46 protein-coding genes and 1 riboswitch (2 of these 47 only partly in view) are annotated in these 57,671 nt (G+C 37.8%); of the genes, 14 read left to right on the plus strand and 32 right to left on the minus strand.

Annotated elements, in window-relative coordinates; all coding sequences use genetic code 11:
* The 3 genes from ACN6MT_RS29040 to ACN6MT_RS29050 form a co-directional block, all read right to left on the minus strand.
* A protein-coding gene (locus ACN6MT_RS29040) for a TorD/DmsD family molecular chaperone (protein ID WP_419954244.1) crosses the window boundary here: on the minus strand, window positions 1-416 show its 5' portion. It extends 205 nt beyond the left edge of the window; only the first 416 of its 621 coding nucleotides appear in the window; its start codon is at window positions 414-416; its stop codon lies beyond the left edge, outside the window.
* A 1-nt stretch (window position 417) separates the two neighbouring features.
* A complete protein-coding gene (locus tag ACN6MT_RS29045) occupies window positions 418-648 on the minus strand; it encodes a hypothetical protein (RefSeq protein WP_419954245.1) in 231 nt (76 codons plus the stop codon).
* 536 nt (window positions 649-1,184) lie between these two features.
* Window positions 1,185-3,239: a molybdopterin-dependent oxidoreductase gene (locus ACN6MT_RS29050; protein ID WP_419954246.1), complete on the minus strand. Its 2,055-nt coding sequence runs from the start codon at window positions 3,237-3,239 to the stop codon at window positions 1,185-1,187.
* Between the two features lie 143 nt (window positions 3,240-3,382).
* Between ACN6MT_RS29050 and ACN6MT_RS29055 the strand changes: the two genes are divergently transcribed.
* The gene (locus ACN6MT_RS29055; RefSeq protein ID WP_419954247.1) at window positions 3,383-3,949 is read left to right on the plus strand and encodes a 4Fe-4S dicluster domain-containing protein; all 567 of its coding nucleotides are present in this window, start codon (window positions 3,383-3,385) and stop codon (window positions 3,947-3,949) included.
* A 24-nt stretch (window positions 3,950-3,973) separates the two neighbouring features.
* On the plus strand, window positions 3,974-5,551 hold the full coding sequence (locus ACN6MT_RS29060) for a PucR family transcriptional regulator (protein ID WP_419954248.1): 1,578 nt from the start codon (window positions 3,974-3,976) through the stop codon (window positions 5,549-5,551).
* A gap of 300 nt (window positions 5,552-5,851) precedes the next feature.
* Here the strand turns inward: ACN6MT_RS29060 and ACN6MT_RS29065 are convergent, their stop codons facing one another.
* Both ACN6MT_RS29065 and ACN6MT_RS29070 read right to left on the minus strand, forming a co-directional pair.
* The gene (locus ACN6MT_RS29065; RefSeq protein WP_419954249.1) at window positions 5,852-9,349 is read right to left on the minus strand and encodes an endo-alpha-N-acetylgalactosaminidase family protein; all 3,498 of its coding nucleotides are present in this window, start codon (window positions 9,347-9,349) and stop codon (window positions 5,852-5,854) included.
* A 193-nt stretch (window positions 9,350-9,542) separates the two neighbouring features.
* Window positions 9,543-9,791 carry a hypothetical protein gene (locus tag ACN6MT_RS29070; protein ID WP_419954250.1) on the minus strand — a complete coding sequence of 83 codons (249 nt, stop codon included), beginning with the start codon at window positions 9,789-9,791 and terminating at the stop codon, window positions 9,543-9,545.
* A 239-nt stretch (window positions 9,792-10,030) separates the two neighbouring features.
* Here ACN6MT_RS29070 and ACN6MT_RS29075 point away from each other — a divergent pair, with 239 nt between their 5' ends.
* Both ACN6MT_RS29075 and adhE read left to right on the plus strand, forming a co-directional pair.
* The gene (locus ACN6MT_RS29075) at window positions 10,031-10,258 is read left to right on the plus strand and encodes a hypothetical protein (RefSeq protein WP_034673080.1); all 228 of its coding nucleotides are present in this window, start codon (window positions 10,031-10,033) and stop codon (window positions 10,256-10,258) included.
* A 93-nt stretch (window positions 10,259-10,351) separates the two neighbouring features.
* On the plus strand, window positions 10,352-12,955 hold the full coding sequence (gene adhE, locus ACN6MT_RS29080) for a bifunctional acetaldehyde-CoA/alcohol dehydrogenase (RefSeq protein WP_419954251.1): 2,604 nt from the start codon (window positions 10,352-10,354) through the stop codon (window positions 12,953-12,955).
* A gap of 84 nt (window positions 12,956-13,039) precedes the next feature.
* On the opposite strand, the gene ACN6MT_RS29085 is transcribed toward adhE, so the two are convergent.
* The 7 genes from ACN6MT_RS29085 to ACN6MT_RS29115 form a co-directional block, all read right to left on the minus strand.
* On the minus strand, window positions 13,040-16,837 hold the full coding sequence (locus ACN6MT_RS29085; RefSeq protein WP_419954252.1) for an S-layer protein: 3,798 nt from the start codon (window positions 16,835-16,837) through the stop codon (window positions 13,040-13,042).
* A 374-nt stretch (window positions 16,838-17,211) separates the two neighbouring features.
* Window positions 17,212-19,092 carry a molecular chaperone HtpG gene (htpG, locus tag ACN6MT_RS29090; protein ID WP_419954253.1) on the minus strand — a complete coding sequence of 627 codons (1,881 nt, stop codon included), beginning with the start codon at window positions 19,090-19,092 and terminating at the stop codon, window positions 17,212-17,214.
* A gap of 140 nt (window positions 19,093-19,232) precedes the next feature.
* The gene (locus tag ACN6MT_RS29095; RefSeq protein WP_419954254.1) at window positions 19,233-19,499 is read right to left on the minus strand and encodes a phosphocarrier protein HPr; all 267 of its coding nucleotides are present in this window, start codon (window positions 19,497-19,499) and stop codon (window positions 19,233-19,235) included.
* Window positions 19,500-19,544: 45 nt separating this feature from the next.
* Complete coding sequence (locus ACN6MT_RS29100; RefSeq protein WP_419954255.1) at window positions 19,545-20,990, minus strand: glycoside hydrolase family 1 protein; 1,446 nt, start codon at window positions 20,988-20,990, stop codon at window positions 19,545-19,547.
* 79 nt (window positions 20,991-21,069) lie between these two features.
* On the minus strand, window positions 21,070-21,420 hold the full coding sequence (locus ACN6MT_RS29105) for a PTS lactose/cellobiose transporter subunit IIA (RefSeq protein WP_419954256.1): 351 nt from the start codon (window positions 21,418-21,420) through the stop codon (window positions 21,070-21,072).
* Between the two features lie 23 nt (window positions 21,421-21,443).
* Window positions 21,444-22,661: a PTS sugar transporter subunit IIC gene (locus ACN6MT_RS29110; RefSeq protein ID WP_419954257.1), complete on the minus strand. Its 1,218-nt coding sequence runs from the start codon at window positions 22,659-22,661 to the stop codon at window positions 21,444-21,446.
* 21 nt (window positions 22,662-22,682) lie between these two features.
* Complete coding sequence (locus ACN6MT_RS29115; protein ID WP_419954258.1) at window positions 22,683-23,003, minus strand: PTS sugar transporter subunit IIB; 321 nt, start codon at window positions 23,001-23,003, stop codon at window positions 22,683-22,685.
* 187 nt (window positions 23,004-23,190) lie between these two features.
* On the opposite strand from ACN6MT_RS29115, the gene ACN6MT_RS29120 reads away from it, so the two are divergent.
* Complete coding sequence (locus tag ACN6MT_RS29120) at window positions 23,191-25,116, plus strand: BglG family transcription antiterminator (RefSeq protein ID WP_419954259.1); 1,926 nt, start codon at window positions 23,191-23,193, stop codon at window positions 25,114-25,116.
* 650 nt (window positions 25,117-25,766) lie between these two features.
* Here the strand turns inward: ACN6MT_RS29120 and ACN6MT_RS29125 are convergent.
* The 3 genes from ACN6MT_RS29125 to ACN6MT_RS29135 all read right to left on the minus strand — a co-directional run bounded on the left by ACN6MT_RS29125 (window position 25,767) and on the right by ACN6MT_RS29135 (window position 27,691).
* On the minus strand, window positions 25,767-26,135 hold the full coding sequence (locus tag ACN6MT_RS29125) for an ArsR/SmtB family transcription factor (RefSeq protein ID WP_419954260.1): 369 nt from the start codon (window positions 26,133-26,135) through the stop codon (window positions 25,767-25,769).
* Complete coding sequence (locus tag ACN6MT_RS29130; protein ID WP_063255649.1) at window positions 26,136-26,555, minus strand: SRPBCC family protein; 420 nt, start codon at window positions 26,553-26,555, stop codon at window positions 26,136-26,138.
* 164 nt (window positions 26,556-26,719) lie between these two features.
* A complete protein-coding gene (locus ACN6MT_RS29135) occupies window positions 26,720-27,691 on the minus strand; it encodes a bile acid:sodium symporter family protein (RefSeq protein WP_419954261.1) in 972 nt (323 codons plus the stop codon).
* A 166-nt stretch (window positions 27,692-27,857) separates the two neighbouring features.
* Here ACN6MT_RS29135 and ACN6MT_RS29140 point away from each other — a divergent pair, with 166 nt between their 5' ends.
* Both ACN6MT_RS29140 and ACN6MT_RS29145 read left to right on the plus strand, forming a co-directional pair.
* Window positions 27,858-28,706 (plus strand): DUF4097 domain-containing protein, encoded by an 849-nt coding sequence (locus tag ACN6MT_RS29140; protein ID WP_419954262.1) that lies wholly within the window; start codon window positions 27,858-27,860, stop codon window positions 28,704-28,706.
* A 113-nt stretch (window positions 28,707-28,819) separates the two neighbouring features.
* Window positions 28,820-29,203 (plus strand): hypothetical protein, encoded by a 384-nt coding sequence (locus ACN6MT_RS29145; RefSeq protein WP_419954263.1) that lies wholly within the window; start codon window positions 28,820-28,822, stop codon window positions 29,201-29,203.
* Between the two features lie 48 nt (window positions 29,204-29,251).
* Here the strand turns inward: ACN6MT_RS29145 and ACN6MT_RS29150 are convergent, their stop codons facing one another.
* A complete protein-coding gene (locus ACN6MT_RS29150) occupies window positions 29,252-31,480 on the minus strand; it encodes an EAL and GGDEF domain-containing protein (RefSeq protein WP_419954264.1) in 2,229 nt (742 codons plus the stop codon).
* A gap of 175 nt (window positions 31,481-31,655) precedes the next feature.
* Here ACN6MT_RS29150 and ACN6MT_RS29155 point away from each other — a divergent pair, with 175 nt between their 5' ends.
* Window positions 31,656-33,035 (plus strand): MATE family efflux transporter, encoded by a 1,380-nt coding sequence (locus ACN6MT_RS29155; protein ID WP_419954265.1) that lies wholly within the window; start codon window positions 31,656-31,658, stop codon window positions 33,033-33,035.
* An 838-nt stretch (window positions 33,036-33,873) separates the two neighbouring features.
* Here the strand turns inward: ACN6MT_RS29155 and ACN6MT_RS29160 are convergent.
* The 6 genes from ACN6MT_RS29160 to ACN6MT_RS29185 all read right to left on the minus strand — a co-directional run bounded on the left by ACN6MT_RS29160 (window position 33,874) and on the right by ACN6MT_RS29185 (window position 40,176).
* Window positions 33,874-35,544 carry a glycoside hydrolase family 13 protein gene (locus ACN6MT_RS29160; RefSeq protein ID WP_419954266.1) on the minus strand — a complete coding sequence of 557 codons (1,671 nt, stop codon included), beginning with the start codon at window positions 35,542-35,544 and terminating at the stop codon, window positions 33,874-33,876.
* Between the two features lie 22 nt (window positions 35,545-35,566).
* Window positions 35,567-36,535: a sugar phosphate isomerase/epimerase family protein gene (locus ACN6MT_RS29165; protein ID WP_419954267.1), complete on the minus strand. Its 969-nt coding sequence runs from the start codon at window positions 36,533-36,535 to the stop codon at window positions 35,567-35,569.
* Window positions 36,532-37,551 (minus strand): Gfo/Idh/MocA family protein, encoded by a 1,020-nt coding sequence (locus ACN6MT_RS29170; protein WP_419954268.1) that lies wholly within the window; start codon window positions 37,549-37,551, stop codon window positions 36,532-36,534. The genes ACN6MT_RS29165 and ACN6MT_RS29170 overlap by 4 nt, the downstream gene beginning before the upstream one ends.
* Window positions 37,548-38,582, minus strand: a complete 1,035-nt coding sequence (locus ACN6MT_RS29175; RefSeq protein ID WP_419954269.1) for a Gfo/Idh/MocA family protein — start codon at window positions 38,580-38,582, stop codon at window positions 37,548-37,550. The genes ACN6MT_RS29170 and ACN6MT_RS29175 overlap by 4 nt, the downstream gene beginning before the upstream one ends.
* A 3-nt stretch (window positions 38,583-38,585) precedes the next feature.
* The gene (locus ACN6MT_RS29180) at window positions 38,586-39,308 is read right to left on the minus strand and encodes a ThuA domain-containing protein (protein ID WP_419954270.1); all 723 of its coding nucleotides are present in this window, start codon (window positions 39,306-39,308) and stop codon (window positions 38,586-38,588) included.
* Window positions 39,309-39,423: 115 nt separating this feature from the next.
* Entirely contained in the window at window positions 39,424-40,176 is a 753-nt protein-coding gene (locus ACN6MT_RS29185; RefSeq protein ID WP_419954271.1) for a sugar phosphate isomerase/epimerase family protein, read from the minus strand.
* A 127-nt stretch (window positions 40,177-40,303) separates the two neighbouring features.
* Between ACN6MT_RS29185 and ACN6MT_RS29190 the strand changes: the two genes are divergently transcribed.
* Window positions 40,304-41,080, plus strand: a complete 777-nt coding sequence (locus ACN6MT_RS29190; RefSeq protein ID WP_063255518.1) for an AraC family transcriptional regulator — start codon at window positions 40,304-40,306, stop codon at window positions 41,078-41,080.
* Window positions 41,081-41,125: 45 nt separating this feature from the next.
* On the opposite strand, the gene ACN6MT_RS29195 is transcribed toward ACN6MT_RS29190, so the two are convergent.
* The 3 genes from ACN6MT_RS29195 to ACN6MT_RS29205 form a co-directional block, all read right to left on the minus strand.
* Complete coding sequence (locus ACN6MT_RS29195) at window positions 41,126-41,953, minus strand: glycerophosphodiester phosphodiesterase (protein ID WP_419954272.1); 828 nt, start codon at window positions 41,951-41,953, stop codon at window positions 41,126-41,128.
* A gap of 206 nt (window positions 41,954-42,159) precedes the next feature.
* Window positions 42,160-43,749: a response regulator transcription factor gene (locus ACN6MT_RS29200; RefSeq protein WP_419954273.1), complete on the minus strand. Its 1,590-nt coding sequence runs from the start codon at window positions 43,747-43,749 to the stop codon at window positions 42,160-42,162.
* Window positions 43,746-45,602 carry a sensor histidine kinase gene (locus tag ACN6MT_RS29205; protein WP_419954274.1) on the minus strand — a complete coding sequence of 619 codons (1,857 nt, stop codon included), beginning with the start codon at window positions 45,600-45,602 and terminating at the stop codon, window positions 43,746-43,748. Before ACN6MT_RS29205 ends, ACN6MT_RS29200 begins: the two co-directional genes overlap by 4 nt.
* Window positions 45,603-45,746: 144 nt before the next feature.
* Between ACN6MT_RS29205 and ACN6MT_RS29210 the strand changes: the two genes are divergently transcribed.
* The 4 genes from ACN6MT_RS29210 (at window position 45,747) to ACN6MT_RS29225 (ending at window position 49,743) form a co-directional block, all read left to right on the plus strand.
* Window positions 45,747-46,715, plus strand: a complete 969-nt coding sequence (locus ACN6MT_RS29210) for a carbohydrate ABC transporter permease (protein WP_419954275.1) — start codon at window positions 45,747-45,749, stop codon at window positions 46,713-46,715.
* Complete coding sequence (locus ACN6MT_RS29215) at window positions 46,715-47,542, plus strand: carbohydrate ABC transporter permease (protein ID WP_419954276.1); 828 nt, start codon at window positions 46,715-46,717, stop codon at window positions 47,540-47,542. Before ACN6MT_RS29210 ends, ACN6MT_RS29215 begins: the two co-directional genes overlap by 1 nt.
* An 86-nt stretch (window positions 47,543-47,628) precedes the next feature.
* Window positions 47,629-48,921 carry an ABC transporter substrate-binding protein gene (locus ACN6MT_RS29220; RefSeq protein WP_063255524.1) on the plus strand — a complete coding sequence of 431 codons (1,293 nt, stop codon included), beginning with the start codon at window positions 47,629-47,631 and terminating at the stop codon, window positions 48,919-48,921.
* A 66-nt stretch (window positions 48,922-48,987) separates the two neighbouring features.
* A complete protein-coding gene (locus ACN6MT_RS29225) occupies window positions 48,988-49,743 on the plus strand; it encodes an SDR family oxidoreductase (RefSeq protein ID WP_419956555.1) in 756 nt (251 codons plus the stop codon).
* 1,381 nt (window positions 49,744-51,124) lie between these two features.
* On the opposite strand, the gene ACN6MT_RS29230 is transcribed toward ACN6MT_RS29225, so the two are convergent.
* From ACN6MT_RS29230 to ACN6MT_RS29260, 7 genes are all read right to left on the minus strand, one after another.
* The gene (locus ACN6MT_RS29230; RefSeq protein WP_419954277.1) at window positions 51,125-51,517 is read right to left on the minus strand and encodes a globin; all 393 of its coding nucleotides are present in this window, start codon (window positions 51,515-51,517) and stop codon (window positions 51,125-51,127) included.
* Between the two features lie 82 nt (window positions 51,518-51,599).
* On the minus strand, window positions 51,600-51,992 hold the full coding sequence (locus ACN6MT_RS29235) for a VOC family protein (RefSeq protein ID WP_419954278.1): 393 nt from the start codon (window positions 51,990-51,992) through the stop codon (window positions 51,600-51,602).
* 58 nt (window positions 51,993-52,050) lie between these two features.
* Complete coding sequence (locus tag ACN6MT_RS29240) at window positions 52,051-53,706, minus strand: SWIM zinc finger family protein (RefSeq protein WP_419954279.1); 1,656 nt, start codon at window positions 53,704-53,706, stop codon at window positions 52,051-52,053.
* Between the two features lie 62 nt (window positions 53,707-53,768).
* On the minus strand, window positions 53,769-54,320 hold the full coding sequence (locus ACN6MT_RS29245; RefSeq protein ID WP_419954280.1) for an ECF transporter S component: 552 nt from the start codon (window positions 54,318-54,320) through the stop codon (window positions 53,769-53,771).
* A gap of 18 nt (window positions 54,321-54,338) precedes the next feature.
* Window positions 54,339-55,181 carry an energy-coupling factor transporter transmembrane component T family protein gene (locus tag ACN6MT_RS29250; protein WP_419954281.1) on the minus strand — a complete coding sequence of 281 codons (843 nt, stop codon included), beginning with the start codon at window positions 55,179-55,181 and terminating at the stop codon, window positions 54,339-54,341.
* The gene (locus tag ACN6MT_RS29255) at window positions 55,171-56,058 is read right to left on the minus strand and encodes an energy-coupling factor transporter ATPase (protein ID WP_419954282.1); all 888 of its coding nucleotides are present in this window, start codon (window positions 56,056-56,058) and stop codon (window positions 55,171-55,173) included. The genes ACN6MT_RS29250 and ACN6MT_RS29255 overlap by 11 nt, the downstream gene beginning before the upstream one ends.
* Entirely contained in the window at window positions 56,058-56,918 is an 861-nt protein-coding gene (locus tag ACN6MT_RS29260; RefSeq protein WP_419954283.1) for an energy-coupling factor transporter ATPase, read from the minus strand. Before ACN6MT_RS29260 ends, ACN6MT_RS29255 begins: the two co-directional genes overlap by 1 nt.
* Before the next feature lie 271 nt (window positions 56,919-57,189).
* A riboswitch (PreQ1 riboswitch) is annotated at window positions 57,190-57,234 on the plus strand.
* 8 nt (window positions 57,235-57,242) lie between these two features.
* On the opposite strand from ACN6MT_RS29260, the gene ACN6MT_RS29265 reads away from it, so the two are divergent.
* A protein-coding gene (locus tag ACN6MT_RS29265; RefSeq protein WP_419954284.1) for a QueT transporter family protein crosses the window boundary here: on the plus strand, window positions 57,243-57,671 show its 5' portion. 57 nt of this gene lie beyond the right edge of the window; the window shows 429 of its 486 coding nt (coding positions 1-429); it begins with the start codon at window positions 57,243-57,245; the stop codon falls past the right edge of the window.

Genomic DNA, 57,671 nt, shown 5'->3' on the forward strand with positions numbered 1-57,671 from the left:
TCCAATTCAAATTGGATGTGATCATCTGGAATCTGCCCTTCATTCGCCACTTGAAGTCCAACATAACGGTAAAAGTTCCGTACATTCAACGTTTCCTGTTGCAAAACGTTTCCTTCATAGTTCCGATAGCTAGATTCAAATGGTGATGCTAATAACTTATTGGGACCCACAAATAAACGATTGTAATCATACTCAAACGTTTGAATATTTCTCTCTGTTACTCCTTCTAACACCTGTAAGCTTTGAGCCACTTCATCTAGTAAACTTGTATATTGATATTCCTTAATTATCTGGACTACCTGTTTCCACTGTTTTCGAGTCAGTTGAAGTAAATCCCCTCGATAGTAATGACAAAACAACTGATAATAGAACGATCGTTCTTCAGGTTTCATTACCGTTTCTTGTGTAATGGTCATATTATTCAACCTCGTTTTTTAACTGAATTTCCTTCTGAAGCTTCTCGAATTCTATCTTTTCCTCATCCGTTAATTTCATTTCTTTCTCTACAACAGGATTTGGATTACCCACATATTCTTCATTTGGAACCATTTGAATTTTTGCTTTTATACTTTCTTCTGCTTGCTGTTCACAGCCTAACAGTGAAATGACACTCATTAGATTGATTAATAGGAAAAGAAAAGTTTTCATATCTCTTTAACTCCCTTCTAATTCTATTAACAGAATATCATGTTCAACAGTGAGCAAATGTAGAAGTGTAAACATACTTTACGCTTCAATGGTGTAGAAAAATGAATTTAGGGCTTCTAGACACACCTTGTTCATCATTTCATAATATTTTAGACAAACTTTCGTTCACATATCTTCTTTTTTTAAAGGCTCTGTTAAATAAGGCTGTTGAGTTACGCTTCAGGAACCAGCGAGAGTAAAGTAAGCGGAGACTTTCCGGTTAAATGCAGAATGGAGCTTTTTTCAAGGTATATAAGGGGAGGTTTTCCGGTTATGCAAAGAAAAATCTTCAATTTTTGAATTTTCGAGTCAATAGGCGGAATCTCTCCGTCTGTTTATGCTATTTTTAATCATAATTACGAATTAAGCGGAATTCCTCCGTGTATTTAAATTCCTAAAATTCACAAAAGTCAACAATATCCTTTAACACAGCCTTTTTAAAAAAATGGATGACTTTCAAAGGTTGTACCAACCCATTGAAAAGTCATCCACTCTCTTTAATTCGATAGATTTTCAATATTTACATGTACATTGTTTAATGCATTGCCTTTTCCACCTGTCACGAATTGTCCCATATCAGAAGGGGTAAAGGTGATCAATTTATTGATTAACGGATGGTTCGGATAAATCAATAACGTCTGCTTTTGTACATCATGGGAGTATTTTGCACGAATGATAATTTCTCCACTTTTACTTAAAAGCTTCACCATCGTATCATTTTGAATATTCTTTTCTTTTGCCAGCTTTGGATGAAGATACACAGATGGCTCTTGGTTGATTTCCTTAAAGGAGTTCAGATTTAGAAATTGTGAATTGATTCTGAAAGGTTCATGATTTAATAATAATGTATACGGGTATTGGGCATCCATCTGACTCCCCGCCGGTTCCAATCCAAATGGTGAAAGTTGATTCTTTTTTGCTTGGAAGGAATAAAGTTCGATTTTTCCTGAAGGTGTCTGGAAATGAAAATCCTCCCATGCCGTTTTAGAATGATCTACTCTCTTTGGTCCGCTCAACAATTCTCGCCAGTTTTTTATATGAAGTTGTTCATATAAGGTATCTGTAAATTCTTGTTCAATAAATTCCTCATCTGTTAAATGAGAAGGAAATGAACTAAACCCCTCCTTATATTCGTTTAACTTCTTCGATAGTAATCGCGCAATTTCTAAATCACTTTTGCTCTCATAGTAAGGCTCAATCGCTGGTTGGTTAATGCTAATCCAATGGTGCCAATAACTAGAAACGACTTCCCATTCTTCAAATAACATCGTTGCAGGCAAAACAATATCAGAAAATTGAACGGTTTCAGTTAAAAAATGTTCAACCGTCACAATTAATTCCATAGCCGATAGAACTTCTTTTAATTGTTTTATATTTGAACTTTGAGTGAGTAAATTCCTGCAAGTAATCCAAAGAAATTTGACAGGCGGGTCTTGTTGTTTTTGAACATCAAGAGCAAAATCGTTCATATCGATGGTCCGTATTTCGTTTTTTTCTATCCCATCTTTTTGGAGGTAATTCAAGATTTGAAAAGTAAACTTCTCCGTTGTCCTCTTTCCAAATTGTACACCGCTACCCTTGATCCCAACATTTCCAGTCATCGCAGCTAGAGAATTAATAGCACGGACATTTTGACCGCCATTCATATTTCTCTGCATTCCAAAGCCAATCCAGATGGTAACCGGTTTGTCGTGACATAATCGTTCTGCTAGGAATTTTATCGCTCCTATACTCTGTCCACATTCTTTTAATGCATCATCCATGGAAAACTGCCGAATATGCTCCTTTAATTCGTTCCAACCCACTGTATGTTTCTCAATAAATTCAAGATCATATAATTCATGATCGATAATGTATTTAGCTATTGCAACTGCGAGAGATCCATCACTACCAGGTTTCACTTGAATAAATGCATCTGATTTTTTCGCTGATTCCGTATAAATAGGATCAATGGTAATGATTTTCGCTCCACGTTTTTGCGCCTCATATATATAGTTCATAGAATGAATGGACGTCCATACAGGATTTACTCCCCAAAGGATAATCGTTCTGGCATGATGAACATCTTCCATATCAGAAGTTTGACATGCACCATAATCGTAATGTAATGCGTCCATTCCTGGTGCCCAACATGGGTTCCCAATGGCCCTTGAAGTATTGCCTAATCCATTAAAAAAACCTTCCATTGCATGATGAAGTACACCCATATTACCTGAATATTTATTTAAAGCTAATGATAAATGGGAATCATAACGTTCGTACAGTTCAATCATTTTATTCGTAATCGTTTCTATTGCTTCTGACCAAGAAATTCTTTGCCATCTTCCACTTCCCCGTGGAACCTGTTTCATTGGATATTTTAGCCGTTCCTGATGGTAGACTTGATTCATATAATTATATCCTTTTGCACATAGTAACCCCTTTGTATAACCATGCGCTGGATCACCTGTAACCTTTTCTAATTGTCCATTTTTTGTAAATCCGAGAATGCTGCAAGCACTATAACAATTACGCGGACAGACATGACGAGTTATTTTATAGCTTTTGTCCATCAATCTCATTCTCTCCTTTACAATAAAAGTGTTTAAAAATTGTTACATTTTTCACAATGTATATAGTTAAAAGTCCTATACAATAAGTATATAAAAATATTGTAAATTCAGAGGACGAAATAATGGCAAAAGGGTGACGATATATGAAACAATTGGGTTTTTTAGTTCATATAGAACAGTGTTTAGGCTGTCGATCTTGTGAATTTGCATGTAAAAATGAACACGGTCAGAAGGATTCATTTCGAAGGAAAATTCATACTGTCTCTGACGCTTTCATGAAGAATGGACAACGTTTTCACCATTTTTCCATGTCATGCAATCACTGTTCTACTCCTGCCTGTCTGTCTAATTGCCCTGAAATGGCCATTAAGAAGAAGGCAAATGGAATCGTGATTATAGATCACTTGAAATGTACAGGCTGCTCCCGCTGCGTAACGGCTTGCCCCTTTGACGCGATTTCTATCAATATGATAACTAAGAAAGCTGACAAATGTGATATGTGCTATGATCGACAAATGCAAGGTGATTCTACGATATGTGTTTCATCATGTCCTGTAAATGCAATTGAAATTATTGATTTGAACGATCCCGTGAACGCTCATTATGATAAAGCTGTATATGGATTTAATATGAAAAAAATGACCAATCCCTCGATAAGATTTGATACTCAAACTGAACCTTCCAAGCTGCGTTTTTGGTCTAACTCATAAACGGATATTAAGGAGATTGACAATATGCTTACTTTTCAGGAACTGATATGCGCCTCTCCTTTTTACCATGCCGAAATTATTGGCGGATGGGAAGGTAAGGAGAAAGGCTTTTTACGGGCTGAGGATAACCCTCTTAATTTAGGCGAACCAACATTATTTATGGTGCGAAGCGACCACCAGACGATATCACGGTTGGATGAACTTATTGCACAGCAAAACGTACAGGGTATCCTTTTATATGGAGGGGTAAAACCTTATATTCCTCACATGATGATTGAAATCATTGAACACTTCAATAAACCGGTTTTATTTTTAAAAGAAGAAATCAATTCTACAACCACAAAAAAGAAAATTACAGATCTTTCACAACTTAAATCCCTAGGTTTATATCATTATGTATTCGAACATACCACAAATTATTGGCTGCAATTGATTGATGAAAAAGGCTTGGCGGGATTTTTACAACGTCTTTCTTTATTGTTAAATCAGAAAATCTTTCTATTGGATGAACACTTTTATCTTCACTCTACACAAGATAGCGATGGAAAACATGATCAATTCAGGCATTTCTCATCGATGTATGATGAGCAAACCGCTTCCAATAAAAGGGAAGTGTTTTCCATGGTACAAGATGGTCAATATCATTATTTCCTTTTTCCCTTATTAGCTGACGACCATCTTTATGGATATTTCCTTTTTCAAGAACAACCTAGTATGATGATTGATGTTTGTACGGAGCAAGTCATACATGCTATTCCAGCACTTCTATCTTTTTTAAAAAAAGAAGAGGCCGTACTTCGAGCCCATCAATCCTATCAGGAAAGTTTCCTTTATAACCTTCTTTATAATAACTTAGATTCAGAACAGGTACTGATTAAACAAGGGAAACAATGGGGCTGGGATTTCACGAAGCCAACAGAATTAATGATAATGCGGTTAAATCAAAAAAACGAAGCAGCTAAATTCAGTATTGATATAGACTCGATAATTAGAAAGGTCCGTTCCCTCATTTCAGCTCGATTTTTACAAGCGATTACTTTCCCTATGCAAGGGGATATTATTATGATTGTTTTTGATTCTGTACACCTTCTCCCTAAAGAGAGGAAAGAGTTTACATTATCTTTAGGACAACAAATCCATAAAAAGGTCGAACAGGACCTTCCGGGTCTAGCATGTGAAATTGGAATTGGCCGCCATTATCCTTCAAATATGGAGTTATTCCGCAGCTTTTATGAAGCAAAGGTGGCTCTAGAATTAGGAAAATATGAAATCAGGCATGAGGCTGTCCGTCACTTTGAGAACATTGGAATCGTCAGACTTCTATCCAATATTCATCACCATGTACTAAAGGAATACTATGAGGAAGTGTTAAAAGACCTATTCTTAGATCAAGAAAACAGTGCGGTTAATATTGAAACATTAGAAGCATTCTACCAAAATAACGCAGATATTAACCAAACGGCTGGACAATTATACATTCACCCAAACACCTTACGAAAGCGGCTAAAAAAATTAGAATCCATTCTAGACATCGACTTCAATCGACTAGATGACCTTCTAGAAATTTACGTAGCTTTAAAAATAATCAAAATGATAAGATAGGTAAAGGTGACAGGCACCACCAAATTAATAATGTTACTCATTATTCTAAAGTGATATTAATAGGCGAAGGAAATTCATCATTGACATTTCTTTCGTCTTTTTTCATGTGAAATCAACCAATGGTCCTTGGAAGATGGTTTAGTAATAAGAGATTCAAAAAAAAACCGTCCTCACTTAAAAATGAGAACGGCAAAGTTTCTTAAACTGATTTTCCAGCCAAATGATTATAGCAAACATTTTACACAGAGATTGACATGCACCTGTTCATTACAGTCAAATTTCCTCATTTTAAAACAATTTCTATTTGTTTGATACCGTTTCAATAACTAGATTATCTAGCATAATATCTTTGTAGCCATTAAAGTTAGCTTGTGCACCTGTCACACCTTGAGTATCGGCAGCTTTGTTAGTGGAATAAATCCCAAACCAGCTTTGACCTGATTCATCCCCTACTAATGTAAAGGAATACGTGCCAGATTTTGCATCTTTATCGCTACTTGCTGTTGATTTTAATTCATCCAAAGTTAATATTCCTTTTTCTTCAAATGGAGCATTACCTGTTACTACTGCATAAGTTCCATCACTACCTGCTTCATAATCAAAAGTGATTTTATACGTTACACCTGGTTGGAATTTGAAGTTTTGTGGTATCGTTTGGTATACAAGTTTGTTGCGTTGCGTTAAACCATTAGTTTTAATTGACCATTTACCAGCAATAACATCATTTACTAGTTTTTGGTTCCAACCTCTTTGAGTATATGGTGCATGTAATTCAGCAAGGTGCGTTCTATTATCTTCCACACCTTCAATATTACCGATTACAAACGGATAGATACCTTGTGCAACATTTTCAAAGTCTTGTACGAATTTATTACTGCTTACTTGATTATTAGAATTATTTTCTACGATACGAATATCATCAAAGTAACTTGCACCATTCCCAGCATCTCTAGATAAATCAATGGTTACATCAGATGCTTCTGGGCCAGTTTCAAAGAATACATACATATTTTGAAAATAACTTGTTCCATCTACTGTTGAAGCCATTTGACCATCTGCTTTTGCTTTCTCGGATCCTAGTGTATTGTGTGCATAAGCTCTAACATAGTTTTTAGCGATAGATTTATCAGTACTATTTGTATACTTTTTGCCGTTAGAAGTAATTGTTATACTTGCTTGTTCTTCACTTCTGTTGTCTATACCGACATAAGCAGCATACTTGGTATTTGGTTTTAATCCCGTTACTTTTTGAGTAACATTTACTTTCTCTTTATTGTTAGAGATTGTTAACATGTTATTATTACCTTCACTCTTCGTAATCTTAACCGCTTCTGAATCTCCTGTAACAATCCAATCTTTTAAGGAATTGCTGTTAAAGCCAGTATCTACAAGATGCATTCCTTCGCTCCAATTAACATCTTTGTTCGTTTCCGCTCTTTTATGAATTACATATGCAGTAGATTTTTTGGCATTTAATGTGATCTGACCATTTTTAATCGTAACGTCTTCCACATTTTGTTTACCTAATTCTGTTAACTCATAGACTTTAACTGTACCCTTCCAGCCAGTTGGAACAGTCCAAGTAGTTTCTCCACCATTTGTATTCCAGTGGTATAATTTTTCCTTCGCTGTTGGCAATTTCTTACCATTTTGATCCCAAGACCATGGTATTAAATACTTTTCATCACCAGGTTTACCTTCAAATATTTTATTACCATTAAATGTAATAGTCCTTGTACGGTAACCATCTTTATCATTTGCAAAATCATTAGACTTTCTTTCAATTATAAGAGTATTTTTACCAGAGTCATCTTTTAATATTGCCTTCATGCCTGGTACCCAGTTGTAAGTTTGATTATTATCTGTCATTTCGACTGCATTGCCATCTTCCCACTGTGTTACTTTATAATGTTGGATGAATTTTGTTGGAACGTTCACTGCAAACAAATTATCCATATAAGCTTTGTAGTCACTTCTACCTTGCCATCCTTCGAAGTCTTTCATGCTGTAGCCAAATAATAATGGAGCATCCGCGTCCCCGCCATACCTAGGATAGTTACCAATCCATGCATCTTTTTGATGGTTCTTAATAAAACGTGTGATGGTACTATTGATACCTTTTAGAGTAAAACCGCCATAAGTTAAATCGGCTGCCCAGTGTTGGAATGTAGAATCATACTCGTTTGCATATCCCCACTCACTGCCTAAGCGCCAACCTAAACTGTTTATTTCTTTACTTAATTGACGGCTTGGCCATGTACTATTATCACCTGACTGTCCGTTACCCCAAACGTCAACATAAATAAAATCTAAATCATTCTTTTTGCCACCAAGAACGTCATACAAATCTTTGAATCGTTGTGCTCTACCATTTCTTAAATCATAATCAGCATCAATGTTTACCCCTTGATCAATCCAGTTCCAACCATACTTATAAGTTCCATCTGGATTTTTTAATAAACGATCTTCATGGAAATACTTTGATTCTGGGTACGTTTCACTTGCATTCACATGAATTCCAAAAGTTGCCCCATATTCTTTACCCTTCTCTAGCAATGTTTTCATATCCTTGGCACCACCGATACGCGTTCCAACATCTGCATAATTTAAATGACCAGAATCATGCCCTTCACTACCATAACCTTTCAATAGAATAGATTGTCCTAGTCCATCGGTACCTAAAGAAAACTTCTTAACTCCATCTAAAGTCATTAAGAAAGGATTTTGGGCTTGACCGCCAAAATTCATGCTAATGCGGTAACCAACTAAGTCTGGAACCTTTTCTGACCCTAGTGGTTCGTTCATAATATTTCTATAAGCAATAGCTCCATCTTGCCAGTTTATTTTTTTATCATCATTAGCGTCAGCAGTAATAACAACCTTCGCAGATGGCATTTCATCTACCTTGTTTACTGTTCCATCTTCTAGCTCCAGAGTTCCATCTTCCTTACGATACTCTTCTGATTTTTGATAGGTCCAGAATGTACTGCTTAAGCCAATTGTTTTTTCCCCTGCACTATTAGTCGCAGCCGTAGCTGTAATTCTTTGTGCATCAGTTTTTGCAGCATAAGAATTGGGATCTAGTTTTTTTGCTAAACTATTCTCTGTATTCGACCATATACCTGCACTTAATTCATCATTAGAAAGAAAAGCATACATATATCCTTTTTGCTCTTCATCTTGCGTATTCAAATTATTATCAACCTTTACCTGTCTGTCGCCATTGATGTGTGTATTTGTAGACATCTGTACTCCATCTAGTACAGCATCTTTTTGACTGCTATTTAAAGAAACTAAATTGTGATTTGGAATTTCAATTGTTTTTACGATTTTGTTGTCCACAATCTTTGTTATATTGAATTCTAAAATATTTCCTTTAACAATCATTTCTGCAGTAATAACCGCATTGATATTGTTACTATCGTCTATTAAAGTCATCTTGTACTCAATTTTATCGGATGAAATGATTGCTTTTACTTGTGGTTTGACTGCTACGTTATTAATAAGGATTGTATCTAAGGCCTCAGGCTGTCCGTAAAAAGTTGTCCCTGCACCATTTCCAGATTTTAAATTGTACTGAATTACTCTTGGAAAATTCACATCGACAAGAACGTTCATTTGATTAGACGAAATAACCGTTTGTGAACCTTGTGGAATAATTTGACTTCCTTCTTGCTTAATTACCGTATTTCCCTCAGCCAGTACCAGGGAACTATTCGCATACCATGTAGAGCCTGCCATACATCCAGCTAAAAGTACTGCAATCGTTTTCTTAAACTTATTTCTTGAACTTTTCATATTTCCTCCTTTGAATTTACTACTTTAATAGAAGACGTTGTCTTAACATAAAGTACCACCTTCTACTTGTAATCTAGCTTACTTTTATTAAAACGCTTACACAATAAAGATGTTGTCCAAATTTTTAGAAATATTGTTTTTTTAGTGATTTCCAGATTTATGTACTGCATGGGAACGAGGTTCCTGTCTCCTCCTAAAAAAAATGACAGGCACCACTATAAGTACCATCCAAATCAAGCTGCCCGTAGTTTCTGACATTCTGCAGTCCTTTAAACCACGTTTTCACCTCTATTTTTCCATTAAATAAAGTATCTATGATGGTATGAGTATATTCTGGATTAAGTGATAAGGAAATCTTTGCATCTAGCATTTTTATCAGACCATTGGCAAAAGGCGCTAACCTTTTTGCTCCTGCTTCTACAGTTACATACAGATAATTCAACTTCTTAATTTTAATAGTCTTTGATTCTGATAAGGAAGTTGCAACCTTCGCAATCCCTTCCCATGCTCCTCAACCAGCCTAGATTAAGGACAAGTCCTTCCCTCTCATCACTTCCCTTAGGGAAAAAGGACTATTTTTGGTATATTTGCTAACAGTTCAAAGTTTGTTCAATATTTCACAAACTTTTTCCGAAAATTGATGTTATGATTAACTCATAAAGGAACAAGGAGTGATATGACATGATGGTATGTGAATGGAGATCCTTTTCAACCGACTCTGAAACGTATACACAAGAAGCGTTCGAAGAAACGGTTGGTGATGAATTTGAAGCTATGATGTTTAAAGATAACGAAAACATTCCAAGTTATATTTGGACAGTAAATTATGTCATCATTGTAAAAAAATATTCGAAGGTCCTTACTGACATTTCCTTTGAAAAAATTCCACGTAATCCTGTATGCGAGTAATGGTGTAAGTTCATAGCAATACTGTTTGTTGTTATTTTTTTAAATATACTTGTGAAATATTTCACAAACAAATGAGAATTTGGAGGAATTAGCATGGCAGTGGCAGAAAAAACAGGTAAAGAAGTCCAAAGTGTAACCAACATGATTGATACCTTAGTGGAAAATGGTTTAAAAGCGCTAAATGAATTCCGCAGCTTTGACCAAGAAATGATTGATACTATTGTGAAGCAAATGGCCTTGGCTGGTCTTGATCAGCATATGCAGCTTGCAAAACTTGCTGTTGAGGAAACCAAACGAGGTGTTTATGAAGATAAAATCATTAAAAATATGTTTGCAACCGAATATGTCTACCATAATATCAAATATGATAAAACGGTTGGTATTATTAACGAAAATGAACATGAGGGAATCATTGAAATTGCTGAGCCCGTTGGAGTAATTGCTGGTGTTACACCTGTAACCAATCCAACATCCACAACGATGTTTAAAGCACTTATTTCAATAAAGACGAGAAATCCAATCGTGTTTGCCTTCCATCCATCTGCACAAAAGTGCAGCAGTGAGGCAGCAAGAATCCTTAGGGACGCAGCAATTAAGGCAGGTGCCCCGGAGAATTGCATCCAATGGATTGAAACACCTTCTATTGAGGCTACACAAGCACTGATGAATCATTCAAAGCTATCAATGATTCTTGCAACGGGCGGCGCGGGAATGGTTAAATCCGCTTATAGTTCCGGTAAACCAGCCCTTGGTGTCGGACCTGGAAATGTTCCATGTTATATAGAGAAATCTGCCAACCTTCATCAAGCAGTAAATGACTTAATTTTATCAAAGACTTTTGACAACGGAATGATTTGTGCTTCTGAACAGGCCGTTATTATAGATCAAGAGATTTATTCAGCCGTCAAAAATGAGATGATTGCAAATAATTGTTATTTTTTAAATGAAGAAGAAAAAGCAAAAGTTGAAAAATTAGTAATTAATGAAACGTCATGTGCGGTTAACCCGAATATTGTGGGGATGGCTGCCAGCAAAATTGCGGCTTTAGCAGGCGTAACGGTTCCTGAAAACACAAAAATTCTTGTAGCTGAATTAACTGGTGTCGGACCTGGATACCCGCTATCAAGAGAAAAATTAAGCCCAGTCCTTGCTTGTTACAAAGCCAGCAATCATGAAGAAGGCTTAAAAAGAGCAGAAGAAATGTTGGAGTTTGGCGGTCTAGGACATTCAGCTGTCATCCATTCTCAAGACCAAAACATTATCAAGCAGTATGGGTACCGGATGAAAGCCGGAAGAATCATTGTCAATGCCCCATCCTCACAGGGTGCGATTGGTGATATTTACAATGCTTATATGCCTTCATTAACACTTGGCTGTGGATCTTATGGAGGAAATTCTGTTTCCACGAACGTTGGAGCGATTCACTTAATCAATATTAAAAAAGTAGCCCAGAGGAATGTTAATATGCAATGGTTTAAAGTTCCATCTAAAATCTATTTTGAGAAAAATGCGACTCAGTATTTAGCTAAAATGCCGAAAATTTCTAAGGCATTCATTGTAACAGACCCTGGAATGGTGAAATTAGGCTATGTCGATAAGGTACTATATTATTTAAGAAAACGTCCTGATTATGTACATTGTGAAATTTTCTCTGAAGTAGAACCAGATCCATCCATTGAAACGGTCATGAAGGGTACCGAAATGATGGCTAAATTCCAGCCAGATGTAATTATTGCCCTTGGCGGCGGGTCTGCAATGGATGCGGCAAAAGGAATGTGGCTGTTCTATGAAAACCCAGAATCTGAATTCTTTGGCTTAAAGCAGAAATTTCTCGATATCCGTAAACGAATTGTGAAATATCCTAAGCTTGGTGAGAAGGCACAATTTGTAGCAATCCCAACCACCTCTGGAACAGGGTCGGAGGTAACTTCCTTCTCCGTAATTACTGATAAGGAAGCAAATATTAAATATCCGCTTGCCGATTATGAATTAACACCAGATGTAGCGATTATTGATCCACAGTTTGTTATGACGGTTCCTAAACATATTACAGCTGATACTGGAATGGACGTTTTGACCCATGCCATCGAAGCGTATGTATCTTGTATGGCAAACGATTATACGGATGGACTTGCAATGAAAGCGATCCAGCTTGTCTTTGAATATCTGCCTAGAGCATATCGAAATGGCAGTGATGAATTAGCTCGTGAAAAAGTGCATAATGCTTCAACCATTGCTGGGATGGCTTTTGCCAATGCTTTCCTTGGTATCAACCATAGCCTTGCCCATAAACTTGGCTCAGAGTTCCATATTGCTCACGGACGTGCAAATACAATCTTAATGCCGCATGTCATTCGTTATAACGCTGCTAAACCAAATAAGTTCACAGCATTCCCGAAATATGCCCATTTTGTGGCAGATAAGCGTTATGCGGAAATTGCAAGAACCCTTGGACTGCCTGCGAATACAACGGAAGAAGGAGTAGAAAGCCTTGTTCAGGCCATCATTCGCCTTGCAAAAGAGCTTGAGATACCAATGAGTATTGAGGCAAATAATGTGGACGCAGATCTATTCGAAAGCAAGGTTGACTACCTAGCAGATAAAGCATTTGAAGACCAATGTACTACCGCCAACCCTAAACTGCCATTAGTAACAGAGCTAGCTGAAATTTATCGTCAAGCATATAAGGGAGTTTAAAAGAGTAATATAAGTAAGAAAGGCCATCCAGAAAACTGGATGGCCATTTTAATGGCATTAACTCTTTTGCAAATTCGTGCTTAATTACTCGTTTATTTCTGATAAACCTTCAACTGCTGCCTCTAATGATGTTCTTGCAGCAACCACTTTATCCAAAGTGCTTTGAGGATTTTTTAATACCTCTTTTGCTGTTTGAATCGCTTTATGGAATGTTATCCAGCTTTCCTTCGTGTAGCCTTTGTGATCTTTGTCTTTATTTGCATCGTACAATTCCTGTAATTTTGTCTTGTTTACTTCGACTTTATTTCTGCCTGTAACAACATCAATACCGTCTAATGTAAAAGTACCGCCCTTAATCACCACTTTAGCAATGTGTTTTGTATCTTTTAGTCCGCGAATGGTATAAGAGGTTTGTCTGTCACCTTTAGCATAAATTCTATAATTTTCTTCGATTATTTGGTCATCAATATAAACATCGATTAAAGCATCCGGAGTCGCACCAAATAAATTGAAACCTGAACCCTCAAAATTGAAGATCATGCTGCTGTTAGGACCCTCTACTTTCGGTGTACTATAGATATTGACTCCACGGTAATCCATAAAGGTTTCTTTTACCTCATTATCCTTCAGAGAAACCTTCAATGTATGTGGTTTTTCTTCCAATCCTCTAACAGAATACCTTATGCCCGTGCTAGTATTTACGGCAAAGTTACCCATATCTACACCGTCAAGCTCGAAATTATAAAGTGTTTTATCACCAGTTCCTGACAAATAATCAATACCACTGCCCGTGAAGTTAACTAGAATATACGGATCATCATTAAAATTGGCCCATGCATTCGTGCTGTTAGAGCCCCAGGCAGTATTTTTTCTAAATGCATAAACTGTGTTCTCTTTATTCTCTATTAGGGATTCATCTGAAATTTTCACAATATCCGCTGGTCCTGTCTTTTTAACAGCTAATACAGGATCAGTGGTTTCAACTTCAACTTTGGTAAAGCTGATATACTTCTCTTTTGCTACCACTTTAAGCGTATGTTCTTTATCTTCTAAATCCGCTGCAGACCAAACCATCTGGGTGATACTGCTGTTATTTGTATAGTTGGCTTCACCAACTAATACTCCATCTAAATATACATCGCCTTTTCCATTAGACGGATTCGTTTCTCCATACAGTCTAACTTCAGTGCCCTTAAATTTAATTTCAAGAGAACTGCCTGCAGATGCCCAAGCATTATTACTGTTAGATGACCAGCCTTGAGAATAGAATACTTTATTCAGGGTTCCTGGTACTGTTGTCGTGTCCTTATGACCTACAGTTACTCCATTCCAAACAGGTACATCTGTTTTAGCGGTCATTTGTGTACGGTTAAAATGTGCATATCCTGCCTGCGTATAATCCCACTTTCCAAGATAACCTATAGGATTAATTAAGTCCTTATTGTTCAACGCTTCTTCTTCCGTTGCATATTTCTTACCTTGGGCACTGTCGACTTTTTCTGAGGTATAAGTGTATCCTTTAATTGGCTCAATCACTAAGTTATCGATAAGAGTTTCATAGTATCCAGAACCTAATGCCACTCTTCCCGCCATAACAGTTGAATCTTTGTCTGTATAGGAATCCATTTCTGCTCCATCTAAATATAGCGTAAATACATTTTCTTTAGCTTCAAATGCTAGATTATGCCAAACTTTATTGTCGAAGCTTTCAATTGTACCACTTTTTTCTACCTTACCGAGTTTAATAATTTCATATTTTCCATCTGAATATACTCGTGCATTGTATGGTGCATGTGAATCAGCCCCGCCTGCTTTCACTTGTCTAACACCGATTAAGGCATAGTTGCTTCTGCCCTCTGCTTCAGGTGTATGCGTATCTAGTAAAAAGTCATAGGAAGCTTTATAGTTCACCCAGCGGTGGTCACCAATAGTAGCGGTAGGATTACCGCTAGATGCGGAGCCATCTTTTCCGCCCCAAACTGCCCAATCAGCACCAATGATGTCATGACTGATTTTCTGCTGCAGCATATTTCCATGAGCGTTTGCATCCGGAATTTCAAGATTTGCTCGTTCCGCACTTCCACTAGCTACTGGTTTTGTTGCTTCTTTCACTACTTCAAAAGCACCGGTTTGGTCAGTCGTATATCGCGGGGTTCCTCCGCGGCGCTCTACATAATCTCTGCCCATTTCGTCAACAGGATACTTATTGTACTCAAAATCATCCTTATATGGCAGCGGCATGATTGTATCTTGCGATAAATCAACTGGTTCTGATTCATATTCAAAGCCTTCGACCTCGGATTCCTTATCTAATGTTGAAATCGTCACAATTGAATATGGCTTTACCTCCACTTCATATTCACCATTCACTGGGGTAATTTTATTGATTTTTTTAAACCAGTTGGCATCAACTTCTTGCCCTTCATCTGCTCCTCGTGTTTCCCAGACAAAAATAGGAGCATTCTCTTTGCCATTAAGGTTTTGAGCTTTAATCTTATATTTACGTGTCTCTTTTGTGTTATTAGCAAATACAGTTGAATAATCATTGGTTTCTGGATCTTTTAAGGTTAAGTAGTTATGGGTACTTGTATCAACATCCACACCGCCATCAAAGAATGCCCCATCACTAAAGGTAGCATCTTTTACATACATCCAGCGTTCATTTTCAGGTGTACTGTGATCATCATAACCAACAAAGTTCATCACATGACGAACTCCCTGAAGACCACCATCTACTTCATAAAAACCAGACCATGGATCCATCGCACTGATCAGGTGTTTTGGATTATAAGCGGAACCTTCATAAAATGCAGCAACAGATGGCTGAAAATCAAATGAAACCGCGTTTAGAGGAGTGTTTCCTGCTCCTGTCCAAGAATACACAGAAATAATACGGGAAGTTACATCAATAATTCCTGCTTTTCCTCCAAGCCCTTTATAATTCGGTTCCATGTTCTCACGGTAACGTGCATTGATCATTGGGGCGATTCCTTCAGACACCCAGCTTTCTTTTGGCTTCTTTCCATCGGCTATTAGTTTTGCTTGTAATTGATTTAACTCCGCTGAACCAGTCAGACCATAATGGGAGCTGATGACATCTATTTCATCCATCAAATCTGGTTGGTCCAACAGCACGCGGCTGATTGATTTTGTATCACGATATCCGTCTGCCGCAACAAGTTTAATATGTTTATAGTCTGATTCATAATATGGCTCTTGTTTAATTTTTGTTGTGAAGTATTTCAACCACTCTGTTTCAATTCGATTATTGTTTTGCGCTCTTTCATTTTGAGAGATACCAACATAGTCCAATTTAAAGCCATATTCATTATAAACAGCATCGATTGTCTGCTTGTACCATTGATAGCGATTTTCATAGTCATTGGTTGCAGCACCGTTCCATGTAAAGCGTGGTTCACCCCAGCGCAAAATTTCAGTCGTGATATCAGGATTAATGGATTTCGCGTCAGCCGCAAACTGGAATCCAGCACCTCTTAGAACATTAGCCGGTTCATCTGCATAACGCATGGTGGCTGGCTCTGTTCCGGAGGATGAATTAACATCGCCGCCTAATTCTATCTTGACGTGCGCTAGCCCCGCTCCCGTATCCTTGTTGAATAGCTTGTTCATAATTTTCCAATATTCCTCAGGGTGCTCTTCTTTGTAATCTAGCATTAATCGAGAGGTATTATTAGCTGTTACAGTTCCAAACCCTTTAAATCGGTTATATTGGTCAACGTTGTTTCCGTCAATTGTAATCGTTTTGGTGATAACCTCGGCTTTAGTTTCATGTGATCCGATTAAACCAAAAGACCCAGCTACCATAGTAGCAACACATAAATTCCCTATCATCTTTTTTATTTTTTTTGTTTGTCTTCCCATATACTTTCATCCTTCCCCTTCACTGTATATAAGGTTTTGCTAGATTTTAGCGGCTAATCTGGTGGATTTCCTAGTAGATATGTTTTCTGAGGTTTTTCTTAGGAGCTGGTAAAAGGCAAAACAATTATGTTGATTACTTTCCTCCTTTTGTCTCAATAATTATCTGAGTTTTTCGATAACAACTTGTTAGCGTTTTCATTATTTCATAATCTACTTTGTTTTTTATACAACTATATCGACTACCTATAATGATATTTTTACCTTTTTCACTCGTTTGCACTAATAGTAAAAGCCGCTTCACTTTAGTGTGAGAGCGGCTTTTACGTATACTTGATAGTCGTTTTATTATAAATAGTAAAATGTATCCAGGATGATTATACCATTATCTTGCAGATGTCATTCGTAAATTCAACTGGATCCTGAATTGGTAATCCCTCAATGAGCAGTGCTTGATTATAAAGTAACTTTGTATACAGATCTAGTTTATCTTTATCAATTTCAAAAGCTTCCTTTAAGGATTGGAATACTTCATGATTTTTATTAATTTCTAAGACCTTATCTGCTTTAATATTTTGATTATCAGGCATAGCAGCAAGGATTTTTTCCATTTCAATCGAAATGTCACCTTCGGTTGCCAGGCAGACAGGATGAGACTTTAAGCGTTTTGAAACGCGAACATCCTTGACCTTCCCCTCCAAAATATTTTTCATATAGTCAAAGATTTCTTTGTATTCCTTCTCTTCTGATTCGGAATCGCTCTTGTTTTCTTCCCCTTCGATGCCTAAGTCACCGCTCGAGATAGATTTGAAATCTTTCTCCTTGTAAGTCATTAACATCTTGATTGCAAATTCATCGATATCCTCAGTAAAGTAGAGAATCTCATAACCTTTTTCAGAGACAAACTCTGCCTGCGGCAGTTTATCGATTCTTTCAATGGAATCACCAGAAGCGTAATAAATATATTTTTGATCTTCAGGCATTCTTGACACATATTCATCCAATGTTACTAACTTCTTCTCTTTTGAAGAGTGGAACATGATAAGGTCCTGTAATACTTCTTTATTGGCACCAAATTCACTATAAACCCCATATTTCAACTGACGGCCAAATGATTTATAAAACTCTTCGTACTTTTCTCTTTCATTTCTTAACAAGCTTTGCAATTCACTCTTAATTTTTTTGTTAATGTTTTTAGAGATAAGTTTCAATTGACGATCATGCTGCAACATCTCTCTTGAGATATTAAGAGATAGGTCCTCAGAATCAACCATCCCTTTGACAAAGCTAAAATGGTCAGGCAGCAAGTCTGCACACTTGTCCATAATTAATACGCCGTTAGAATAAAGCTCCAGTCCTTTTTCAAATTCTTTTGAATAAAAGTCAAATGGAGTTTTCTCAGGGATATATAAAATTGCATTATAGCGGATGGTCCCATCTACACTGATATGGATATGTTTAAGCGGTTTATCGAAACCATATCGTTTTTCAGCATAGAAATTCTCGTAATCCTCATCCGTTAATTCACTTTTATTTTTTCTCCAAATTGGAACCATGCTATTAATAATTTGTTCTTCTACATAGTCCTCGAACTCATTTTCACTGCCTTCTTTAGGTCTTCTTCCAGTAACATCCATTTTAATTGGATAGCGGATAAAGTCTGAGTATTTTTTGATAATCGACTTTAAACGGTACTCTTCTAAAAATTCATCGTAATTATCCTCTTCATTATTTTCTTTGATTTTTAAGACAATCTCTGTTCCAACCGAATCTTTCTCTGCAGGTTCGATCGTATAGCCCTCTGCTCCATCTGATTCCCACTTGTAAGCTTCTTCGCTTCCTAAAGCCTTACTTGTTACAGTAACGACGTCAGCCACCATAAATGCCGCATAGAAACCGACACCGAATTGACCGATAATGTCATAGCCATCCTTTAGTTCTGTTTCCTTTTTAAAAGCTAAAGATCCACTTTTTGCAATGGTACCAAGGTTATTCTCAAGCTCTTCCTTTGTCATACCAATACCTGTATCAATAATTTTTAAGGTTCTAGTTTCCTTGTCTGGAATTACTTGAATAAAGTAGCTTTCCTTATCGAAGCTTAACGCGTCATCTGTTAAAGCTTTGTAGTAGATTTTATCAATCGCATCACTTGCATTGGAAATTAACTCTCTTAAAAATACCTCACGATGAGTATAGATAGAGTTAATCATCATTTCTAACAGCCTTTTAGATTCAGCTTTAAACTGCTTTTTTGCCATAAAGATATCTCCTTTACATGCTTTTTAGCACTCCACTTATAGGAGTGCCAATGTAATTAATTTTAAACCATAAATTCATATTTGTGTCAATACCATAATAAAAATGGTTGCCGCAGCAACCATTTACGAATGTGTAACGATTATTCTCCTAGACCCTCACTTATTAATGTTTCTTCAATTCCATCAAGTGCTAGATCTTCATCTGCCCCAGAAGCAATAATTTTAATATAAGACCCTTGAGGGATACCTAAGGACATAACACCCATAATGGACTTTAGATTAACTGTTTTACCGTTATACTCTAAATTTACATCTGCATTATATTTACTTGCTGATTGTACTAATACTGTTGCTGGGCGGGCGTGAATTCCTGTATCCGCTGTTACTGTATATATTTTTTCTACCATTTTTCATTAAACTCCTTTAACATCTTTATTTACTTACCGTACAGATTAAGTACTTGCTAAGTCCTCTCCATTTGTAGCTATCACTTTCTGAAACCAGTAAAAACTCTTTTTCTTACTTCGCTCATATGTTCCACTGCCATCATCTTGTTTGTCTACATAAATAAATCCATAGCGTTTTTTCATTTCCCCTGTAGTAGCACTAACCAAATCGATAGGGCCCCACATTAAGTAGCCAAAACAATCGACACCATCTTCTTCAACGGCAGCCTTTAATGCTTGTAGATGTTTTTTCAGATAATCGATGCGGTAATCATCTTGGATACTGCCATCCTTTTCCACTTGATCGACAGCCCCTAAACCATTTTCTGTAATCATAATCGGAATGCCATATCGGTGATACAAATAATTCAACATATACCTTAAACCAGTAGGATCAATGGACCATCCCCATGATGATTTTTCAAGATACTCATTAGCTATTCCGCCAAACAAAGAAGATTCAGTGCTTTCATCACGTTCAGCCGAACTAACGTCACTGGAATAATAATTTAACCCAATAAAGTCTATTTTTCCTTCCTCAAAAGCACGATGATCACTTTCACTAATTGGCAACGTAATACCTCTCCGCTCATACTCCCTAAGTTTATATAAAGGAAACGCTCCATTGCACATCGCATCAACCTGGTATAGATCTCTTTCTGTATCTTTAAAGGCTTGCAATACATCAGCAGGTTTACTAGTCTTCGGATAACAAGGTGTGAGTCCAAAAACACAACCAACCTGATTATCCGGATCAATTTCATGTGCGACTTTAACGACTTTAACACTCGCTAACGTCATATGATAGCCCATTGTCGCAAGCTGCAGCTCTCTATCATGTAAATCAGTATACTGTAATCCCGTAATCATATAAGTAAAAGTATTAGAAAAATCGCTTTGTATTTCTAAATGATTCAATTCATTAAACGTTACCCAATAACGTACCTTACCTTTATACTCCTTCATCACGGTTTCACAGAAACGAAGATATAACTCAACTGTATCCCTGCTTAGCCAGGAATGGTATTTACGTACCAAGTCAATCGGCATCTCAAAATGGCATAGAGTAATAATCGGTTCAATTTGATTTGCTCGAAGTTCATCGATGACATGATGATAGTAGGCCACTCCCTTTTCATTTGGTAATTCATCGTCCCCATGAGGGAAAATACGGGACCAGTCAATGGATATACGGAGAGCTTTAAATCCCATTTCCCCGAACAACTGAATATCACTTTTATAACGATGATAGAAGTCAATTCCATCATGCGAAGGATATATATTTCCTACCTCAATGGACTTTGTGATTATACGCTCCGTTTCATAGCTTCCTGTTGTTACTAGGTCCATATGGCCGAGGCCCTTTCCGTCAGCCTGATATGCTCCCTCACATTGATGAGCGGCAATACTGCCCCCCCATAAAAAGTTTCTTGGAAATTCCAGTTTATTCATAATCTTAATCTCTCCCAATCTATCTATTTCCTGAAAAGGCAAATGCCAGATTGTACGACCACCTGGCATTTAATCATGATTATTTTTCTTCAAGCCTTCTTAAGCGTTCATCGTACACTTCAAATAAACGAACAATATGATTGGCTGTATTCCACTCGCTCATAATGGTCATTAATGTATCCTGCGCATGGGCAAACAAGAGGGAGAATGTAATCTTCTCTCCGCGGGCTTCTCCTTGAATCGTTTCAGTCTGGGCTGAGTGGGCTGCGTTAATTTTCTTTTTTGCTTCACCAAGCTTGTGCTTTGCCGCGTCAAACTCACAAGTTGCTACACAGTCCAGTGCTTCTTTAATGATTAATCTCGCGTCACCAGCATTTATGATGATTTTCATTGATACTTCATTGATATCATTCAAGCTGTCTTCGTTCATTGTCTAAGCCTCCAAATTAATTTCTACTGTTCCTGTTCCTTTTTAAACTGCTGCATGTCATAAACTTTAAAAAACGGAAACCAAATCAACCATGAAACAACTACAATTACAGCTACTAAAATCAACCCTCGGAAATCGGAATTAATGAGGATGGAAGAAATTCCGACTGGCATATACCAGAGTTGGAAGAGTCTTTCAGGAACTGTGACCAATCCTAGATTCAAGACCATATACGTGATAGCTGGTAAAATCAATCCATTTAGCCACATTGGCACCATTAATATGGGATTGAATGCAACCGGGGCACCGAAAATAACAGGTTCATTAATATTAAAAATTGAAGGTACAATGGTTACTTTACTGATTGCTTTTAATTGACTGGACTTTGCCAAGAATAACATCATTAGTACCAATGGCAGCGTGGAACCCATACCTCCAATCCACACCCAGGCCGTAAGCGTCTCCATGGTATGGATATTTTGGGCTGCACTGCCGATATTCTCTTGAATAGCCTCAAGCCAAATCGGAAAAATAATTGGATACAGAATCCAGGCACTGATTCCAAAAGAATAAAAGAAAATACCGAGAAAACTGATGAATACAAATCCGGCAAAACTTTGGGCAATCATGGTAACCGGTTCAAAAGCTTTTAAGATTAAATCATATAAATCAACATTCAATTGGAAGGTAAACAACCATCCGAACAGCAGGAGAATGGTGATCGGAATAATCGTGTCAAACCAGATAATAATAAAATCCGGAAGCGAACTTGATCCTTTAAAGAAAGAAAACTTAGAAAAAAGATACATGAATGCTCCAACCAAAAGACCAACAACCAATGCAACAAACATGCCGTTGCCGCCGAAACGTTCTAACGTGAAGGTGATGCCGCCGTCGTCTGTAAGCCTAGGGACAAGAAGCATTAGAAATAAAGAAATACCCGTTAATCCTGAGATTATTTTTCTATCATTCTTTTTCTTTTTTTCCATAATGAAATAAGGAACTAATAGTGCAACAAATATACTAATAAGACCAAATGAAAAGGTAGTAATAGGTGAAAAATTAGGCATTTTTGAAAAATAATTATTCAAAATTGAAATCAATGTAATCAACGATCCTACCAGAATCAGCGGCAAAGTTGCCATAATGGCTTCCTGGATCGATGAAACCCATACATTTCTCGTAATTTTATTCATTTTTGGCGTAAAGTTTTGGTTCATCCAATTAATAAACGTGTTCACCCGGAAAACCTCCGTTCTATTTTATTTTTCGCCAAGAAGGTCCAAAATGAGGTCCAGACCTTTGTTTCCATCCAACAGACCATAAATGGTTTGAGGGATCACCGCAGCCGGAATGTTATGCGGTCTTACCTTCGATTGTAAATCCTCTTCCATGTATTTCAGGTGCGGGCCAATGAGCAGGACATCAATTTCATTTAGATAATCGTCAACTTCAGACTCGCTTCTGGCAATTACATTTAAATCAATATCTCTTTTTTTAGCTGCCTTTCGAATATTTTGGGCCATGAATCCGCTGGATGCACCGCCGCCGCAAACTAAAAGAATGGTCTTTTCTGTCATCATAAATTCCTCCCAAGAAAAATTTGAATTAACTTTCTGAGGTCATTGTCTTATTTTTTTAGATCTGATCTCAAGTTGAAAATGTTCCGGGGGGTAGGAACTTTTTCAACCTATCATTTTATTATGTGTTTTTTTACAATATATAAGTGGAAAACTAACGAAAAATAGACCTTTTGGGGGGTGTTGTAGCATGAAAAAAGAGAGAGAGCGAGAGATTATTCAATTCTTGTTAAATAAGAACGATTGGGTAAAAGCAGACATTTTCGCGAAACAATTCTCTGTATCCAGCCGGAGCATCCGTAAATATGTAAATGCAATAAATGAAACAACCTCTCCAGACGTATTAATTATGTCCTCCAACCTTGGTTATAAAATAAATGAAATCGTTTACCATGAACTGCAGCAGAAAGAGGATAAAGAAACAACAATCGGACTGACGCCACTTGAGCGGCTCTATTATCTATTAAAGCAATCAATTGTCCATTCTGAAGGTATGGATATATTTGACCTAAGTGAAGAAATTTATGTAAGTACTTCTACGATTGAAGGAGATTTAAAAAAAGCCAAAAGCCTTTTGGAAAAGTTTAATTTATCGTTCAAACGTGATGGAGACTTGATTATTTTAAATGGACTTGAACGAGATAAACGTAAGCTAATGAGCCATATTTTTTACGAAGACACACGGGACCAATTTTTGCATGTAGAAAGTATTCAATCCGCATTTGGTTATGATTTAAAAGATTTCAAGGAAGAGCTTATTAAAATTTTGTCATCCTATAATCTTTATATAAATGAGTATACCATCGGAAACATCCTGCTCCATATCGTGATCGCCATGGAACGGGTCAGGCAGCAACGAACCATTTCGAAAGAAAACATAGATGCATTGACCAAAACAAAAGAATATAAGGCGGCATTGGATATCGCCAAGTTAATAAAATCGGAATTTGGGACTACGTTTGAGGGGGCAGAACTTTCTTACTTAACGATTCTTTTAATTAGTAAGGCAACGATCTTACGTTATGACACCCTCAACAAAGAAAACCTTGGGGAATATATTGAGCAGCGTTATATTTACTTAGTAAACGACATTATACAAAAAGTGAAGGATTACTATCTCGTAGATATATATGGTGATGAATTTCTAATAAAATTCACCTTGCACATACGAAATTTAATTAACCGGGCAAGGCATAATTATTTGTCAAAAAACCCATTAACCAAGCAGATTAAATCATCTTACCCACTCATTTATGACCTGGCAGTATTTATTTCAAATGAGGTACAAAAAAAAGAAAATATTCAAATCAACGAAGATGAAATTGCTTACATTGCCTTCCATATTGGTGCTTTTCTCGAACGGCAAAAAGCGCTTGAATATAAAATCACCTGTACGGTTGTATGTCCGGAGTATTACAACATGCACATCCCCATGTTAAAAAGAATTGAGCAGTCTTTCGGAGAACAAATTGAGATAAGCAGAGTGATTACCAAACTTGATAGTGACTTTGGTCAAATTGACTCAGACTTGATTATCACGACGGTTCAGATTCCCAAAATAACAGAACATGAAATTGTCCATCTAAATCCATTTTTTTTAGAAGAGGACATGCAGAAGATTCAGCATATCATCACAAAAATTAATAAAAAACGAAGTCGTATGAAACTGAAAAATCATTTAATTAGGCTCTTCGATCCTAAGTTGTTTCAGCATAACATTTATTTAAAAGATGAATTTGAAATGATCAGGTTTATTGGAGGTAAACTGGTTCAGTCAGGATACATGGAAGAAGGGGGTATTGATGACATCATTGAAAGGGAAAAGATGTCCTCGACATCCTTTAATAATAATGTCGCAGTGCCACACTCGATGCAAATGAACGCATTAAAGTCAGCTATTTCGATTGTATTAAATGACAAACCAGTTAAATGGGGAAACCATTCTGTACAGATTATTGCCCTAATTGCCCTAAATAAGGACGAACGAAGTATTTTTCGGGATGTCTACGATAGTTTTATTAAAATATTATCAGAACCAGAAAATGTTTACCTGTTATTAAAATCTAACAATTATGATGAGTTTATTAATAACCTTTTATTATTAATGGAAGAGTGAGTTTAGCAAATAACCTCCTCTAGATTTTAGGCAAGACTAATTTAAGTATTATTGAAAAATAATATGTAGATTATGGATTTAGACGAGTATTTAAAATTTAATTTATAAGATTATGGAAGAAGCCTAATTTTACACTCTTAAAGAATTAGGCTTTTTTCTACAAATAGGTAGGGATTGGAAGTAATTCTCTATATCTTTTATTTTTGACCTTGGAATACCAGTTGTAAACCTAATCCGATGTATATAGTTCCTACTACTTTTCCCTGCCAGCGGGACATCTTACTCTCAATAGCTTATTACCTAATGAACTTGCTAAAAAGGTTAAGGATGATGTGTACAAAATACTCATTAACACGAAGACTAGTCCTAAACTTAATAGTTGATAGACTAGGGGGGACCATCTGCTTTTACGAATTGCGGAAGAAACGCAAGAAAAAATAATGCTGTTTTAGGGCTAAGCAATTCAATAAGCAATGCTTGTCGAAAGGATACAGCAGACCTTTCTATTTTTACTTTGGGCTGTTCCTGTCTTTTTATTTTTTCTAAAAATTTCCTTTATTCCTAAAAAGATTAAATATGCTGCTCCATGCATTGACCCAAATGCCTTTTCTGAATGCTCTTTGGTCACTATAAAATAAAAAAAACCGACATTAACCTTTGTCGGTTTCTTCTGATTTTATAACCTGTAACTTACGATCATCAGAGCTTTCCACAATATGTTTAAGGATAGAAAGCTTATTTTCCCAGAACTTTTCGTAGAACGAAAGCCATTGCTTAAGTTCTGTCAGCGGCTCAGGTTGAAGCCGGTAAATCTTTTCTCTTCCTACCTTTTGTCCATGAACTAGTTCAGCTTCTGAAAGTACTTGAAGGTGTTTAGCAATGGCTGTCCTGCTCATTGAAAAATGGGCTGTTATTTCTGAAATGGGGCGCTCTTTGTCCGCTAGTAATCTTAATACTTCTCTTCGAGTAGGGTCAGCAATCGCTTGAAATACATCATGCTTTTGTGCAGAGGATGACACTTAGCTCTCCAAAAGTGTACGCAGTTTTTGAACGATACCAGCCCATCCCTGAGCCATATGGTTTCTAATATCAGAAGCTTTTTGATTAGCCTTGCCAATGATTGCATCAGATTGTGGCCATCCGCCATGAATAACGGTGAACTCTGTCTTATCCCCCAAATCCTTTAAACTAAACGATAAAAACCAACCTTCTGTATCCCAGCTGAACGAAAGAGAATGAGGAGGATTAAATTCAGTCACTTTACATGGAGATGGACCGAATGGAGATTGTAAATGAAACTCCGCTCCCACTTCCGGTTTGAAATCATTCGGCATAAACCATGCAGACATACCCTCTGCAGAGGAAACCTGCTCCCATACCTTTTGTATTGGTGCGTTAATGACAACCGTCTGTTTAATATCTTGTAATGTATTTTCCAATGATTTCTCCTACTTTCAACAATTAATATAAAACCATTTAGTTTCACTTCTTGAGTATATAAAACCATTTGGTTTCATGTCAACAACTATTTTCCCTCTTTACTTTTCCCGTTACCTCCGTTTTTAAAACAAAAGACACTTCTCATTTAGGAAGTGCCAACATGTTAAACCCTATGACTCTGTTCAAAGTAAATTGTTTTCTTATCATAATAACGGGCCAAAAAGCTGCCGGCTAAGGAAGCAAGAATTTGCTGGAATAGCATACCGACAACGACCGGTAAAGCAACGGCTGGTGAAAAATAGGTAACAGCAATAACAGCTCCGGCACTTATATTTCTCATTCCGCCTGAAAAAGTCAAAGAAACGACTGTATCCCGATCACTTTTAATTAGTTTGCCGATTAGAAATGCAAAGAGATAACCAGTTAATGCAATAAAAAAGACCACTAGTATAATCCCAATTAATTTTAGATTGATATTTTTTAGATAGGGAGCAATTACTGCACCATTTAGCATGACAACAACGCCAAGGCAGATTTTTGAAAAAGGTGCCAATGTACTACTTAACCTCTTCGTGAAGTTCCCTTTTGTGCTCTGATTCAACCACATTCCAAGTATCGAAGGCAGCACAATCATTCCAAGCAATCCTTGCATAATACTCATAAAGTCCATTTCAATTTTCTCACCTATTAAGAAGGACAAACAATACGGTACAATCAACGGGGAAAGTATCGTATCGATAAGGATAATAGATAAGGTCAACGGGATATTTCCTTTATAAATTGAAACCCACATAAAGCTGGTTATTCCAGTAGGAATGGCCATGCCTAGCACAATGCCTGTTATCGTAAAAATATCCTCTTGAAACGTGATATGACCGACACCCCATGCCCATATTGGCATTAGGATATGTAGTAACACCATCGCTGCAAATATTGGAAGCGGATGCTTAACCACATCTGATAAAGATTTGAAATTTGAGTTTAAACTTCCTGCAAATGTCATAAACGCAAATATCCAAGGGATTAAATAGGAGAAGTCTTTTATATAGATTGAAAGTAAAACCCCCATTACTACACTTGTCGGAGTAATGAACGGCATGATTTTTTCTAGTTGTTTATTTATCTTCTGCAGCATGATTCTTCTCTCCAAGCTCATATTCTGTTTTTCTTCCATTACAAAGGATATCATATTTCTCACTATACTTCTCAAGTCTTAGAAATAAATAATTCTCTGGTTCATTGGTAGTTTTTGAGAAATCACTTATGATGAAGCTATAACAAGGAAAGGGAAGGGATTTTAGATGAAGAGAATAGTGATTACACTTTTAATCATCACAGGACTATATATAGTTTTTAATCAGTCATTCCAGTTCGATGGTTTTGCTTTTGGGGGGAATAAGGATCGAAGTGCTGAGCTTTCCAATAAGATCGATGCCATCGATATCAATGTGGCCGGAGTCAGAGCAACGATTATTCCGGAAGATCGGGATAATGTTGAAGCAATTTTAACAGGTAAAGGCTCACTTATCGTGAAAGAAACAGGAAACAGAATCGTAGTGGAAACGAAACGGAAAATGTTTAACTGGTTCTCATTTTCCGAAAAAAGACAGTTAAAGATTTATGTTCCTAAGGATTATGACCGTAATATGAACATCCAGATTGGTTCTGGAACCTTAAATTTCTCTGGGAAGTTAATGAAATTAAATGACCTTTCTCTAGATATTGGTTCTGGAAATGTTAAGATTGACCATTTAGAAGTGAACGAATTTACCCATGATGGATCTTCAGGAAATGTAGAAATCGATACTTTGCATACGAAAACAGGTACTTTTGATCTTAGCTCAGGAAACCTAGAAATTAACCACTATTCCGGAGCACTAAACGCAGATGTTTCATCTGGAAGGTTCTCTGTAAAAATGGATCAACTGAATGATTCGATTGATATCGACCTAAGTTCTGGCCATGTAAAGCTCGATTTGCCAGATAATGCAGATTTCAAATTAAATGGCAAGGTCAGCAGCGGGAACATTTCCAGTGACTTCCCTTTAACCAGCAGTGGAACGGATAATAAAAACCTCCAAGGAACCCATGGTTCCGGAAAAAACGAAATAAATGTCTCCGTTTCTAGCGGCGATGTTCAAATATTTTAAGATGGTAAAAAAGCGCTTGGAGTTCGAAATCCCAGGCGCTTTTACGATGTAACCAAAATAGTCTAAATCTCATATCGTATAATGCCCTGTGTACCGAATATGGAAGGAGCGTTATGATGTATTTTTACCACTATCCTTACCCGCAGCAGCCCTCTTACCCTGGTTACCATTACTACTACCCCATAAACAGGCAATATCCGCAGGTGGATGTAAATGTTTTTACAAAGTCCATAAAATCCTATCGGTTATTAATGGCCCAGGGAAGTGTCCTGTTAGACCGGTTAGGCGATAAGGGTTTTGACGTTAAGTTAATGACGGCTGCTCAACAAGGAAACCAAGCCGAAGTGGATCGGTTAATAAAAACGATTGGTCTAAAAGTACCTGTGAAGACAAGATATACACCAACCGGGGTGACCTTTGAACTTACAACACAACCTGACCCTGGCAGTTACATGAACTGTTGTACCTTAACCGTCCAATTGAAATGGGGAAATTAAAAGACCTTCCAAATGAAGGTCCTTTTTTTGAGATATTTAGTTTCAAAATCAAGTTTTACCCTTATCTTTTAATAAAAATTTATCCATTTTTTCAGCAGATAATGGTTTGCTATAGTAATAGCCTTGTCCGATTTGACAAGCATTCCGTGTTAAAAACTTAACCTGTTCTTCTGTTTCGATTCCTTCCGCAATCACAGTAAATTTTAAATTGACACCCATATCAATGATTGTTTTTACCATCATTCCTTGATTAGAATGATTGATTATATCGTCAACGAAGGATTTATCAATTTTAATTTTATCAATGGGCAGATGTTTCAAATAACTTAAAGAGGAGTAGCCTGTCCCAAAATCATCTACCGATAACAGAACGCCCAGACTCTTTAATTGATTCAGAATGATGGTGGAGTTTTCAAGGTTTTGCATGAGACTTTCCGTAATTTCAAGTTCCAAATCATTTGACTCAAGTCCAACTTCCTTAAGCATGTCCGAAATATATTGAATGAATTGCTCATCCTGAAATTGACGTACAGAAACGTTTACGGCAATAGGAAAATCACTGAAACCTGCATCCTTCCATGCTTTTCTCTGTTCACATGCCTCTCTTAATATCCATTTGCCCAGTGGAACAATGAGTCCTGTTTCTTCAGCCAATGGAATAAATTCAGACGGTGCAATATAGCCATATTCAGGATGGTTCCAACGAATTAATGCTTCGACTCCAACTATTTTACCTGTAACTAAATCGAACTGTGGCTGATAATAGAGCATTAGTTGATTCTGCTCCATTGCTCTTCTTAACCAATTCTCTAACTTCATTTTCCACGTCGAAATTCCACCCGAGAATATTGAGTAAAATTGATAGTTATTTTTCCCGCGTTCTTTTGCTTGGTACATAGCTGTATCTGCATTTTTAATTAGTGTCTCTTCATCGCTGCCGTCTGATGGATATAGACTGACACCAATACTTGGCGTGACATAAAATTCATCATTCCCCACTTCAATTGGGTATGAAAATTCATTTAGAATCCGATTCGCTACTCGTGAAGTAGTGTCCTTGTTTACATCTTCTAGGACGATAATAAATTCATCCCCGCCTTGTCTGGAAACAAGTCCTTCATTTTGAACTGCTTCCTGTAATCTGCCTGCAACCCTTTGTAAAACACGATCACCAACCGAATGACCCTTCGTATCATTAATAATTTTGAAACGGTCTAAATCTAAGAACAAAACAGCGTGCATTTTATTTTCTTGTTGGCGTAAAACATCATTAAGATGATTTTTAAACTGATTGCGATTGGGCAAACCCGTTAATGTATCATAATAGGCCATAAATTTTATCGTTTGTTCTGACTTTTTCCTTTGGGTAATATCTCTGCCCACTACCTGCACGGCAAATCGACCTTCGTAAAGAATAGACCTAGCCGCCATCTCAACATCTATATTTACACCATCAATTCGCCTAACTTGAAATTCAAAATTATATCTCTCATTCTCCACCTTAGCAGTGGAGAAAACTTTCGTTTTAATTAAATCCGTAATTTGAGAGGAGACAAAATTTTTAGCGGATTGACCAATCACTTGCTCCTGACTTTCGGCTCCAATTAATTTAAAACCCGCTTCATTAATATATTCAATTTTTCCGTCATAAACGACAGCAATAATATCTGGTGACATCTCTACTAAACTTTGATAAAGGCCTTCGCTTTCTTTCCTATCTGTAATATCGAATAGGACACTACTAAAATCGACAAGGTCTCCTTTTGAATCGAAGGTCGGGATCCCGCTATCCTGAATCCAGCGGACTTCTCCATCAGGGCGAATAATGCGGTACTGGCTGGTCACATTTTCACCAATAGAGATTCTCCTTTCCCTTTCTTGTAAAACATACAAATCCTCTGGATAAATAACCTCTTTCCAAAGGTGGTTATTTTCATAGAAGTTTTTCAGATTATATCCGTATAATTTTTCAATCCCGGGCGTAATTAATAGAGTGTCGTTTTTTAAATCATGGGACCATATCGCTACATCTAGCGTATCAAATATATTTTTCATTCTTTGCTGACTTTTTTGAAGTTCTTTTGTCTTTAAATAAAACTCTTTTGTAAGAAGGAACAGGAACCAAATGGCTGCCGTATATATGGCGATGGTTACATAACTTGTTATTTTTATTGAATGAAATAAATTAGGTAATAAAAGATCCGCTGCCTCCAAAGAGATCAATAAACAAAAAATGAGGAATAACAAAAAACGATTTAGATTTCTTTTTATAATCATGGATGTCTCCCATTTTAGTATACTTATAGTTTAAAAATAGCAAATCCAATGCTTTATAACAATCTTATTATTTTTCCATTCATGAAAGAGTAGTAGTGTAAAAGCGACGAACATCATTTTCCTATTTCTAAATCCTTCATATAGGAGTAAAATTAATCGTACTTTTTAAAATACTATGCAGGATCAGGAGATTATCGTGGAAGAACAACAAAATAAATATCAAGATCAATCTTTATTCAGTATTACCTGGCCGCTCTTTATTGAGCTGGCACTTCATTTAGGCATGGGGATTGTGGCTACGTTAATGTTAAGTCAATACTCAGATGAAGCCGTAGCGGGTGTCGGCATAGCCAACCAGCTGCTTAATATCTTCATTTTGGTTTTTAATGTCACATCTATTGGCGCAACTGTTTTAATCAGTCAAAACCTTGGTGCGGGAAAACTCCAGAGGGCCAGGCAGTTATCCTATTCCGTATTTGGATTGAATTTCTGGTTTGGTATATGTATTGCCATTTTTGTTTTTATTTTAGGAGAACCGCTGCTAAAATTATATGATATTCGTGGGGCCGTTTTCGACTATGGTCTTACTTTTGTCCGAATATGTGCACTCTCACTCTTTTTTGAATCCTTATCACTGGCCTTAAGTGCGATTCTTCGCAGTCATGGATACACTAAGGAATCGATGATGGTCACTGTTTATATGAATTTAATCAGTATTGGCGGTAATGTCATTGCAACTACTGGAATCCTTGGGCTTCCGGTTACAGGTGTGACAGGTGTCTCATGGGCAATCTTCGCAGCGCGAGCCTATGCTGTCTGTGCTCTATTATATTTGTTATATAATAGACTTTCTTTAAAGATAGTCATTAAGGACATTTTCAACGCAAAGAAAGAAGATATTCGGGGGCTGCTCGAGATTGGAATTCCATCTGCGGGTGAAAATCTTTCTTACCAATTATCTCAAGTGGTTATTACTAGTTTTGTTGTAGGGATGGGTACTGCTTCCTTAGCAGGAAGGGTATATATTTTAAATATTAGCATGCTATGCTTTTTATTCACCGTTGCGATTGCCCAAGGAACTCAGATTTTAGTAGCCCGATATATTGGCGGTAAACAATTTGATCGTGCCCTAAAACGCGGAATTCGTACCTTGAAGATAGCTATGGTTGCTTCAACATTGACATCATTCGTCATTGCCTTAGGCGGGGTCAGGGTATTGGATTTATTTACAAAGGATCCAGCAATCATTCTGGTTGGACTTCCTGTTTTATGGGCGATCGTTTTCGTTGAACCTGGAAGAGCCATGAATATTGTTTTAATGAACTCATTAAAGTCTGCGGGGGATGTTCGGTTTCCCGTTATTATCGGTATTATTTCCATGTGGGGAGTAGCAGTATCGTTAAGTTATTTATTAGGCGTCCATTATGGATTGGGACTTTTAGGCATATGGCTTGCCCAAGGGGCAGATGAGTGGCTGCGAGGCTGCTTCGCCCTAAGAAGATGGCTGACAAAGCCTTGGGAAAGACGGTTTACAAAAGCAGCAATAGAACAATAAATAGAGTACAAAAAAACGTAAGGAGCATTTCTCCTTACGTTTTTTTATTGTCGGAAACTAGAAAGTCCTTCTATTAAGGACATATCCTTCTGGTGGGGCGGGGGTTTTGAGTTATCATGAACGAAACTAGCTCCTTACTCGTAACAGCGTAGGTTAATTTGGTTAGAATGTTTACTGGAAAAACAAACCAAATCAGAGCTACATTACGAAAGGAGCTAGTTATTATGAAGGATACCAAAAAATCTGTAGGTTTAAACGTATCAAAGGAAAAAATTGCAGTTGCCCCCCCCCCATTGGGGACATTTCCTTCTGGTGGAGCGAGTGTTTTATCCTCAAGGCCCTCTATTGAGGACATATCCTTCTTTTGGTGCGAGTGTTTTGTCCTCAAGACCCTCTATTGAGGACTAATCCTTCTTGTCGTGCGAGTGTTTTGTCTCCAAGGCCCTCTATTGAGGACATATCCTTCTTGTGGTGCGAGTGTTTTGTCCCCAAGACCCTCTATTGAGGACTAATCCTTCTTGTCGTGCGAGTGTTTTGTCCTCAAGACCCTCTATTGAGGACATATCCTTCTGGCGGAACGATCGATTTGTCCTCAAGACCCTCTATTGAGGACTAATCCTTCTTCTGAAGCGGGTGTTTTGTCCCCAAGACCCTCCATTGAGGACATATCCTTCAGGCGGAGCGAGTGTTTTGTCCTCAAGACCCTTCATTAAGGACTATTCCTTCTGGAGAAACGGGTAGTTGTCTGCAATGTAAGTACAATAATAAAAGAAATATCGTATGTAAAAATAGAAAAATCCTTTATCTCAATAATTCGAGGGGCCAAAGCCCCTCATTTTTATTTCAATAAATATACTCTTGTTTCATATGGTTTAAGAGTGAACTCTTTCCGCAGCTTTTTATCAGCCGATTCATAATTATGAAGGACAAGTTCTGACTTCGAATAAGATACACTCGTTGGAACGTGGAACCTCGTTGATTCATCACTAAAATTATTGATAACGATCGCCTTTTTCCCAACTAATTTACGGGTATAGACAAATAATTTAGGATGGTTCGCTAATAACAAATCATACGTACCATACACAAACAAAGGATGTTCTTTGCGTAATTTGACCAGCTTTTTATAGAAGGAAAGTATAGAATCCGGGTCATTCAACTGTGCTTCAACATTAATCTCACGGTAATTTGGATTCACACCCAGCCATGTTTGGTCCGCAGTTGTAAATCCGCCCATGTTTCCGATATCCCATTGCATTGGAGTTCGTGCGTTATCACGGCACTGTTTCCAGATTATCTCCATAATCTCTTGATGAGGACGGCCCTTTGCTGTTTCTACCTTATAGAAATTAACCATACCAACATCATCGTAATCTTCGATTGAAGGAAATTGGACGTTGGTCATTCCTATCTCTTGACCTTGATAGATAAACGGAGTCCCTTTCATAAGGAAATACATCGCGCCTAGCATCTTAGCACTTTGTTTCCAATACTTTTTGTCATTTCCCCAGCTTGAAACCCGGCGAGGCTGATCATGATTTTCGATAAATAACGCATTCCAGCCCTTGCCTTCTAATCCTTTTTGCCATTTGGTTAAATTCTTTTTCAAGGCAGTAATGTCGACTTTTCCTTCTGCATTTTTATCCCAAAGGCCTAAAAACTCAAATTGAAAAATCATGTTAAAATAACCGTTTTCTTCGCCGACCCATTTATCGGCGTCATCAAGACCTACACCATTTGCTTCTCCTACCGTCATAATGTCATAGTTTTTTATCGTTTTCTGAGAAAACTCCGTTAACCATTCATCAATGCCGTCCACATTCATCATGTAAGGAAAACAAGGCACAAAATCTAAATTTTCCGGATTTGGCATATCAGGAAAACCTGGTTCTTTTCTGATATGTGAAATCGCATCCACCCGAAAACCATCGATTCCTTTGTCCAGCCACCAGTTCACCATATCGTATAAGGCATTCCGAACATCGGGGTTTTCCCAATTTAAATCAGGCTGTCTTTCAGAAAAAATATGCATGAAATATTCATCAGTATCTTCATCATATTTCCATGCAGGACCACTGAAAATGGATTCCCAATTATTTGGTTCCTTCCCATCCTTGCCCTCACTCCAAATGTACCAATCCCGTTTTGGATTGTTCTTTGACGAGCGGGACTCAATAAACCATGGATGTTCATCACTTGTGTGATTGATGACTAAATCAAGAATCAACTTCATTCCGCGGCTATGAACTCCTTCAAGCAGTTCATCAAAATCAGCCATTGTCCCGAATTCATCCATAATGTCCTGATAATCGGAAATATCGTAGCCATTATCATCATTAGGAGATTTGTACATGGGAGACAGCCAAATGACGTCGATTCCTAAATCCTTTAGGTAGTCCAATTTGGAGGTAACTCCCTTTAAATCCCCAATCCCATCTCCATTGCTATCCATGAAACTCCGGGGGTATACCTGATAGGCGACACTTTCTTTCCACCACTTTGTATTCATTCTAGCACCTCAATTCCTTGTTTTACACCCACCACATCTGTGAAACAGGCTCTTCAATCAAGATAGATTTCAGATTGGATACAGCACGTGTAAACCCTTCTTCTATCGACATAATTGGGTCCTCATGTTCAATACTGACAACATAATCATATCCATACGTACGAAGTGCACTCATCATGTCAGACCAATCTTTTAAACTATGTCCGCACCCAACAGATCGGAATGTCCATGCCCGCGTTCTTACTTCTCCGTAAGGCTGCATATCCGTTAATCCATACATATTCACATTTTCTTGGTCAATGTATGTGTCTTTCGCATGGAAGTGGTGAATCGCATTTTCTTTTGCTAGAATTTTAATTGCTGCCACTGGGTCAATCCCCTGCCACCATAAGTGGCTTGGGTCCAAGTTTGCTCCAATCGCATCACAAGTTTGCTCGCGAAGTTTTAACAGTGTGTAAGGTGTATGGACTAAAAAGCCCCCATGTAGCTCAAGTCCAATTTTTACATTGTGCTCCTTCGCATACTGTCCCACTTCTTTCCAATATGGGATTAATTTTTCTTCCCATTGCCATTTCAGGACATCGCCATATTCATTCGGCCATGGCGTAACCGGCCAATTCGGATATTTGGCACCTTCATGGTCGCCTGCAGTACCAGAAAAACAGTTAACAACCCGTACACCCAAAAGTGATGCAAGTTTAATGGTTTTCAAGAGTGTTTCATGAGAATTCTTGGCAAATGATTCTTCAGGCGAAATTGGATTTCCATGGCAGCTAAAAGCACTGATGATTAAATTTCGTTCCTCTACTTTTTGAATGAATTGATTGCGGGCTTCTTCACTCTCTAATAAACCGTCTAAGTCACAATGACTGTTTCCCGGATAACAGCCTGTTCCGATTTCAACTGCATGAAGGCCAGCTTCCTTAACGGTATCGAGCATTACTTCAAAAGATTTTTCCGCAAATAGGACGGTAAAAACGCCTAGTTTCATAACTGATTTCCCCCACTCACATATATTCGATCAATAATCTGTGAAACCTGAAGCGCCTCTTCAGGCTTTACTACCAACTCTTCCATTCCTAGACACGTACGAATAAAATTCTTCGCCTGAGAGAGACCTGGTTCTTCCTCGCCTGGAAGCCAAGCAGCTTCGCTATTTAACAACATTCCATTCTTTGTGGTATAAAGCTCAAATGGAAAAACACTTAATCCGCCGTCTACTCCGGAAATACTGAGATGCTCGGCGTCATCCTTTATATTAGCAGCCCATGATGTTTCAAATAACATCGACGCACCGCTTTCAAATTGAATATAGGCAGTCACATGGTCATCAACATTAAAGGTTTCATGATCAAACGAACCCCATTGATTCACTTGGTTAGGCATTTTACTTAATGTGTTATAAGCGGTGCCTGTCACCGTGGTATGTTTCGGATTCCCCATCAGCCAAAGCGCTAAGTCTAGGAGATGACATCCATAATCAATCAAACTGCCGCCGCCCTGAAGAATTTTGTTGGTAAAGACACCCCATCCGGGAACTTTACGGCGTCTTAGCGCCTGAACCCTTACCACAAGCGGTGTACCTACTTCTTGCATTGCCTTTTTGGCAGCTTGGGCTTCCTTCATAAAACGGTAATGATAGGCAATGGCCAGGACTTTATCTGCTTTTTTAGAAGCTCTGACCATCGCTTCGCATTCCTCCGCAGTTAATGCCATCGGCTTCTCACACAATACATGGACCCCCGCCTCAAAGGCAGCAATCGTGATTTCTGCATGGAATTTATTAGGTGTACAAATACAAACGGCATCAACCTCTGAAAATAGCTCATGATAACTCGCAAACACTTGAGGGATGTTATATATATCAGCAATTTCCTGTGCCCGTTGGATGTTGATATCACTTAAAGCCGTAATTTCACAACTATCATTCAACTGAAGAAAAGCCGGGATATGGCGTCCTTGTGCAATACCGCCAACCCCGATGATTCCAATACGTAGTTTTTTCATCGATCTCTCACTCTTACGATTTGTTTTGTTTCATTAGACTCGAGCGCTGCCAAGATAACCTCTAATGATTTCATACCTTCTTCACCTGATACCGGTGGTTCCTCGTCATGAAGAATACATTCAACAAACTTTTCGATCACATGGGTATTATTTTGACCGCCCTCATCATTTGACTGGATCTTTCCAAGTTGATAATTCACTACTTCACCATTCGCGTATTGAACGACTAATGAATTAGTTGGATCATCTTCAAGACGAAGAATCGCTTTTTCTCCATAAATAATCGTTGAGTTATCTTCCTTGCTGACATATGCCCAGCTTGCCGCAAGTGTTCCAATGATGCCGCTTTCTGTTTTTAGAACACAGACCGCATTATCATCAACATCAGCGTATTCTTTTGCACTTGTTTCTACAAAAGAACCTACTTCTGTAATTTCTTCTCCTAATACATAGCGAAGTAAGTCAGCCTTATGAACTCCTAAATCCCCCATTGCCCCAACAAATGCTTTTTCTTTTTGAAAGAACCAGCCCTCTTTACCTTCAACACTCCAACCTTCTGGACCTCCATGGCCGAATGCTGTACGGAAACTATAAATCTTTCCGATTTCCCCACTTTGGATCAACTTGCGGGCTTTTTGGTGGGAAGCTACAAACCGTTGATTATGACCAATCATTAACTTCTTGCCGCTTGCTTGTGAAGCTGAAATCATTGCTTCAGCTTCATCCTTTGATGTAGCCATTGGTTTTTCACAAAGAACATGTATACCAGCATTTAACGCTGCAATCGAGATGGGTGCATGAAGATAGTTTGGTGTGCAAACACTGACAGCGTCAACCGAACCACTGTTTAACAACTCTTCATAGCTTGTATATGCATGAACACCATATTTTTCAGCTACTGTATGTGCTCGTTCCTCATTGATATCACAAACAGCAATAAGTTCTACATTCTTATTCGATTTATATTCAGGCAAATGGCGGTGCTGGGCAATGCTGCCACAACCGATTACTGCTACTCTTAATTTCCCCATGATTTACTTCCCTCCAATTACTTCAAGTGGTTTAGCATTTCCATAGATAGGACGTTCACGCTTTACCGGCTGCGCCCATTTAACTGCATTGCTAATGACACGTTGAATGTCTTTGTTGTGGTAAGTAGGATACGTTTCATGACCCGGACGGAAGTAAAATACCTTACCATTCCCACGTTTGTAAGTACATCCGCTGCGGAACACTTCCCCTCCTTCAAACCAGCTTGTGAAAATAAGTTCATCTGGCTGCGGGATATCAAAATGCTCCCCATACATTTCTTCTTTTTCTAATTCAATATACTCTGAGATGCCTTCTACAATAGGATGGCTTGGACTTACAACCCAAAGACGTTCCTTTTCGTCTGCTTCCCGCCATTTTAAATCACAGCTTGTTCCCATTAATGTTTTAAAGATTTTTGAGAAGTGACCGGAATGAAGAACAATCAGACCCATGCCGTCGAGGACACGCTGCTGCACCTTTTGAACGATTTCATCCTTTACTTCACCATGGGCTAAATGCCCCCACCAAACTAATACATCAGTATTGTTAAGAACTTCTTCCGTTAAGCCATGTTCAGGTTCGTCAAGAGTTGCCGTCTTAATCTCATGGCCATTTCCCTTTAAAAATTCTGCAATCGTACCGTGAATCCCGTTCGGGTATATATCTCTTACAACTGGATTTTTTTGCTCGTGACGATTTTCATTCCATACTGTTACTTTAACCATAATTACCAACTCCCATATCCATTTACTTTATCTATTATTTTAAATGATAACCCAATTAATGAAACGGCTTACATTGACATATAGGGTGTAAAATATTGAACTCGGGTACCTTAATTTATTTCACTGACTTTAAATAATTCATGCTGATTTCAATGCTTTCAAAAGGTGAACGACGACAAACATCCTGCTCAACCACCCACCACTGTACTTCATTCTCCTGTCCTTTATGCAGGACGGCTTCAATATCTACCCCGCCTGTTCCAAGCTCCGCAAAATATTGTTCCCCATCTGTAGTCATGTCCTTTAAATGAATAAGGGGTGTTCGTTTTTTGTATCGTTCCATCCACTCTACAGGATTTTCACCCGCTTTTGTCAGCCAATAAACATCCAGCTCTGTCTTTACATTAATAGAGTGCGTTTTATCGAAAATGGCTTCGAGTATCGTTTTGCCATTGGATAACCGCTGCAATTCAAAATCATGGTTATGATAGCAAAGGGTGATGCCTTCCCGACGGCAGGTTTCACCAGCTTGTTCTAAAAATAAAGTAAGTGCTTTATAGTCCTGCAAACTGCGGCGATCTGGATGTAAATACGGGCAGACCACATAACTACTTCCTAATATCTTCTGATCTTCAATGACTTGATACAAATTATTTTCCATTTCCTCTAGCGGCACGTGACTAGATGCTGCTCTCAGGCCAAACCCATCCAATAATGCTCTTACTTCTTTTGCAGTTAATCCGCCATACCCTGCAAATTCAACACCATCAAAGCCAAGCTTAGCTACTTTTTTTAACGTTCCAGTAAAATCTTGGGCACTTTCTTCCCGCAATGTGTACATTTGGACAGCTATTGGAATGTTTTTCATCCTTAACCCCTTTTCTTAAAACCTTCCTTATTTGATTACATCTTACAGAGTGTTACAGCAATTAAATATAGATGATATAATGACAACATCCACTATTTTGCTATTTTATAAAAAAAGAGGAATGTTTATGACAACGAACATATTATTTTGCGGCTATTCGTATCACACAAATGGATATCATTCGCAGCATAAATCAGGCTACCCCTCTTATCTTTTTCGCCTGCAAACTGAAGGAGTTTGTGAAGTGGTCGTGAAGGGTAAAAAAATGGAGATTGAAAAAGGAGACCTTCTGCTCATAAAACCAGGGGATCACTATGAACTTCTAGTAAATGAGGACCAAAAAAGCGGTGACTATCATTTAGTCTGCGAAGGCACATGGGTAGATGAATGGTGGAACCGTTCCGAAAAGCCGGATGTCTCCAGAATCAATTTGGATGATAATCTGCTGGTTCTATGGCGCCATATCATGATTGAAAAACGTCGTCCCGCCACAAGCCAAAACGAAGAGCTCACAAGCTATTTGCTGCGAGCCCTCTGCTTAACTTTAGAACGAGCCATTAATGAAACCGTACCTTCCTTCAACGTTCCCTATACGGTGACAAGGATGTTGCGATACATAGAAGAACATGCTACTACCGCCTTTAAAGTTGAGGATGTGGCTAAGCATGCTGGTCTTAGCATCTCTCGGTCCGTACATCTTTTCAAAAGCAGCGTTGGAAAAACGATGATTGAATATGCCCTTGAAATCCGTTTATCCGCTGCAATTGACCGAATGAAATACACATCCTTGACACTTGAGCAAATTGCCGAAGACTGCGGCTTCGGCAGCTATCCTTATTTTCATAGAGTATTTCATAAAAGCTTTGGCGTTGCTCCAGGGGTTTACAGACGTCAGGAATACTAGAAAAAAGAGGGTTGAAAGCTCTCCCTCTTTTGGTGATAGTTTGTCCTATTTTCTCGGATCTACATAATCAGGATAATCGGTAATAATTCCGTCCACATTCATATCTAATAGAAATTGAGCTGCTTCATGGCTGCGAACTGTCCAAGATTGGATTTTCATTCCAAGCGAGTGCACTTGATCAACCAATTCTTTTGATACGATACCGTAGCTTGGGTTAAAGTAATCCGCATAAGTAGCAAATTCTTTCAAAGCTTGTTCGGTTGTGTGCGCTCTATTGGATGTAAGGACACCAATCGGCACTTTCGGTAAGAGGCTGTTAGTTAGCTTCATAGATTCAAAATTAAAAGATTGAATGATGATTTTTTCATTTTGCGGCTTGTCTAGATTTCGCTCGATTAATTTCTGTGCAACCTGTGCTTCAATTCCAGGATAAAGCTCAGGTGATTTTAATTCTATTAAAATACCTGTTTTCCCATGATAGCGTTCAAGAATTTCATCGAATGTAGGAATTCTCTCACCTGTAAATTGTTCGCCTTTCCAGCTGCCTGCATCAAGACTTCTAATCTGATCAAAGGTCAGGTCTTTCACATACCCCGTACCATCTGTTGTTCTGTCAACCGTATTATCATGAATGATAACCAATTCCCCATCCTTGCTGCGTTGGACATCAATTTCAATATAATCAGCTTTCATTTCTACACCTTTATCAAAAGCCGCAATCGTATTTTCTGGTGCATAACCTGTTGCACCACGGTGAGCAACATTATCCACTTTTCGTAAATCCCCAGTTGTTTCTGCTGCAAAGGCCTGTTGAAAAGGACTAAATAATAAACTAAATGCCAGACCTGCTCCAATCACAAATGTTTTTTTCATTTTACTCCATCTCCCTTTTACTTGTCTGTTCCTACAAATAAAATTTTACGGGAGAATTGTTTAGCATATATGTAGTTACGATATAGACTTCGTTAAAGTCATGTAAATAAACCTGGTGAATTATTCATACATAAATTTACAAAAAGTTCGTTCTTTTTCCTATTGCAAAAAAAAATAAGCAGAGAAGGTGCTTTTATCTCTGCTTATCACTGTTTCACATATTCAGCTCGATATTCATTCGGAGTAATTCCTTCCACCTTCTTAAATACTTTCCGAAAATACTTATCATCTTGATAGCCAATCATATTCGCAATCTCATAGATCTTTAACTGACTATTCTTCAATAAAGATTTTGCCTTTTCCATTCTAATTCGCACGATATAGTCGGAGATGTTCTCATTAAACTCCTGTTTAAATTTCCTTGAAATATATTCCCTGCTGATATAGAAATGGTCTGAAATCTCTTGCAGTTTTACATCTCGATCAAAATTTTCTTGGAGGTATTTTTCAATATCCTTAATGATATTATTATTTTTTTGCAGTGTGCTTTTCTTTACCTTTTTTAAAAAAACGGCAATTTCACGTTTTTTTCTCTTTTTATACTCTTTTAATCTAAACGTACCGTTTGAATCGAAAAATAAATCAATCCGAGCTTCAATATCTTCTGGTGCTTTAAATGAAATATTGTAATGCTCAAACCACTTTTTGCTAATAACCATATATTCATTTTCTAAATTTATCACCTGTCTTACAGATAAATATTCCATTTCGGTAATGTCCTGTTCTATTCGATCCATTAATTCCGCAAAAGCCCTAATTTCTCCCGTTTGTATAGCCAATTCTATATCTGAAGAATAAACAATCAAACTCTTTATTGTTGGAACTGCCTGTTTATCAGACATATAGACTCTTTTTTCACTTTCAGTCAGGATATTTCTATTCAATAAAATCTTTCTGGCTTGCTGATAAGAATCATTCAACTTGGTACTGTTAGTTACAGCTGTCCCAGCAGCAATGGGACAAGAAATATCCAATGTATATTTTAACGTTTTATAAATACGTACTAATATCTCTTCTACTAACTCCAACCTGTCCCAAAAAATTAAAAGTATTTGGCCCTTATGGGATAAGTAACGAAAACCAATCCCACACCCGGTTTCCTTCAGGATTTCATTAATCACATTCAAAATGGTAAAGTAAGCTAAATCTCGATCCCCTTGAAATACCTCGATTGTTTTGCCGTTAACTCGGACTAGTGCGGCTATATAATCCCGGGACTGTTTTAACCAGCCGAATTCTTCATATAAATCTTTTTGAATGCTGTCACTGTTCACTAGCTGAGTGAGTTTGCGATCTCTGTATACAGGGGTCATTTCATTAATCAGCAGTGAGCTAGTTTCTTTCCTCTGTCTATCAACTTCTTCTTTGTTCCATTCATTTACCGCTTTTTCCAATGTTTGATTTAATATTTCCGGTTCGATAGGCTTTAAGAGATAGTCTGAACTGCCAAAATGGATCGCTTTTCTCATATAATGATAGTCATCGTAACCTGTCACCACAATCGTTTTACTGTTTGGATGATTTTCTTTAATCCACTCCAAAAGCTGCGTTCCATCCATTTTTGGCATTTTCATATCAGAAAAAATGATCTCAGGACGGATGGTTTGGATAAGCTGGATCGCTTCTTCACCATTTCCTGCCTCATATATTTCTCGAATTCCATTTTGTTCCCAATCAGCTAATATCTTAATTCCGTCTCGAACATGTTTTTCATCATCAACAATTAACGCCTTCATGAATGTTCCACCTCTTTCGGTATTACATTTGGTATCACGATGGTAACGGTAAAACCACCTTCTTCATTGCGGTTTACTGTTAGGTTTACCTGATTATGATAATAAATCTGCAAGCGATCATAAATATTCTTCAACCCAATTGCTTCTCTTTGCTTGTCTGCTTTTGAGATACCTTGGAACAATTCCTGACGAATTTTTTCAATCTGCTCATCACTAGGACCCATTCCATTATCCTTCACACTGATTTTGACTTTATTGTCATTCTCAAAGAACGCCTCAATTTGAATCCTCGCTTCTTCTACGTGCTGATCAAAGCCATGCTTAAAACAGTTCTCTACCAGTGGCTGTAAAATCATTTTCGGTATATAAATCTCTTTGACTTCTTCTTGGATATTTAATTCAAATTCAAATTGTTCATCAAATCGCTGCTTTTGTAAGGATAGGTAGGATTTCACATGGTTCAGCTCTGCAGCAAAAGGAACAATATCATCTTTCATATTCATACTGTATCTCATGATCGTAGATAGCGATGTCAGCAATGAATAGACAGGAACTGCATTTAGCTTTAGTGCCAATGTACCAATAGACTGAAAGGCGTTGTAAAGGAAATGCGGATTAATTTGTGATTGCAATACTCGGAGCTGTGAGGCTTTATTTTCTATCTCCAATTTATATTCACTCTCAATCAACTCATCTATTTTTGCAATCATGAGTTTAAAATGCCTTCCCAACATGCCAATTTCATCGGTTCCGAGTGTATCGAAATCAGCCTTAAATTCGCCTTTCTCGACTTTTTTCATATTGCTAATTAACACTTTTATTGGTGCCGTCAGCTTAAAGGAAACAAACATGGTCCCAAGCAGCGCAAATATAAGTGTAGCCAATCCAATCAAAATGTTGATTAGTGCCGTTTCTCTAGCACCTTGATAAAGGACATCGTAGGGGATTCGTTTCACGATAGACCAACCCTTAAACGAATCGCTAAATTTTTCATGAACGATAACGCCCGAAAACTGTTCATCTTTCCACTCAAGACTTTTCCCGCCCTCCGGCTCCTTCCTCACTTGCTCAAACCACTTTTCTTTATTTTCCTTTCCAATCTCCTCTTCATTGGAAGAGAATATAATCATTCCTTTATCATCCATAATATAAAGGTCCTCAGCGTCTTTCGTATATAATCGACCGGCAATGGCTCTAATTTTAGAAAGATTAATATCAATCGATAAAAATCCTAAAACATCCGCTAAAGGAACATCCCGAATTACATTATGGAAGCTTAATACATTCACACTTTGAGAATTAGGAATAACGGAAACATTGTTATAGCTATAAATCTCATGCGGCGGCTCAATAAGAGAATAACCTTCAATCGCGGTTAACTGTCTATAGTAGGGGTGTGAAAATACATTCTCATACTTTGCTCTGCCGCTGATTCTAGAATGATAGATGGTGTAGGATTCCTGTTCTTCATGAATATATAGATGCATTTGTTCAATTTCAGGTCGTGTATTAAATAAATAAGCAAGTGCCCTGCGGACTTCCTCTTGATTAACAACAAAGTCAGATGACACCCCATTTCTCATCACGTTAATAAAAGGGGTGTACCGATATAAGACCGAAGACATTTGGGCAACATCGTTCAAATAACCCGCCAGTTCTTCCTGCCCTTTTGAAATCAACTCATGGTTTGTTGAGACAGCACGGTCATTAAGTGATTTCGTTGTATAAAAATAAGTAACAGTGATGGCTGTCCCAAATGGCAGAACCGTTGCCAACAACAAAAAGATGATTAGCTTTTTTCGAATACCCCATCTCATTTCTTTGCGGTTACAAACCTTACCCCCTTGCGTCATTTTTTAGAACATTGTAGCACAACTTTGAATGTCCTTTAATAGGGCAACTTTTTTACCTGTTCAATATTTTCCACCCTAATGGTCAATGTAAGCCGTTTCATAATTTTTTGCAACCTTTAAAATAAGGTTATGGAGGTGCAGAGAATGAATAATGAAAGTAAGCTGGATACAGTTAAGGGGTCAGTCCTCACAAATCAGAACAGCACGAAAGTTTCTCCGTCTGTTTCTTTTCTGAATAAGAAGAAATGGAAGGAAGCTGGGTTATTTACCCTATTTGTCGGACCAGTTCTTTTAGCTTTTATCCTAATTGTTTTAATCCCCTTCTTTACAGGTATTTATTATGCATTTACCGATTGGAACGGGGTAACAGGATCCGTCAAATGGGTGGGACTCGATAATTTTAAATACTTATTTACAGAGGACAAGCAATTTCAACAGTCCTTCATTCTAACAACCAAATACACAGTTGTAGCCATCATCTTAACAAACCTAATCGGATTTGGATTAGCCTTATTGGTTGCTCAGAAATTGAAAACTAAAAATTTCTTACGTACCGTTTTCTTCATGCCTAACTTAATAGGCGGATTAATCCTAGGATTTATCTGGCAGTTTATTTTTGTAAAAGGATTTACTTCCATAGGTCAGTTAACAGGAATTCCTCTTTTTGAATTGGCATGGTTAGGAGACGCGAAGACAGCGTTTTGGGGAATCGTCATTGTCAGTGTTTGGCAGGGTGCAGGTTACATTATGATTATCTATATTGCAGCACTGCAGAACGTACCACAGGAATTAATTGAAGCAGCAAGAATTGACGGGGCGAATCGCTTTCAAGTCCTTCGCCATATTACAATGCCGCTAGTTGCACCAGCCGTAACGATTTGTTTATTTTTAACAACCGCTTCATCCTTTAAAGTCTTTGATGCAAACCTGTCATTGACAAACGGCGGTCCATTTAAATCTACAGAAATGCTGGCGCTGAACATTTATACAGAAGCATTCGTTAATAACCGATATGGTATCGGTGAAGCAAAAGCATTAATTTTCTTCATTGTCGTAGCAGCGATTACCGTCCTGCAAGTTACGATTTCAAAGAAAAAGGAGGTTGAATCCTAATGGGCAACAGGTATACATGGAGAACATCAATTGTTGAAATCCTTGCGATCCTGCTCGGTCTTGTCTTTCTAGTCCCATTCTATTATGTGCTTTCAAACTCCTTGAAACCATTTGCTGAGATTTTAACCAACACATCAGCCCTGCCAAAAGTGTTGATGTTTGATAACTATGTAAATGCATTCGAAAAATTAAATTTTTTAACCGTATTTAAAAACTCGTTAATCATTACCATTGGCAGTAATATCGTACTAGTTATCTTTTGTTCAATGGCTGCATATATGCTCGTTCGAACCAAAAAGAAAATAAGCAATATCATTTTCATGACATTTGTCGCAGCGATGATTATTCCTTTCCAATCGATTATGATACCGCTTATTAAAACGGCTGGAACCCTGGGACTATTAAACAGCATGTGGGGACTTGTCTTCATGTACCTTGGGTTTGGGTCCGGAATGACCATCTTCTTATATCACGGTTTTATCAAAGGAATTCCTTTAGAGCTTGAAGAAGCAGCGATTATCGATGGCTGTACACGGTTTGGCGTATTCTGGAGAATTGTTTTTCCACTATTAAAACCCATTACGGTCACCATCGTTATCTTAAACAGCTTATGGATATGGAATGACTTCTTATTACCATCATTAGTGCTTCAAAATCCGGAATTAAGAACGATTCCATTGGCAACTTTCTTCTTCTTTGGGCAATATACAAAGCAATGGGATTTAGCACTTGCAGCATTAGTTATTGGAATTATTCCATTATTAATCTTCTTCTTCACCATGCAAAAACACATTATCCAAGGTATTACCAGCGGATCTATCAAGTAATTTTTCGGGGAACACACTCTGCTGCCTTTTGTACAAGACAGCAGAGATTTAAAAATATATAATTATCATTTTAGGGGGAAAACCAAATGGCATTCAAAAAGTATTCAATCGTTGCAGGTGTACTATCCGCTTCACTTCTATTAGGTGCATGTTCTAGTGACAGTACATCTGGAGATAAAAAAAGCAGCGGTGGTAAGGACGATAAAGTAGTTGTTGATATCTTCCAAGGGAAAGTTGAAATTGCAGATCAATTGAAAGCGTTAACAGATGAATATACAAAACAAAATCCAAACGTGACATTTAACATTGAAACAGTAGGCGGCGGTGCGGATGGTGCTGCAGCTCTTAAAGCAAAATTCGCCTCTAACCAAGCACCTGATATTTTTACAAATGGCGGTGACCAGGAAGCTCTAGTATGGAAAGATAAATTTGAAGATTTATCTGATCAGCCTTGGATTAAGGATGCCTTTGAAGGTACTTTAGATGGCATGACCCTTGATGGTAAAGTATACGGCATGCCTTTTAATATGGAAGGGTACGGATTTGCTTATAATAAGAAGTTATTTGAAAAAGCTGGGATTACAGAACTCCCAAAAACATACTCTGAGTTAGAGGCAGCGGCGAAAAAACTTAAAGACGCAGGCATTACTCCATTCTCAATTGGTTATGCGGAGTGGTGGGTATTAGCCAACCACGGGATGAACGTACCATTTGCATACCAGGCAGATCCAGATGCTTTTATCAAAGGTTTAAATGAAGGTACAGCTAAAATCGAAGGCAATAAAGAATTTGATAATTTCTTTAAGCTATTAGATTTAACCATGAAATATGGTAACAAAAATCCATTAACAACTGACTACAACACTCAAGTTACATTATTTGCTACAGGTGAAGCGGCAATGATTCAGCAAGGTAACTGGATTCAGCCAATGCTTGATAAATTAGATCCAAACTTAGAAGTTGGTTTCATTCCTTTAGCACTTAGCGATGATCCAGCTCAATCTGATAAATTAATGATTGATGTTCCTAGTAACTGGGTTGTTTACAACAAAGCACCAGAAGCTGACAAAGAAGCAGCAAAAGATTTCTTAAATTGGATGGTTACATCTGAAGAAGGTAAAACAGCATTAACGAAGGAATTTAAGTATATTCCAGCTTTTAAAACGATTGACGCCAATCCTGAAGATATCGGTGCTCTAGGTGCAGACCTTCTTAAATATTCTAAAGAAGGAAAAGCATATCAATGGCAGTTCATGAAATATCCTGATGGAGCAGGCCAAGAATTTGGTGCAACTCTTCAAGCATATGTAGGCGGCCAAAAATCTAAAGAAGAAGCTATGAAAGCACTTGACGCAACATGGGCTAAGTTGAAAAAATAATCTTTGCAATAAAAGCACATTGGAATTCGTTCTAATGTGCTTTTTATAAATTATGGGGGGATTTTTATTTATAAACTAAATGGAAATGTTGCATTAATTACAGGTGTAAGTCATGAAAGTGGAATTGGAGCCGCTATCTGCCATAAATTAGCATCGAATGGGGCCGATATATTCTTTTCTCATTGGTGTTCAGACAGCAATTGGGTTAAAGAGTTTGAGGGTCGCATTAGAGAATATGGTGTTCGTTGTTGTAGTTTAGAAATTGATTTGGCTGATTCGGGGGCACCAATTAATATACTGGAGGCTGTCACTGCTGAATTGGGGCTGCCTGCTATTCTAGTTAATAATGCAGCTCATTCATTGAGAGATGGATATATGAATTTAGACGCAAAGACACTAGATGACCATTATGCTGTTAATATGAGAGCTACTTTCCTATTATCTGTTGAATTTGCCCGTCGGTTTAGACAGTCGCCAATGTCTGCGGGCAGAATTATTAATCTTACATCCGGTCAGGCACTTGGTCCCATGCCTGGTGAATTAGCTTATGCGGCAACGAAGGGGGCTATTTCAGCTTTTACACTTTCCTTATCTGTGGAACTTGCTCCTCTTGGTATTACGGTGAATGCAGTAAATCCAGGACCTACGGATACTGGATGGATGGATGAAGAGATAAGGCCTTGGATGTTGCAAAAGTTTCCGTTAGGTCGTATTGGAATGCCTGAAGATGCAGCGCGGCTCGTTGCATTCCTTGCTAGTGGTGAGGCAGAGTGGATTACGGGGCAGGTGTTGAATTCTGAGGGAGGGTTTCTTAGAGGTTGAGTCTGGATCTGGGTGCCTGTTTTATCTTACCTGCCAAATTGATTCCTTTACCTGCGGATTTTATTCGCTTATCTGCTTAATTTTCGTTTTACCTGCATTTTTGCCTTGTTTATCAGCCTAACAAATCAGCGCACCAAACTGAACGTTGAACCAAGCCAGGTGCTGTCCGGAATAGGTATTTTGGTTTCCTATATATGGAAACTGCACTTGAAATTAGGATCAGTTCTGGATTCAAGATTGAGTTTTTATTACCTGCTTTTATCTTACCTGCCAAATTGATTCCTTTACCTGCGAAATTTATTTGCTTATCTGCATAATTTACGTTTTACCTGCATTTTTGCCTTGTTTATCAGCCTAACAAATTCAGGGCACCAAACTTAACTTTGAACCAAGCCAGGTGCTGCCCGGATCAGGTATTTTAACTTCCTATATATGGAAACCGCACATGGAATTGGACTCAGATTCTGAATTCAAGTGTGGTTTTTTATTACCTGTTTTTTCTTACCTGCCAAATTGATTCCTTTACCTGCGGATTTTATTCGCTTATCTGCATATTTCTCGTTTTACCTGCATTTTTGCCTTGTTTATCAGCCTAACAAATCAGCGCACCAAACTTAACGTTGAACCAAGCCAATAGGCATTTCAGTTTCCTATATATGGAAATCACACTTGAAATTAGGATCAGTTCTGGATTCAAGAATGAGTTTTTATTACCTGTTTTTATCTTACCCGCCAAAATGATTCCTTTACCTGCGGATTTCACTCGCTTATCTGCATAATTTTCGTTTTACCTGCATTTTTGCCTTGTTTATCAGCCTAACAAATTCAGGGCACCAAACTTAAATTTGAACCAAGCCAGGTGCTGCCCGGATCAGGCATTTTAACTTCCTATATATGGAAAACACACATGGAATTGGACTCAGATTCTGAATTCAAGTGTGGTTTTTTATTACCTGTTTTTTCTTACCTGCCAAATTGATTCCTTTACCTGCGGATTTTATTCGCTTATCTGCATATTTCTCGTTTTACCTGCATTTTTGCCTTGTTTATCAGCCTAACAAATTCAGCGCACCTAACTTACCGTTGAACCAGGCCAGGTGCTGTCCGGAATAGGCACTTTGGTTTCCTATATATGGAAATCGCACTTAAAATTAGGATCAGTTCTGGATTCAAGAATGAGTTTTTATTACCTGTTTTTATCTTACCTGCCAAAATGATTCCTTTACCTGCGGATTTCACTCGCTTATCTGCATAATTTTCGTTTTACCTGCATTTTGCCTTGTTTATCAGCCTAACAAATTCAACGACACATTAACTCAACTCAACTCTCAAACAAACAAAAAAGGATGCCCAAGTTTTTTATGGACACCCTTTTGATCCTTTACTCTCTATCCGGACTATTAACCATAATCCCAGCAACTTGTGTTAACCGATCATAAAAAGCAAGCCCCGCTGGTTTTTCATATAGACCAATTTCTTGAAAGGCTTCCTTCATACAGCGAAGCCAGCATTGTGCTCTCCTTGGTGTTACTTCAAAAGGAAGATGACGTTCCCTCATTGCCGGCGGCCCGAATTCCTGACTGTAAAGAGCAGGACCACCTAAGAATTGCGGAAGAAACATGCGTTGCTTCCTCATAATTTCCTCCATGTCACCTTCAAACAATGGTCTTAATTCAGGATCTGCATATACACGCGGATAAAAAGCTGCAACAAGTTTATCAATCGTTTCCTGCCCGCCAATTTCACTATAAAGAGATTTAAATTTATATTCCATGTCATACACCCCTTTTACTTACTTTGATTATAAAGATAAAAGCGATGTCTTTTCGTGATTTAAATCACATTTTTAAAATTCCTTAAGACAAACTCGGTGCGACTAGTTCAACTTTTATTCGGTCTGGATCCTCAAAAAACACAGCATAATATCCTGGACCTCCAGCATATGGATGTTTATCTATGTAAAGGATATTTATCCCTTTCTCCTTTAACGTTACAGTAATTTCATCTACATGTTCCCTTGACCTCGCATGAAAGGCAAGATGATTTAACCCTACTCTGCAACGGTGGTAAGGTACCTCCAAGTACCTTTCTTCAGCCTGAACAAACACTAGATAGGTTTCTTGATATTTCCAGCTAATCCCCAATTCCCATTTTTGATACTGTTCGTATCCTAATTCACCTAGCAGCCATCCCCAAAATTCAACACTTTCATCTAGATTCGAAACATAAATCTCAATATGGTGCAGCATACTTTCCCCTCATTTTCATTGAACACTTGGATTCTAGGAACCTAGAACTAAGCTCTTATTATCTAATTTTCCCTAATTCATCTATAAATGCAGGACGTTTTTGGTATTTTTGTTTCAACGCTCCAATTAATTTATGGGAATGAATAGCACCAAAGGCTTTTTTGTAGGTTTTAATATGCTTACAAACATTTCTGTAACCTCTTCTGTCCGAGGTTCCCTCTGCCGAAAGTTCAATGTATTGAATAAACAAATCATTTGCTTCTTCAAAATGATTCTCCAATAGGTATGGATATAAATCGATTATTATAGATTTATGCTTTTTACAATATTCTATAATTTGTTTCGTCAGTTTTTCTTCTTTTAGAATGTCAATATATACTGATGATTGGTATCGCTCTTTTTCAAAGCTTTCAATTATTCGACCTAAAACTTCATTCCATTCATCATGATTATATAATTCTTTCAATTTCGCATAGTAAGAGTATCGATTACTAAAAAGAAATTCATAGGCCAATTTCCGTTGATTTTCTACGTCGCCAAGACCTTCGTAGGCTTGGTAACGGTATTCCCTCCACTTATTCACCAGCCCGGGAAAGCTTTTATCAACTTCTTCCCCCGAAATACTAAGCTCGAGAACTTTCTCATAATCACCATTTTCTAATGCCCTTGTAATGGCTTTTTCACGAAAATCACTTATGTTTATATTCTTATTAATAAACTTCTCTGCCGCTGACGTTCCATCACATTTTTCTATTATTTCAAATTGGAGAAGCTTTACCTGTTTCTTTTCATACCTCTCACTCCATGAAGAATCAGCTTTTTGTTCCAGCGTTTCCAGCTGCTTTTCTAGCTTTTTCCGCATATCCTTTTTATGAGAAAAAATCGTACAAACATTTAATAGTCCAAAGCGCCAATCACTCCAGCCATCATATTGTTTTTTTAGCGCTTCTTTTAAAATCACCTCAAATAGCTTCTTTTGTTCTTTTTCATCTAACTGCTCCAAAGATGTCGATACTCCTTGTTCAATGGCAGAAATAGCTCGATTCATAATAAAACTAACCCCGCCATTGGAGTCATCGCAATATTGCAGCATCCTTACAACAGGAGATAACACTTCTAGTGCTAGTAAAACAGCAGTCTCGCTATCACCTATTTCTATCTTTTCTCGGGCTTTATTCAGCGTCATTTCTGCCCCTTGCAATGCATAATCAACATGCCGCCAATCAATAAACCCATTCCGTTTAGCATTATTAATATATTCTCTGATGAGTTTCTTACTAGCAGTAATTTCATCTTCATTGTTTGCAAACTTAAAAAGCAAACGTTTTTCTATATCCGGATAATCATCTGAAATTTCAAGTAAAATACGGACTAATTCATCCTTATTTTGTTCTGCTAAAACCTGTTTTAAATCATTTTCTACCACAACAGCAGGTTCCCCCAAAGTCTTTTCATTTTTCAATGCAAATAGAACTGCGGCCTCATGCTTGCAGAACTCCCCTAAGTCATAGGGACAATCACAATACGATTCTACTATTTCATCGTTTAAATCTAATGATATCTCTACTCGGTAAGCTTCTGATCCCTCTACACTGGCCTTATATCTTTTTTTATCCTTTGTTTCAATATTTACTACATGTCCCTGTTCGAAGTAATCCAGTCCGCGCTTTAGAATCCGATTGTCGATCGATTGTTCAAAATTAATAAGTTTCACATCTCTCAACTCCCAACTTTATCAAGAAACCCATTGCAGCCTAAGCCACAATGGGTTAATTTTTATAAATCCTCTGAGATTCTAGATTTCTTCCCTTTACCAATTTGTTTCCACGCTAAAACGACTGCTAGTGTTACGATTGTACCAACAACGGCTTCAGGTATACCGCTTGTTATAGCAACGGTCCATGCAACTTCAGCACCCATGTAACCTCTAACTACTGCCATCGTTAATACAAGGACTGTGTTAGTCAAGGTTCCTAAGAATGCGGCTGTTCCAATGGCAAAGTATTCACTCTTTCTGCGAATCCCTACATACACCAGCCATGCAACCACTCCGATAAAAAGTCTAGGCAAGATGGCAACTAATGGATCTTTGAATAAAGGAACGGTTGCATTTAAAAATGAGGAAACACCAAAGATAATACCGACGATTGCACCGACAATTGGTCCTTGCATAATGCCCCCAATAATCGCTGGTATATGCATGATTGTGGCATTACCAGCTGCTGTAGGTACCGGAATATACCCTAACCTCGTTACACCTAAAAGAATCGCAACCGCACCAAGAACTCCAGCGATAACAATATTCCTAACGGTTAATGTACCTTTCATTTCTCTTCTCCCCTTTTTCTAATATGGAAACGGATAAAAAAGTAATAGTAATGAAACTAATAGACCAATAAATAGTACTAAATAATCGCGGCCAAGTGCTTTGTACACCGAGTAAGTACTCCTGTCGTTTCCAGGCGTATAGCAGCGGGATTCCATCGCTAATATGAGATCCTCTGCTCTAGATAGTGCGATATTAAATAAAGGGATAATAATCGGAAGCATATCTTTCGTCCTTTGAATGATCCTCCACCATTCACCTGATCCGAAATCTGCCCCTCTTGAAGCTTGAGCCTTCATCATTTTCTCCATTTCAATTGCAAAGGTTGGCACAAAACGAATCGCAATGGTAATGATTAAAGATAGTTCATGAACAGGAACTTTTATTTTTTTCAAAGGGCTTAATAGACTTTGAATGGCATGGGTTAATTCCGTTGTTGAAGTGGATAGCGTCAATACGCTGCTTAATAAAATGATTTCCACAAAACGTACGGCAGAGACGATCACGAGTCGAATACTCTCACTGGTAATCAAGATAAACCCATATTTAAAATATACCGTTCCACCGGAAAAGACATTGCCTTGGAATATCAGCTGCAATAAAGCCAATATAATAATAAAAGGAATAGCCGGTTTTATGCCCGATAACCCATAACTAACAGGTATTTTGGAAGCCCAGAATAAATAAATAGATAATAGCAGACCCAGCGCATTTCCTACATAACTAGTATTGAGGGCTATCGCTAAAACAAGAACAGTGAATATTAATAGCTTTATTCTAGGGTCTAAGCGATGAATAAAAGAATCAGTCGGTACGTACTGACCAATCGTAATATTCCTAGACAGTTCAAATTCACTTGCCATGATTCTCCACCTCTCCCCCGGTAAGAACCTTTATGATTTCGTCAGCTGCCTCTGATATCGTAAAAGCAGAAGTAGTTACATTGTAACCAAGGTCTTTCAGCCGGTACAGTGCCTGTACCGTTTCAGGTGTTCCGATTTGGTAACGCTGTAATTTTCCCTTATCAGTAAATATATCTTCTGGTGTACCTGATAACACGTCTGTGCCATCTGCCATAACATAAACTCTATCTGCTAAATAAGCCACTTCTTCCATATTGTGCGAAACGAAAATAACGGTTAAGTTTTCCAGCTTATTTAAGGATTTTATCTTATCAAGCAACTCATTGCGAGATCTTGGATCAAGACCTGCTGTAGGTTCATCGAGAACTAAAATCTTTGGTTTTAATGCCAAAATACCAGCAAGTGCAACTTTACGCTTTTGCCCGCCGCTTAAAGCAAACGTCTGGCGATCCTTCATTTCTTCAAAGTTCAGGCCGACCATGTCCATTGCCCATTTAACCCGTTCCCTTACTTCCTTCAAAGGTAAACCTTGTTTAAAGGGACCATAAGCGATATCATCGCCAATTAATTTTTCAAAGATTTGATCCTCTGGGTTTTGAAAAACTAATCCCACATTTCTCCTCAATGCTTTAATATCGATTCGTTTTTTCGTTAAATCTATTCCATCGATGATAACTTTCCCTGAATCAGGCCGTATCAGCCCATTAAAATGCTGAATTAAGGTGGATTTCCCCGATCCTGTGTGACCAATAATGGCGATACATTCCCCCTCGTTAACAACCATGCTTGTCCCCTTTAAAGCAGCATGTTCCATAGGGGTTCCTTTCATATATGTATGAAATAAGTCTTCTATTTCGATGATCGGTTTTCCACTCATTAGACTACTTCCCCGCTCCTAGCTTTTGAGACTCTCTTTACTTCATTAATTAGCTCTTCCTCTTGGATAACTTCTTTAGAAAAGTTTGGAATATGATGATGGACGATTTCAGCAATTTGGCTTACGGCTGGGACATCTAATTGGAGGTCCATTAAAACCTGTTTATGTTTAAAAATGTCACGAGGTTTTCCGTCCATAACAATTGTCCCGTCTTCGACCACTATAATACGGTCCGCTTCAGCAGCCTCAGACATACGATGGGTAACCGTAATAATCGTCATTCCCATCCTATTCATTTTTTTCATGACCTGAAGGACCTCGTTTCTTCCAAAGGTATCCAGCATGCTGGTAGATTCATCAAATACGATACAGTCCGGCTGCATGGCCAGTACTCCAGCAATGGCTACTCTCTGTTTTTGCCCTCCAGATAAATGATGCGGCGGTCTTTTTCGAAAATCCGACATTTTGACGACATCTAAAGCCTCATCAATTCTTTGCTTCATTTCTTCCCTCGGAATACCGATATTCTCTAACCCAAATGCTACATCCTCTTCAACAATCGTTGCTACAATTTGATTATCAGGATGCTGAAAAACCATTCCAATTGATTTACGAATGTCCAGTTTCCTGCTTTCATCCTTCGTATTGTGGCCACGAACCCAAACGTCCCCTGTGCTAGGAGTTAAGAGCCCATTTAAATGCTTGGATAATGTGGATTTCCCCGAACCGTTATGCCCAATAATGGCAACATATTCACCTGGAAAAACGGAAAAAGAAACATCTTTAAGAACAGGCACTGAATGGGTTTCATTTATTTTATAGGAAAACGATACATTTTCTAAAGCAATTATCGGTTCCATCTAGAACCCCCTCTACCTCTATTTTATTAATATTCTGAATATTATTCAATCCTAGTAAATGATTCACAAGAAATATAATAGCACGAAGTCATAAAAGGGGATATCCTGGAGCATTATTTTATCTTTATTCTAGTACCTATTTTCATATTTAGAATGTACAATAAGGGAAATATTATCCAGTATACACACATATCATAACCCTTGCTGAAAGATTATCTCAAACTTTATATTGACTAGTAAATACATTTATACTAATATATTACTTTGTCAGAAAAACGTGGTTCGAGAACCTCCCACGAAAAAAAACTAAGGAGACAACTATATATGAAATTAAAGACACTTGTCGTAAATGCAATATTGGCGGCTTTATACATTGCTGTATCAGGCTTAATCGCTCCATTTGGGTTTACAAATATTCAATTCCGGATTTCAGAAATGTTTAACCATCTTATTGTTTTTAATAAGAAATACATTTTTGGAATCATCGTTGGGGTATTTTTATCAAACCTGTTCTTTTCGCCGATGGTTGCCTATGACCTCATTTTCGGAGTCGGCCAATCACTATTAGCCTTATCAATTACAATTTTATCAGCGCGTTTCATTAAAGGAATCTGGGCTCGTATGGTTGTTAATACCGTTGTGTTCACCTTCACGATGTTCTTGATTGCTTGGGAATTAAACTTAGCATTCGAATTGCCATTCTTATTTACTTGGTTAACCGTGGCCATTGGAGAATTTGTTGTAATGGCAGCA

The sequence above is a fragment of the Neobacillus niacini genome (assembly GCF_048572935.1).
Taxonomy (GTDB): Bacteria; Bacillota; Bacilli; order Bacillales; family Cytobacillaceae; genus Neobacillus; species Neobacillus niacini.

Excerpts from the sequence above, each read along its gene's own strand:
- adhE (WP_419954251.1), top strand. The coding sequence starts at position 10,352 with ATGGCAGTGGCAGAAAAAACAGGTAAAGAAGTCCAAAGTGTAACCAAC.
- ACN6MT_RS29230 (WP_419954277.1), bottom strand. The coding sequence starts at position 51,517 with ATGGAATATAAATTTAAATCTCTTTATAGTGAAATTGGCGGGCAGGAA.
- ACN6MT_RS29150 (WP_419954264.1), bottom strand. The coding sequence starts at position 31,480 with ATGATTATAAAAAGAAATCTAAATCGTTTTTTGTTATTCCTCATTTTT.
- htpG (WP_419954253.1), bottom strand. The coding sequence starts at position 19,092 with ATGGCAAAAAAGCAGTTTAAAGCTGAATCTAAAAGGCTGTTAGAAATG.
- ACN6MT_RS29045 (WP_419954245.1), bottom strand. The coding sequence starts at position 648 with ATGAAAACTTTTCTTTTCCTATTAATCAATCTAATGAGTGTCATTTCA.
- ACN6MT_RS29140 (WP_419954262.1), top strand. The coding sequence starts at position 27,858 with ATGAAGAGAATAGTGATTACACTTTTAATCATCACAGGACTATATATA.
- ACN6MT_RS29160 (WP_419954266.1), bottom strand. The coding sequence starts at position 35,544 with ATGAATACAAAGTGGTGGAAAGAAAGTGTCGCCTATCAGGTATACCCC.
- ACN6MT_RS29145 (WP_419954263.1), top strand. The coding sequence starts at position 28,820 with ATGATGTATTTTTACCACTATCCTTACCCGCAGCAGCCCTCTTACCCT.
- ACN6MT_RS29165 (WP_419954267.1), bottom strand. The coding sequence starts at position 36,535 with ATGAAACTAGGCGTTTTTACCGTCCTATTTGCGGAAAAATCTTTTGAA.
- ACN6MT_RS29175 (WP_419954269.1), bottom strand. The coding sequence starts at position 38,582 with ATGGGGAAATTAAGAGTAGCAGTAATCGGTTGTGGCAGCATTGCCCAG.
- ACN6MT_RS29115 (WP_419954258.1), bottom strand. The coding sequence starts at position 23,003 with ATGATGACAGAAAAGACCATTCTTTTAGTTTGCGGCGGCGGTGCATCC.
- ACN6MT_RS29200 (WP_419954273.1), bottom strand. The coding sequence starts at position 43,749 with ATGAAGGCGTTAATTGTTGATGATGAAAAACATGTTCGAGACGGAATT.
- ACN6MT_RS29060 (WP_419954248.1), top strand. The coding sequence starts at position 3,974 with ATGCTTACTTTTCAGGAACTGATATGCGCCTCTCCTTTTTACCATGCC.
- ACN6MT_RS29100 (WP_419954255.1), bottom strand. The coding sequence starts at position 20,990 with ATGAATAAACTGGAATTTCCAAGAAACTTTTTATGGGGGGGCAGTATT.
- ACN6MT_RS29215 (WP_419954276.1), top strand. The coding sequence starts at position 46,715 with ATGGGCAACAGGTATACATGGAGAACATCAATTGTTGAAATCCTTGCG.
- ACN6MT_RS29120 (WP_419954259.1), top strand. The coding sequence starts at position 23,191 with ATGAAAAAAGAGAGAGAGCGAGAGATTATTCAATTCTTGTTAAATAAG.
- ACN6MT_RS29075 (WP_034673080.1), top strand. The coding sequence starts at position 10,031 with ATGATGGTATGTGAATGGAGATCCTTTTCAACCGACTCTGAAACGTAT.
- ACN6MT_RS29105 (WP_419954256.1), bottom strand. The coding sequence starts at position 21,420 with ATGAACGAAGACAGCTTGAATGATATCAATGAAGTATCAATGAAAATC.
- ACN6MT_RS29095 (WP_419954254.1), bottom strand. The coding sequence starts at position 19,499 with ATGGTAGAAAAAATATATACAGTAACAGCGGATACAGGAATTCACGCC.
- ACN6MT_RS29250 (WP_419954281.1), bottom strand. The coding sequence starts at position 55,181 with ATGGCAAGTGAATTTGAACTGTCTAGGAATATTACGATTGGTCAGTAC.
- ACN6MT_RS29195 (WP_419954272.1), bottom strand. The coding sequence starts at position 41,953 with ATGAAAAAAACATTTGTGATTGGAGCAGGTCTGGCATTTAGTTTATTA.
- ACN6MT_RS29255 (WP_419954282.1), bottom strand. The coding sequence starts at position 56,058 with ATGAGTGGAAAACCGATCATCGAAATAGAAGACTTATTTCATACATAT.
- ACN6MT_RS29205 (WP_419954274.1), bottom strand. The coding sequence starts at position 45,602 with ATGACGCAAGGGGGTAAGGTTTGTAACCGCAAAGAAATGAGATGGGGT.
- ACN6MT_RS29245 (WP_419954280.1), bottom strand. The coding sequence starts at position 54,320 with ATGAAAGGTACATTAACCGTTAGGAATATTGTTATCGCTGGAGTTCTT.
- ACN6MT_RS29135 (WP_419954261.1), bottom strand. The coding sequence starts at position 27,691 with ATGCTGCAGAAGATAAATAAACAACTAGAAAAAATCATGCCGTTCATT.
- ACN6MT_RS29260 (WP_419954283.1), bottom strand. The coding sequence starts at position 56,918 with ATGGAACCGATAATTGCTTTAGAAAATGTATCGTTTTCCTATAAAATA.
- ACN6MT_RS29065 (WP_419954249.1), bottom strand. The coding sequence starts at position 9,349 with ATGAAAAGTTCAAGAAATAAGTTTAAGAAAACGATTGCAGTACTTTTA.
- ACN6MT_RS29085 (WP_419954252.1), bottom strand. The coding sequence starts at position 16,837 with ATGGGAAGACAAACAAAAAAAATAAAAAAGATGATAGGGAATTTATGT.
- ACN6MT_RS29185 (WP_419954271.1), bottom strand. The coding sequence starts at position 40,176 with ATGAAAAACATTCCAATAGCTGTCCAAATGTACACATTGCGGGAAGAA.
- ACN6MT_RS29055 (WP_419954247.1), top strand. The coding sequence starts at position 3,383 with ATGAAACAATTGGGTTTTTTAGTTCATATAGAACAGTGTTTAGGCTGT.
- ACN6MT_RS29155 (WP_419954265.1), top strand. The coding sequence starts at position 31,656 with ATGCAGGATCAGGAGATTATCGTGGAAGAACAACAAAATAAATATCAA.
- ACN6MT_RS29180 (WP_419954270.1), bottom strand. The coding sequence starts at position 39,308 with ATGGTTAAAGTAACAGTATGGAATGAAAATCGTCACGAGCAAAAAAAT.
- ACN6MT_RS29210 (WP_419954275.1), top strand. The coding sequence starts at position 45,747 with ATGAATAATGAAAGTAAGCTGGATACAGTTAAGGGGTCAGTCCTCACA.
- ACN6MT_RS29235 (WP_419954278.1), bottom strand. The coding sequence starts at position 51,992 with ATGCTGCACCATATTGAGATTTATGTTTCGAATCTAGATGAAAGTGTT.
- ACN6MT_RS29190 (WP_063255518.1), top strand. The coding sequence starts at position 40,304 with ATGACAACGAACATATTATTTTGCGGCTATTCGTATCACACAAATGGA.
- ACN6MT_RS29220 (WP_063255524.1), top strand. The coding sequence starts at position 47,629 with ATGGCATTCAAAAAGTATTCAATCGTTGCAGGTGTACTATCCGCTTCA.
- ACN6MT_RS29170 (WP_419954268.1), bottom strand. The coding sequence starts at position 37,551 with ATGAAAAAACTACGTATTGGAATCATCGGGGTTGGCGGTATTGCACAA.
- ACN6MT_RS29050 (WP_419954246.1), bottom strand. The coding sequence starts at position 3,239 with ATGGACAAAAGCTATAAAATAACTCGTCATGTCTGTCCGCGTAATTGT.